The sequence below is a fragment of the Cellulosimicrobium sp. Marseille-Q4280 genome (assembly GCF_943181405.1).
In the GTDB taxonomy this organism is placed as follows: domain Bacteria; phylum Actinomycetota; class Actinomycetes; order Actinomycetales; family Cellulomonadaceae; genus Cellulosimicrobium.
The window spans coordinates 401,342-458,473 of the sequence record NZ_CALPBY010000001.1; the positions used below are offsets into that span (position 1 = coordinate 401,342).

The window sequence follows — 57,132 nt, forward strand, 5'->3', positions numbered from 1 at the left end:
GTACGCCTCCGTCTCGACGACGGTCCCGACCTACCGCAGCACGACACCAGGAGCCCTCCCGTGACCAGCACGACCGCCCAGCCCGCGAACGTCGGCCTCGATGCCGATACCGTCGACCCCGTGGACAGCCCCGAGCTGCAGGCCCGCACGAGCGACCTGCGCGCCCGTGCGCTCGACGCGCTCCCCGCCCCGCGGGCGCTGCTCGCCGACCTGCCGCTCGGCGCGACGCGCAGCGACCTCGTCACGACGTCGCGCCGCGAGGTCCGCGACGTCCTCGCCGGCGACGACGACCGCCTCCTCGTGATCGTCGGCCCGTGCTCCGTGCACGACCCGCAGGCCGCGCTCGAGTACGCGGGGCGCCTCGCCGCCGTCGCGCACGAGCTGGCCGACGACCTCGCGGTCGTCATGCGCGTGTACTTCGAGAAGCCGCGCACGACGGTCGGGTGGAAGGGCCTCATCAACGACCCGCACCTCGACGGCTCGCACGACGTGCACCACGGCTTGCGCCTCGCGCGCGAGGTCCTGCTCGGTGTGCTCGACGCGGGCGTCCCCGCGGCGTGCGAGTTCCTCGAGCCGACGAGCCCGCAGTACATCGCCGACGCCGTCTCCTGGGGCGCGATCGGGGCGCGCAACGCGGAGTCGCAGGTGCACCGCCAGCTCGCGTCGGGCCTGTCGATGCCGGTCGGCTTCAAGAACGCGACGGACGGCGACGTGCAGATCGCCGTCGACGGCTGCATCACCGCCGCGAGCGAGCACACGTTCTTCGGCATGGACTCGCTCGGCCGTGCGGCCGCGGTCGAGACCGCGGGCAACCCGGACTGCCACGTCATCCTGCGCGGCGGTCGCTCGGGCCCCAACTACGGGGTCGACGACGTCGCGGCGGCCCTCGCGGTGGCTCGCACCTCGGGCCTCGGCGGGGTCGTGGAGCACGGGCTCGTCGTGGACGCGTCGCACGGCAACTCGGGCAAGAGCCACGTGCGGCAGGCGGAGGTCGTGCGCGAGGTCGCGGCGCGCCTCGCCGAGGGCGAGCAGGGCATCACCGGCCTGATGATGGAGAGCTTCCTCGTCGCGGGCGCGCAGAAGCCCGCACCCTCGGGGCTGGTGTACGGGCAGTCGGTCACCGACGCGTGCATCGACTGGGACACGACGGCGGACCTCCTGCGCGAGCTCGCCGGCGCGGTCCGGGCGCGTCGCGAGGCCTGACGCGCGGGACCTCGACCCATCCGGGAGCCGTTCCGCGCCGAACCCTGGTCGTCCCGGGAGGTCCGGGACCGTGCACGCGTGAGGGGACCAGTGCTGGGGCAGACTGTCCGGGTGCCACCCTCCGTGACGACGAGCTCGTCGGGTGCCGTCGACGCCGCGCTGTCCGCGTGCGCCGGCGGCGACCCGGACGCGTTCGCGCCCGTGTACGACGCGCTCGCGCCCGTCGCGTACGGCACCTGCCTGGGTGTCCTGCGCGACCCGGACCACGCGGCGGAGGTGATGCAGGAGGTGATGGTCGAGGTGTGGCAGACGGCGACGCGGTTCGACGCCTCTCGCGGCTCCGCGCGCACGTGGGTAGCGACCCTCGCGCGTCGCCGCGCCGTCGACCGGGTGCGGGCCGAGCAGTCGCGCCGCGACCGTGACCAGCGCGAGCTCGACGCCGCGATGGCGGCGGCGCCCCGGGACGTCGTCGCGGAGGACGTCGAACGCAGCCTGGAGGGCGCGGCCGTGCGGCGGTGCCTCGAGTCGCTCACCGCGACCCAGCGCGAGGCCGTGGTCGACGCCTACTACGGCGGGTACACCTACCGTGAGGTGGCCGAGCGTCTGGACGCGGCGCTGCCGACCGTGAAGTCCCGCATCCGCGACGGGCTGACCCGACTTCGTGACTGCCTGGGGGTGCGCCGTGGCTGACGAGTCCTTCGGGCCGGGGGGCGCGGGGCCCGACGGCCGGCGCGAGGACGACGGCCGGGGCGTCGTGTGGGACCTCCTGCCCGCGTACGCGCTGGACGCCGTCGACGACCTCGACCGCCGCGCGGTCGAGCGGCTGCTCGCCGCGGACCCCGCCGCACAGCAGGCGCTCGACGAGTACCGCGACGTCGTCGCGGCGTTCGCCGTCGAGCACGCCCCGCCGGTGTCGGTGCGCGACGCCGTGCTCGCCCGGGTGGCGACGACGCCGCAGGTCCCGCTCCCCGGGCAGCCCGCGGCCGGGCAGCCTCTCGGGCAGCCCGTCACGGCGGAGACCCGGGCGAGCGGCGAGGCGCGCGCCGGCGCGGCCTCGACCCGCGCGCGCCTGCGCTGGGGCCTCGTCGCGGCGGCCGCGGCGGCCGTCGTGGCGGTCGCCGTGCCGACGACCGTGGCCGTGCGTGCGACGCAGGAGCAGTCGCGCCTGCAGGCGCAGGCGGACGCGGTGGCGCAGATGCTCGCGGACCCGACGGCCACGATCGTGCGCGGCGAGGTCGCAGGTGGTGGCGAGGCGTCGGTCCTCGTGGCGGGCGACGACTACCTCTTCCGCGCGTCGGAGCTGCCCGGGGCGGGCGACGACCAGGACTACCAGCTCTGGGTGGTCGGCGACGACGGGGGCGTGACCTCCGCCGGCGTGCTCGCCGAGCAGGACGGCACGGTCGAGCAGCTCGTGCAGGACGCGCCGGGGGTCGGCGTGGCCGTCACGGTCGAGCCGGAGGGCGGGTCGGAGCAGCCGACGACCGACCCGATCGTCGCGCTCGTCACCTGAGGTCGGCGAGGCGCGCCTCCAGGTCCCGGGCCTCGGCGTCGCGCGGTGACGACGGACGTGCGCGCCCAGGTCGGCGCCCCGGCGAGGCCGGTCCGTCGCAGAGGGTCGCCCGCGGTGGCGCCGCGACGACGAACGGCCCGGCCGCGAGGAGCGGGGCCGGGCCGTTCGTCGTGGTCGGAGGTCACATGGTCGGCATGAGCACCGAGTCGACGAGGTAGACGGTGGCGTTCTGCGTCATGACGCCGCCGCAGACGACCGTGGCGTCGTTGACCATGAGCTCGTCGCCCTCGCCCGTCACCTCGACGGTGCCGCCCTGGACGGTCGTCTGCTCGCCGACGACCTGGTCGGGCGTGAGCTGCCCGGGCACCACGTGGTAGGTGAGGATCGACGTGAGCATGTCGGAGTCGGTCTTCAGCGTCTCGAGGGTCGCGGCGTCGATCTTCGCGAAGGCGTCGTCGACGGGCGCGAACACCGTGAACTCGTCGCCGTTGAGCGTGTCGACAAGGTCGACCTCAGGGTTGAGCTCGCCCGACACGGCGGAGACGAGCGTCGTGAGCAGCGGGTTGTTCGACGCGGCGACCGCGACCGGGTCGGTCGACATGCCGGTGATCGAGCCGGCGCCGTCGGGCACCTGCTCGGCGTAGGCCTCGCAGCCCGCGCCGACGAGGTTCGCTGCGGGGTCCATCGCCATGTCGTCGGACGACTCCGTGTCCTCGGCCATGTCCTCGGACTCGGCGGAGTCGTCCGTCATGGCGTCCTCGCTCGCCTGCGACTCGGTGGTCTCAGCACCGGAGCCCGAGTCCGAGCTGCAGGCGGACAGGCCGAGGACGGCGAGGGTGGCGACGCCGGCCACGGCGTACGACGTGCGGGTTCGAGCGTTCATCGGTCTCTCCTCGGGTCGTGCCCCGCGGTCTGCGGGGCGTCTCGAGGGGTGTTCGGAGCCCTCGACCGACCGGATGGGTCCGGTTCCACGACCCATCCGGACGAGGCGGCGTGCCGAACCGTCGGCATGGAGACGCTGATCGTCATCGGACTGCTCGGGGGCCTCATCACGGGTATCTCGCCGTGCATCCTGCCCATGCTCCCCGTGATCTTCTTCGCGGGCGGCGTGCAGGGCGCCCGCCCACGGGACGACGGCGCGAGCTCGCCGCCGACCGTCTCGCCCGCGCTCTTCGCCGGGGCACCGAGGGCCGTCACCGTCGGCGGTGGTGCGCGACGCTCCGCCGGCGCGGGGACCGTCACGCTCGACGTCTCCCCGGACCCGGCGCGGGGCGAGCGGGTCGCCGCGTCGGGCGGCGCGTCGGTGGGCGACGCGTCAGGCAGCGAGGCTGCGGGAGGCCGCCGCCGGGCGCGGGAGCGGAAGCGCTCGTGGCGCCCGTACCTCGTCATCGCGGGCCTCGTGCTGAGCTTCAGCGTCTTCACGCTGCTGGGCTCCCTGCTCCTCACCGCGCTCGGGCTCCCGCAGGACCTGCTCCGGTGGGCCGGCATCGTGCTGCTCGTCCTCATCGGCATCGGCATGATCGTCCCGCGCGTCGAGGAGGTGCTCGAGCGGCCGTTCCAGCGCATCGCCGCGCTCGGCGCACGGCGCGGGGCGGCGCGGCAGGACCGCGGAGCGTTCGTGCTCGGCCTCGGGCTCGGCGTGCTCTACGTACCGTGCGCCGGTCCGGTGCTCGCGGCGATCACGGTCGCCGGGGCGACGGGCGACATCGGCCCGGGTACGGTCGCGCTGACGGTGTCCTTCGCCGTCGGCGCGGCGATCCCGCTCCTGGTCTTCGCGCTCGCCGGCCGCCGTGTCGCCGAGCGTGTCAAGGGCTTCCAGCGCCACACCCGGGGCATCCGCGTCACGGGCGGCATCGTCATGATCGCGCTCGCCGGAGCGCTCGCGCTGAACCTGCCCGCAGCGCTGCAGCGCGCGCTGCCCGACTACACCGGTGCGCTCCAGCAGCGCGTCGACGAGAACGAGACGGTCCAGGAGGCGCTCGACCTCGGCGGCCTCGTCACGGACGAGAACCGCGAGCTGTCGAACTGCTCGAACGGCGCGTCCGAGCTCGAGGACTGCGGCCCGGCGCCCGAGATCCGCGGCATCGACACGTGGCTCAACACGCCGGGCGGCGAGGCGCTCGCGCTCGACGAGCTGCGCGGCAAGGTCGTGCTCGTCGACTTCTGGACGTACTCGTGCATCAACTGCCAGCGCGCGATCCCGCACGTCAACGCGTGGTACGAGCAGTACCGGGACGTGGGCGAGGGGTTCGAGGTCATCGGCGTGCACACGCCGGAGTTCGCGTTCGAGCGCGAGACGCGCAACGTCGTCGCGGGCGCGGAGGACCTGGGCATCACCTACCCGGTGGCGCAGGACAACTCCTACGCGACGTGGACCGCGTACCGGAACCGCTACTGGCCCGCGCAGTACCTCGTCGACGCCGACGGGACCGTGCGGCACATCCGCTTCGGCGAGGGCGGCTACGAGGAGACGGAGAACCTCGTGCGCGAGCTCCTCGCCGACGCGAACCCGGGCGTCGACCTGCCCGAGCCGACCTCGGTGGGGGACTCCACACCGCAGGCCGCGACGACGCCCGAGACGTACTTCTCCATCAAGCGCGTCGTGAACTACTCCGGCGAGCCGCGGTACGCCGCGGGAGAGCAGGAGTTCGCGCTCACCGACGACCAGCCGCAGGACACGTTCTCGCTCGGCGGCACGTGGGACGTCGACTTCCAGGGCGCCACGGCGGTGTCCGACGGCGCGCAGGTCCGTCTCGCGTACCGGTCCACCGACGTGTTCGCCGTCCTGGGCGGCGAGGGGACCGTCACGGCGCGCGTCACGGCGGGCGGGCGGACGACGGAGCGGGAGATCGACGTGTCGGGGAACCCGACGCTCTATCCCGTGCTCGAGGGCGACGGCCCCACCGAGGGGACCGTCGAGCTCGACGTGCCGCCGGGGGTCCAGGTGTTCACCGCGACGTTCGGCTGAGCCGGCCGGTCCGCGGACCGGCCCCAGGACGGGCGCGCGGCGGCTGATGTCGAGAACAGGCGTACGGCCGCCGCGCGTCCTTGCTCGCTGCCCGACCGGCCGAGACCTCCGGGACGGCGCATCCCGTGTCCCGGACGAGGCTGTACAGTCCGCTCACCCGCTGTGACATCGCTGGAGATGCGCTGTGCCGGCGTCGCTGCCGCGGGCCCCGCGCCGAGCACGACGCGGGACGACGGTGTCTGACAGGAGAACGATGAGCGGACGGGTGTGGCGACGGGTGACGGCGGTGGTCGTCGGAGCGGCGTTGCTGGCGGGAGGGCTCGCCGGAACGGCCTCGGCGACGACGGCGGACCCGGGGTCCGAGGCGGACCAGGCTGGGGTGGACGTGGTGGACGTGGTGACCGTCGGGGGTGTGACGACCCCGAGGACCGTGATCCGGTCCGCGGCGCCGCGGACCACCGCAGGCTTCGCCTTCCGTGGGCCGCGCGTGATCGGCGGGTGCACCGCCGGTGCCCTGTGCCAGGCGCTGGGTGAGACCCGGGTCGCCTGGGACTTCTCGTCCGGACTGACGGAGGCCGCGGTCGAGGGCAACCGGATCGTGCGGGCGACGCTCGAGGGGACGGCGAGGCAGAGCGCGGCCTGCCGCACGGCGCCGGTCACGGTGCACGCGGTCGGTGGGATCGACGCGTCGACCAGCTGGTCCACGCACGCGCCGACCTGGGGCGACGTCGTCACGGGTGCCGTGGCCGAGGGCCGGTGCGACCGCTGGGGAGCGGTCACGTGGGACGTGACGGACGCGGTCCGGCAGGGGCTGGACGATCGGCGTGCCGTCGCGCTCGGGCTCTCGGTACCGGCCGGGAGCGGCTCGGCGCTGGTCGGGCCGCAGGCCTCGCTGCGGGTCGAGATCGGCCCGCCCCCGGGCCCGGCCGCGATCGCGCGAGGGACGAGCGATCCGCCCGGCCCGTGCGCGGTGGGCGACGACCGCCCGTCGATCCGCTCGGTGACGCCGTCCCTCGTGGCGGACGTCGAAGGCGTGGGGAACCTCCGTGCGCGTTTCGCGGTGTCGGACGTCGAGGACGGGGTCGAGCTCTGGTCCGCAGAGACCATGCCGCAGATGGCGGGCGGCGGCCCGGTCGTTGTCACTGTCCCGGCCGGTGTCATGGTCGAAGGTCGTGCCTACTCGTGGGACGTCCGCGCGGCGACCCCCACCGGGCCGTGGAGCGCTCCGACGTCGTGCGAGGTCGTCCCGGATCTCACACCGCCGGTCGTCACGCCCGTCGCCACGCCCGTCGAGGGCGAGCCGGCCGTCTACCGCGAGGGCCTCATCTCGGGCGGTGTGGGCATCCCGGGGGCCTTCGTCCTCTCGTCCGACGAGGCCGACGTGAGGATCGCGTACTCGTTCTCCAGCCCGGACGCCCTGGTGAACACCGTCGCTCCGGGGACGCGGGTCGACTTCGCCCCGTCCGCCAACGGTCCCCACACCCTGTACATGCGGGCCGTGGACGGCGCGGGTTGGGTCGGCCCGACCGGGGAGTACCGCTTCCAGGTCGCCAGGACCGCGCCGATGCGTTGGTCGTTCGACGAAGGAACGGGACTCGAGGCCCGGAACGCCGCAGGAACCGGCGCGCTCACGCTGAGCGGACCGGACCTGTGGGGCGACGGCCTGCACGCCGACTTCGCGGCCGATCCCACCGATCGCGCGCTCGTCCTCCGGGGCGGCGAGTCGGCAGCGTGGTCGCAGGTTCCTCTCGTCGCGACCGACAGGAGCTACTCGGTCAGCGCCACCGTCCGGGCGGACGACGCCGGGACGACCCGGGTCGCCGTGAGCCAGGCCGGTGCGCGCACCAGCGCCTTCGCGCTCGGTCAGCGCGAGGACGCCGCGTGCGGCACGCCGTCGGGCTCGTGCTGGGCGTTCTGGACCGCCGGGACCGACGTCGCGGACCCCGAGCTGGCGGTCGCGCTCTCGGGCGTCGAGGTCCGGCCCGGCTCGTGGGTCCGTCTCACCGGGATCCACGACGCGCGGACTCAGGAGAACCGGCTGTACGTGTGCGAGATCGGCACGGTCGACGAGCCCGCCTTCGGAGACGTCGTGCTCGCCGGGACCGCCTCGGGCGCGGGGACGGGATGGGCGTCGGGCGGGGCTCTCCAACTGGGCCGCGGCGGGGTCGCCGGCGCGTGGAGCGACCCGTGGGCAGGCACCGTCGACCGGCTCTCCGTCGCGGACGGGGTTCTGACGGAGAGCGACATGTTCCGCGAGTGCTACTCCTGAGCGCCAGGTATCCGCGGGAGGGTGGTCGGCCCTGACCGGCCGCGGCCGGCGGGCGCGCCGCTGACGAGGATCCCGCCCGGTGGGCTCACGGCTCACCGGGCGGGACCCACGCCGCCCACGGGGTGACGGTCGCGGTCGCGCCGTCGAGAAGGTCGAGGCCGGTCTCGGCGCCCGGGACGTCGGCGAACGGGACGACGCTCTCCGGCGTCCCGGGTACGGGTGCGACGAGCAGGCTCGTCACGAGCGCGGGTCCGTCGGCCGTGGGACCCCCGCGCCACGACAGCGTCGACTGCGCGAGGTCACCCGGCGCGAGCGTGACCGGTGACCCGACGGCGATCGCGTCGGGCTCGACCAGCACCTCCTGCTCGCTCCCGTCGGACGCGACGAACCGCAGCACCGGGCTGCCGGCGAGCACGCACGGGGCGTCGTCGTCGTTGCGCGCCGTGACGGCGAGGAAGCGGCGGCCGAGGGCGGCGTCGAACCACGCGGCGTCGAGCGTCAGGAGGCCGACCGCGCACGTCGTGCCGTCGGCCGGGACACCGGGGACGGACCCGCCGACGTACCCGGACCGGACGCTCGCGCCGCCGTCCTCCGCCGTGCCGTGGACCTGGTAGCCGAGCGGGTCCGCGCCGTACGTCGCCTCGTCGAGCCACCGGGCGACGGGAGCGGGGTCGCCCGAGCCGTACGCGGTCAGGAGGGGAGTGCCCGGCAGCACCGGCCGGCGCACCTCGTAGAGGACGGTGTCGACGCCCGGCCGGGCCGACGTGCCCGCGACGAGCGTCAGCAGCACGTCGTCGGGCACGGTGGTGCCGTCCGGCCCCAGGGCGAGGTTCACGGCGTACCCGGAGGTTCCCATCGCGGTCAGCCCACGGCCCTCGGCACGGACCGCCCCCGCCACGGGGACCAGGTCGGCGGCGTCGGCGACCTCGACGGACGCGCTCCCCGGTTCGAGCGCGACGCCGCGCACCCCGTCGACCGCGACGAGGCGGACCGCGTAGGCGACGGGGTCTTCGCCGAGGAGGTCCGGTGACGGGTCTCCGGTGGCGGGGTCGGTCCCGCGCGTGCCGCGGGCGACCGTCCCGTCGACGACCTGGAGCGTCGCGCCCGAGGCCGTAGTCCCGGAGAGACGCAACGACCACTCCGCGCCGCCGCGTGAGGCGGCGAGGATCTCGCGGGCGTCGTCGGCCGTGCGCTGCGCCGCCTCGGGGGCGGGGAGCGGGGTGTCGAGCGTGATCTCTGCCGAGGCGCCGCTGTACGCGTCCATCCGGGCGTCCGCGACGCCGGGCAGCGCGGCGAGCAGCGCCGTGGTGTCCTCGACCCAGCGCGTCGGGTCCTGCCCCTGCGGACCGGACCCCGTCGACGGCTCGGGCGAGGTCGTGGTCGGTGCGCCCTCGCCCGCGGTCGCCGTGGCGCGGAGCAACCCGGGCGCGACGAGAGTAGCGGTGACGGCGAGACCGACGCCGACGAGTCCGGCGACGACGGCCACCGCACCGCGGGTCCCGCGCGGGGGACGGCCTCCTGCGGCGTCGGCGTCACCGCTGGTCGGGGGAGGCGGTGTGCGCTCGTCGTCCACGGCGCCGACGGTACCGGCGACGGTCCGCCGCGGACCACCCTCTGGCAGGTCTGCGCAGGTCGCACGCCGACCCTTCACGGGAAGCGGTCCTGGGGGAGCTTCAGGGCACGGGCGGACCTCTCGGACACAACGACCAGAAATTCCCATACCAGGATTCACGCACCGCGGCAACACGTGGCATGATCCGGCCATGACAGTGCGGACGGCAGCGGAGCTCGCCGCGGTCGACGACCCCGCGTGGCCGACGCTCGCCCGGATGCTCGGGCGTGCCGGGGTGGACGTCGTCCCTGCGCCGGCGTGGTCGCTGGAGGTCCTCTACCGGCTCCAGGTCACCGTCCGTTCGACCTTGGGAGCGCTCGCACTGCACACCGGGGGGGTCCTGGTCGACGGCGGGTGGCTGCGCCTGCTCGGCGGCGGCGGCGCGGGTCTACCCGACCTCGCGAGCGTCAACGGGCTGGGCGAGCCCGGTGAGGACACCGCCGTGCCGTCGGTGCTCGTCGTCGCGTACGACGTCCTGGGCGGGACGTTCGCCATCAACGGTGGCGGCCTGGCCGGTCCGCTGGGGAACGTGCACTGGTTCGCGCCCGACGTCCTCGACTGGGTCGATCTCGGCTTCGGCCAGGCGGCGTTCCTCGAGTGGGCCGTGAGCGGCGGCACGGCCGACCTCTACGACCGGCTGCGCTGGCCCGGCTGGTACGGCGAGATCGGCGCCGTCGGCCTGGACGAGGGGCTGAGCGTCTACCCGCCGCTATGGTCGGAGGAGGGTCGCGACGTCGCGCGCGCCTCCCGGACGGCCGTGCCGCTCGGCGAGCTCGTGAACTGGCACTTCGAGATGGCCGAGCGCATGGCTCCCGTCGAGGACGGCGTCGACGACACCCCGCAGGGCGGCTACGCGGGCTGGACCGCGGGCCCGTAGGCGGGCCGCCACGAGACCTCCGTGCTCGGAGCGCCGCGCATCTGTATACAAGTGCGCAGCCGTGTGCCACGATGGCGACGTGACGACGACGCCCGTGCCGGCCGCCCTCCTCCGGGCCGAGCCCCTCGGTGGCGCGCGACGGCAGTCCGGGGCGCGCGCGGTCTACGACCTGCTCCGGACGCGCATCATCGACGGAACCCTCGCCCCCGGCGAGCGGCTCACCGAACCCGTGCTCTCCGCGCAGCTCGGCGTCTCGAGGACGCCGGTCCGCGAGGCCCTGCGTCTGCTCCAGGCCGAGGCGCTCGTCGTCGAGCTCCCGACCGGAGGCGTGCGCGTCGCGCCGCTCGACCTCGCCGACGCGCGTCGCGTGTACGAGGTCCGCGCGCGGCTCGAGGGCCTGCTCGCGCGGGACGCGTGCGAACGGGCCCGGCCCGACGACGTCGCCCGCCTCGAGCGCCTCGTGACCCTCATGGACGCGGTCCGCGACCACGAGGACGAGGTGCTGCGTGTCGGCGCCCAGTTCCACGGCGAGATCGAGGCGCTCGCGGACAACCGCTGGTGCTCCGCGCTGCTGCGTCAGATCCGCGGGCACGTCGACCGGTACCGCACGCTCGCCGCCCGCGGGCGCGTCGGCACGACCGATCACGTGGACGAGCACCGCGCGGTCGCCGCCGCCTTCGCCGGTGGCGACGCCCCTGCGGCCGAGGCCGCGATGGTCGCCCACATCGACCGCAGCGCGGCCCTCGCGGAGCAGGCGTTGCGTGCGACGACCGCCGACGTGTCCTCCGCGCCCGACGTGTCCCCGACCGCCCCTCCGACGACCGACTCCTCCACGACCGACGAGAGCTGAGCCAGCGATGCCGTACACCCACCACCTGCGCGTCTACCCCAGCGCCGAGCCGCTCGACCGCACGGACCAGCTCGCGTGGAAGCTCGCCGAGCTCGCGACCGACCCGGTCGAGGTCACGCCTGAGGTCGCGGACATGGTGATCAACCGCGTCATCGACAACGCCGCGGTCGCCGCCGCGAGCCTGACCCGCAGCCCCGCGGTGTCCGCGCGCGGCCAGGCGCTCGCCCACCCGTACACGCCCGGTGCCACCGTCCTCGGGTGCGACCTCGCGACCCGCACGAGCCCCGAGTGGGCGGCGTGGGCCAACGGCGTCGCGGTGCGCGAGCTCGACTTCCACGACACGTTCCTCGCCGCGGAGTACTCGCACCCCGGTGACAACATCCCGCCGGTCCTCGCGGTCGCGCAGCACGCCGGGGTCGACGGCGCGGCACTCGTGCGCGGCATCGTCACCGGGTACGAGATCCAGGTCGACCTGGTCCGGGCGATCTCGCTGCACCGGCACAAGATCGACCACGTCGCGCACCTCGGCCCGTCTGCCGCGGCCGGCATCGGGACGATGCTCGGCCTGGACACGACCACGGTCTTCCAGGCGATCGGCCAGGCGCTGCACACGACGACGGCCACACGACAGTCCCGCAAGGGGCAGATCTCGACCTGGAAGGCGCACGCCCCCGCGTTCGCCGGCAAGGTCGCGGTCGAGGCCGTGGACCGCGCGATGCGCGGCCAGACGTCGCCCGAGCCGATCTACGAGGGGGAGGACGGCGTGGTCGCGTGGCTCCTCGACGGCCCCGACGCGGCGTACGACGTCGTGCTCCCGGAGCCCGGCGAGCCGCGGACCGCGATCCTCGACACGTACACCAAGGAGCACTCCGCGGAGTACCAGTCGCAGGCGCTCATCGACCTCGCGCGCGCCCTGCACGACGAGCACCCGTGGCTCGCCGACCCCGCGAACGTCGCGAGCGTCGTCATCCACACGAGCCACCACACGCACTTCGTCATCGGGTCGGGCGCGAACGACCCGCAGAAGTACGACCCGACGGCGTCGCGCGAGACGCTCGACCACTCGATCCCGTACATCTTCGCGGTCGCGCTGCAGGACGGCGGGTGGCACCACGTCGACTCCTACGCGCCCGAGCGGGCCGCACGCCCCGACACCGTCGAGCTGTGGGGCCGGATCACGACGGCCGAGGACCCGGAGTGGACCCGCCGGTACCACGCGACCGACCCCGCCGAGAAGGCGTTCGGCGGTCGTGTCGAGATCGAGCTGGCCGACGGCGGCCGCATCGTCCGGGAGATCGCCGTCGCCGACGCGCACCCGCTCGGAGCCCGGCCGTTCGGCCGCGCCCAGTACGTGAAGAAGTTCCGCACGCTCGCCGCGGGCGTCCTCGAGGAGACCGAGATCGAGCGCTTCCTCGCCCTCGCCGAGCGGTTGCCGTCGCTGGACCCGGCCGAGGTCCGCGAGCTGACGATCGTCGGCCGGCCCGGCCTGCTCGACTCCGTGCCCACGCCGACCGGGCTCTTCGAGCTCGGCCGCGACACCCCGCCGGCCGACGTCGAGGGCGAGGGCTTCACGATGCACGAGCCGACCGAGGGAGAGGGCGCCTGATGCTGTACAGCCAGGTGACGCCGTCGGACAAGCGACGGACCTTCCGCGAGGCGCTCGCGACGGCCCGCAGCACGGGCGAGCCGCTGCGGCTCCCCGGCGCGTTCAACCCGCTCTCGGCGCGGCTGATCCAGGACAAGGGCTTCGAGGGGGTGTACGTGTCCGGGGCCGTGCTGTCCGCCGACCTCGGGCTGCCCGACATCGGCCTCACGACCCTCACCGAGGTCGCGGGGCGCTCGCAGCAGATCGCGCGCGTCACCGACCTGCCCGCGCTCGTCGACGCGGACACGGGCTTCGGCGAGCCGATGAACGTGGCCCGCACGGTCCAGACGCTCGAGGACGCCGGGGTCGCGGGCGCCCACGTCGAGGACCAGGTCAACCCCAAGCGGTGCGGCCACCTCGACGGCAAGGAGGTCGTCGGGCTCGACGAGGCCGCGAAGCGCGTGCGGGCCGCCGTCGACGCGCGCCGCGACCCGGGGTTCGTCGTCATGGCGCGCACCGACGTGCGCGGGACGGTGCCGGGTCCGGAGGGCCTGCGCGTCGCGATCGACCGCGCGAGAGCGCTCGTCGACGCCGGCGCGGACGCGATCTTCCCCGAGGCGATGAAGGACCTCGGAGAGTTCGAGGCCGTCGCCTCCGCCGTGGACGTGCCGGTGCTCGCCAACATGACCGAGTTCGGCAAGTCCGAGCTCTTCACGCGGCGACAGCTCGGTGACGCGGGCGTCGCCCTGATCATCTACCCGGTGACGCTCCTGAGGGTCGCGATGGGCGCGGCCGAGCGGGCGCTCGACGAGATCGCAGAGAGCGGAGGCCAGGGCTCCCTCGTCGCTGGCATGCAGACCCGCGCGCGGCTCTACGAGCTCCTCGACTACGCCGCCTACAACCAGTTCGACGAGGGCATCTTCACCTACCGGCCCTAGCGTGTCAGGGCCGCAGACCACCCCGGTGTCCTGCAGCCCTGACACCTGGGTCGGCTCCTGCTCGCGTCAGGTCCACGGATCACCCCGGTGACCCGTCGCCCTGACAACCCGACTGCCTCACGAAGGAGTGACTGCATGAGCACCCCCGCCAGCACCACCACCGCCGACGGGCCCGAGATCCGCAAGGGTCTCGCGGGCGTCGTCGTCGACGTCACGGCCGTCTCGAAGGTGAACCCCGAGACGAACTCGCTGCTGTACCGCGGCTACCCCGTGCAGGACCTCGCCGCGCGCCGCTCCTTCGAGGAGGTCGCGTACCTCCTGTGGCACGGCGACCTCCCGACCCCCGAGCAGCTCTCCGAGCAGACCGCCGCCGAGCGGGCGCACCGCGCGCTGCCGGGGAACGTGCGCAACGCGATCCTCGAGCTGCCGACGACGTGCCATCCCATGGACGTGTGCCGCACCGCGGTGTCGCAGCTCGGCGCGCACGACCCCGACGCCGAGGACTCCTCGCCCGAGGCCGAGCAGGCGAAGGCGCTGCGCCTGTGGGCGGCACTGCCCGCGGTCGTCGCGCTGGACCAGCGTCGCCGGCGCGGCCTGCAGCTCGTCGAGCCGCGCGACGACCTCGGCTACGCCGAGAACTTCTTGTGGATGACGTTCGGCGAGGAGCCTGACGCCGCCGTGGTGCGCGCGTTCGAGGTGTCGATGGTCCTGTACGCAGAGCACTCGTTCAACGCCTCGACGTTCACCGCACGCGTCATCACGTCGACGCTCTCCGACCTGCACTCCGCCGTCACCGGCGCGATCGGCGCGCTCAAGGGTCCGCTGCACGGCGGCGCCAACGAAGCCGTCATGGCGACGTTCGCCGAGATCGGATCGGCCGACAGGGCCGCGGCCTGGCTCGACGACGCGCTCGCGAGCAAGCGCAAGATCATGGGCTTCGGCCACCGCGTCTACAAGCACGGCGACTCCCGCGTGCCGACCATGCGCGCGACGCTCGACGCCCTCGTCGAGCACTACGACCGGCCGGACCTCCTCGAGCTGTACACGGCCCTCGAGACCGCCATGACCGAGCGCAAGAACATCCTGCCGAACCTCGACTACCCCGCCGGTCCGGCCTACCACCTCATGGGCTTCGACACCCCGATGTTCACGCCGCTGTTCGTCGCGTCGCGCGTCGTCGGCTGGACCGCGCACGTCATGGAGCAGCGCGCCGCCAACGCGCTGATCCGGCCGCTCAGCGAGTACGTCGGCGAGGCGCAGCGCGACGTGCCCTGACTCGCCGAGCACGACCTGAGAGTCGCCAGAGCGTCGAGAGCGACCCTCAGATCGTGCTCGACCGCGTGCGGGGTCGTGCTCGGCAGCCGGACGCTCAGCCGACGAAGGACTCCAGCTCGGCGCGGTCGACCGGGCCGTCGCGGTGGACGAGCGCCTTGACGTCGTCCATGCGCTCCCACACGTTCACCGCCATGCCGGCCTCGACGCGGCCGTCCTTGACCCAGAACGCGACGAGCTCGCGGTCGGCGACGGACCCGCTCACGACGACCTGGTCGTAGGCGTCCGGTCCGGCGACGAACCCGAGGTACTCCATCCCGACGTCGTACTGGTCGGAGAAGAAGTACGGCAGCTCGGGGTACGGGTCCGTCGCGCCGAGCATCGCGCGGGCGGCGTGCGGGCCCTGGTTGAGGGCCGTCGCCCAGTGCTCGACCCGGATCGACCGGCCGTAGCGGGCGTAGGGCACGCTCGCGACGTCTCCCGCGACGAACACGTCCGGGTCGGTGGTCTGCAGCGTCGCGGAGGCGACGACCCCGCCCGTCCCGGAGTCGATCGCGAGGCCCGCGGCCTCCGCCAGGCCGACGTTGGGCACCGCGCCGACGGCGACGAGCACCACGTCGGCGTCGACGTGCGTCCCGTCCGCGAGCGCGACGCCGGTCACCGCCCCCTCGCTGCCCGTGATCGCCACCGCCTGGGCGCGCCTGTGCAGGTGCACCCCGTGCTCGACGTGGAGCTGTCCGTAGAGCTCGCCCATCTCCGGGCCGAGCACGCGCTCGAGCGGGTGCGCGCCGAGACCGACGACGCTGACGTCCATCCCCGTCGAGCGCGCCGAGGCCGCGACCTCCAGCCCGATCCACCCGTCGCCGACGATCGCGAGCCGGCCCGCGCCCTCGCGCGCCGAGGCCTCGAACGTCGCGGCGAGCCTCTCGCTGTCCTCGAGCGTGCGCAGCTCGTGGACGCCGTCGAGGTCGATGCCGGGTACGGGCAGGCGCCGGGGCTCGGACCCGGTCGCGAGCAGCAGGGTGCCGTAGGGGATCGTGCGGCCGTCGGCGAGGGTCACGCTCCGCGCCGTCACGTCGACGGCCGCCGCGCTCGTACCGGTGAGCAGCTCGACGTCGTGCTCGGCGTACCAGGACTCGTCGAGCGGGAAGACGGAGTCGCGCTCGACCTCGCCGCGCAGGTAGTCCTTCGAGAGCGGCGGGCGCTCGTACGGTCGGTGCGGCTCGCGCGCGACGATCCGCACGTCGCCGTCGAACCCCTCGTCGCGCAGCGTCTCGACGGCCTTGGCGGCGGCGAGACCGCCCCCGACGACGACGATCGTCCCTGCGGCCACGATGCCCTCCCTCTTCCGGGGTTCCTCCGACGCCCTCAGTCTCTCGCGCGGGTCGCCCCGCCGCCCGACGCGTTCCCGAGAGGTTTCGCGGCCAGGTCCGGCGGGTGAACTTTGTCGCTCCGGGCACCGGATATAGCGGGACACAGAGGGCAAACATCCTGCCGCCGCGGAATCTGAACAACCGTCCAAGATGTGCAGTCGTGCGCACGCGTTGCACCATGTGCACATGCTCTGGGTGACGGTCGGTTGGGTGATGGTCGTCGTCGGGGCAGCAGCGGCGATCCTCTTCGCGCGCCGGGCCGGTCGACGGCCCTCCTCGGGCGCAGACGGCCTCGCGGTCGGCTGCGGCGGTGGCGTGGCGTTGTGGGGCGGGATCGTCGTGATCGTCGCCACGGTCCTCCAGGGACCGTGACGACGCGCCGGCCTTCCTCCCGCGCAGGGGGCTGGGAGGAAGGTCGGCATCACCCGCGCAGGGCCGCCGTCAGGCCCGCGACCTGCTCCCGGACGTGCGCGAACACCCGCGAGTGGACGTCCTCGGGTCGGCCGTAGGGATCCTCCACGTCCGCTGCACGGGCGCCGCCGAGCGCGGCCCGGGTACGACCCGCCGACGCGACGACCGCCCGCAGCCGCGCCGCGTCGCCGGCCTCCCGGGGGGACTGCGCCGGCGTGTGCTCGGCGAGCGCCACCAGCTCGGTGAGGAGGAAGGTCCTGCGCAGCGCGCCCGGTGCGAGCTCCAGCACGGCGGCCCGGTGGGTGGCAGTCATCGTCACCACGACGTCGCTCTCGTCGACGAGCGACCGCGTCAGCGCGCGCGCGGCGAACGGCACGGGCGCCACCCCGACGTCCGAGAGCCGGCGCGCGACCGGTTCGGCGACGGGCGCGCCGACGACGGCGCGCGTCCCGGCGCTCGACACCGCGACGGTGCCGTCGAGCGCGGCGGCCAGCATCAGGTGCGCTGCCGGGGACCGGCAGATGTTCCCGGTGCACACGACGAGCAGATCAAGCACGAGCGACCTTCCTCCGCCGACCGAGAGGGCGGGGTCTCGAGGGCGTGGTTAATGTAGCGCGAGCGGTCGCGCCCTGCCGGGCGCGGCTCAGGGGGCGAGTCGCAGGGGGCGGCATGGTGCACGACGGCTGGGGTCCACGATGGGCGGGCGCGACGCCCGCGGTCGACGTCGCGGAGCGTCCGCTCCCACCGGCCCGAGGGCACCGGCCCCCGGAGCGCGTCGCGCCGGCAGGGTCCCGGCGCCGCCGCACGCGGCGCGCGGTCGTCGCCGGGGTCCTCGTCCTCGTCGTGGTCGTCGTCGCCTGGCTGGCGTGGCTCGCCGCCGACGTGCTGCGCGCTCGCGACGCGCTCGAGCGCGCGGCGGACCGCCTGCCCGTGCTGCAGGAGCAGGTCGAGGGCGGCGAGGACGCGTCGGCGACGCTCGCCGAGGTCCAGGAGGCCGCGTCGACCGCCGCGGCGTCGACCCGGGGGCCGCACTGGCGGGTCGCCCAGGCCCTGCCCGTGGTGGGGGACGACGCGCGTGCGGTCGGCCTGCTCGCCGCCGCCGTCGACCGCCTCGCCGCGGACGCGCTGCCCCGCCTCGCCGCCGCCGCGGAGGTCGCGGTCCCCGAACGTCTCGCCCCGCGGGGCGGTGCGGTCGACCTCGCCCCGATCCAGGAGGCGCAGGCAGACGTGCTCGCGGCCGACGCCGCCGTCTCCTCCGCGCTGGAGACCGTCACGGCCATCGACACCACCACGCTCGTCCCCCAGCTCGCCGGACCGGTGGGCGACCTCCGCGGCCAGCTGGCCGACGTCCGCGCGTCGACCGCGACGGCGGCTCGCGCCGTCGACCTGCTCCCGCCCATGCTCGGTGCCGACCGGCCGCGCGACTACCTCGTGCTGGTCCAGAACAACGCCGAGCCGCGCGCGGTCGGCGGCATCGCGGGGTCGGTGCTGCACCTGAGGGCCGAGGACGGCAGGGTCGGGCTCGTCGAGGTCCGGCCCGGCAACGAGCTCGGCGGGTACGAGGCGAGCGTCGTCGACCTCGCGGGCGCGGAGGAGGCGTTGTTCGGGGACGATCTCGGGCGCTTCATGCTCAACGCCACGTCCACGCCGGACTTCCCCCGCGTCGCGCAGGTCGCGCGGTCGATCTGGGCGGACCGCACCGGGCAGACCGTCGACGGCGTCCTCGCCGTCGACCCGGTCGCGCTGCAGGGCCTGCTGGCTGCCACGGGGCCGGTGAGCTTCGCCGATCCCGGTGGTGCCGAGGTGACGATCACGGGGGACGACGCCGCGTCGTTCCTGCTCAACGGCGTCTACCGGCAGTACGAGGACCCGACGGTGCAGGACGTCGTCCTCGCCGGTGCGGCCGACGCCGTGTTCCGCGCGCTGACCGACCCCACGTCGGCGGACCCCGCCCGGCTCGTCGGCGCGCTCGCGCAGTCGGCGCGCGAGGGGCGGCTGCTCGTCTGGTCGGCGGACGCGGACGAGCAGGAACGCCTCGCCGGGACCGTCCTGTCAGGAGAGCTCGAGGGCTCCACCCGCGCACCCACCGGCGAGGCGTCGCCCGTCGTCGGGGTCTACCTCAACGCGTCGTCCGCGGCGAAGGTGGGGTACTACCTCGACACGTCCGTCGCGATCGAGGACGTGACGTGCCGACCCGACGGGTCGCAGCAGTTCACGGCCGCCGTGACGCTCACGTCGACCCTCACGGCCGACGACGCGGCGACGCTGCCGGGCTACGTGACGGGGGCGCGTGACGGCGACGGCACGATCCGCACCAACCTGCTCGTGTACGCGCCGTCGTACGGCGCGATCCGCGGTACGGACGGTGGCGAGGGTGATCTTGGTCTCTTCTCCCAGGTGCACGACGGCCTCGTCGTCGGCGGGCGCAGCGTGACGCTGCCGCCCGGTGGATCGGCGACTTTCCGCTACGAGATCGTGAGCGGGAAGGACCAGCGCGGGGATGTTTCCGTGCGGAAAACTCCTGGTGTCCGTTCCACGTCGGACACCGTTCCGACTTCCGAGTGTGGAGAGAGTGTGTTCTCCTGATGTCGCACGGCAGGGGGCCGTCGACGGGACGCGAGCGTCCCACGACGGGGTGGCGTGTCCGCTGGTCCCTTGCACCGTTCACACAGCAGGGGGCCAAGACATGAACATCCGACGTACCGGAGCGACGCTCCTCCTCACCGCCGCGCTCGCCGCGGCACCCGCCGCAGCGGCCATCGCCTACGAGGCCGACGAGTTCGAGGTCGGCATCTCGACGACGACACCCGCGCCGGGCGAGTCGTTCACCGTCACGGTGGGCGGGCCCGCGGGCAACCCGACGATCACGCTCACCATCACCTCGCCGGACGTGCCCGACGGTGCGATCTCCATCGCCGGCACCAAGGCGCTGACGAAGAACACCACGGACGGTTTCGCGTCGTTCACGGTGACCCTCGCGGAGCCCGGGACGTTCTCCGTCGTCGCGACGGACGCCGACGGCACCGTCCTGTCCACGCAGCAGGTCGTCGTGGCGTCCGACGCCGCGGGCGGCGGCAGCGGGACCGGCGGCGACGGCGCGGGAGCCAGCGGCTCGACGGGCTCGGGCGGCTCCGGGCTCGCGGAGACCGGCTCCGACGACGTGCTGCTCCTGGGCGGGGCGGCGCTCCTCGTCGCCGGCGGTGCCACGGCGGTCGTCGTGGCGCGCAACCGCCGCGCCGCGAACCGGGCCTGACGGCGGGCGGCGCCCACCGACAGGTGGGCGCCGCCGCCACATCTCTCACGGACCGATCCGTCGGTCCGCTCCGGCCCGGGACGATGACGTCCAGATCCGGGTCATCATCATCTCGGTACGCGCAGGCGCGTGGTCCCAGCCGTTCGTGGCGGGCCCGCGTCCTTGTGGCGTTGCCGCAGCACGGACGTCGCGGGGGGCACCATGACGTTGGAGAAGGATCAGGAGATCGGTCCGGTCGACATCGATCGCACCGCACCGGCGGACGACGCACCGCGCGCCGTCTCGCCGTTCGACACCGGACAGCTCGTCCGGATCGCGCTCGGCGCCTACCGGCGGCCGGGCTGGAAGACGCGGCTCGTGCGGCGGGTCGCGCTCGTCGACACCGTCGCGGTCCTCGTGGCGATCGCGACGGCGTACCTCGTCCGGTTCGACGGGATCGGCGGGACGACGCTCGACCTGCAGTACCTCGCCATCTCGCTCGGGCTGCTCGCCGCGTGGCTGACCGCGCTGCGCATGGCGTTCTCGCGCGAGGGCCGGCTCCTCGGGACCGGCGCGCCGGAGTACGCCCGGGTGGTCAACGCGACGGTGGCGGTGTTCGGCCTCGTGGCGATCGTCGCCTACCTCGTGAAGTACGACCTCGCCCGCGGCTACGTCGCGATCGCGCTCCCGGTCGGGCTCGTGCTGCTGCTCCTCGGGCGGTACGCCTCACGGCGGCGCCTCGTCAGGCTCCGGGAGCAGGGCCGCTGCCGCTCCAAGACCGTCGTCGTCGGCGGGCGCGAGGGTGCGGCACACCTCGTCGAGGAGCTGCGCAGGGCCAGCCACACCGGGTACGAGGTCGTGGGGGTGTGCGTGCCCGGCGGGCCGATCCAGCCCTCGGAGCGCGTGGCGGGCGTGCCCGTCGTCGGTGACGTCGGCGACGCCGCGCGGCTCGTCGAGCCCCTGCGCGCCGACACCGTCATGGTGACGGGCTCGGACCTCGTCACCCCGCGGACCGTCAAGCGGCTCGCGTGGGACCTCGAGCCCTGGGGCGCGGACCTCGTCCTCGCCCCCGCCCTCACCGACGTCGCCGGCCCGCGCATCCGGACGCGACCCGTCGCCGGGCTGCCGCTGCTCCACGTGGAGGCACCGGGGTACTCCGGCCCGCAGCACGTGCTCAAGCGGACGTTCGACGTCGTCGGGGCGCTCGTGCTCATCGCGCTCTTCTCGGTGCCGCTGGTCGCGACCGCGATCGCGATCACGGCGACCAGCCGCGGCCCCGTCCTCTTCCGGCAGGAGCGCGTCGGCCTGCAGGGCGAGCCGTTCACCGTGCTGAAGTTCCGCTCCATGGTGGTCGACGCCGAGTCGCGACTCGAGGACGTCCTCGGGAAGGGGAACGTCGGCGTCTTCTACAAGCCGAAGGTCGACCCACGCGTCACGTCGGTCGGACGCTTCATCCGCCGGTACTCGATCGACGAGCTCCCGCAGCTGTTCAACGTGCTCGGCGGCTCGATGAGCCTCGTCGGGCCGCGGCCGCAGGTCGCGCTGGAGGTGGACCAGTACGACGACGAGATCGGCCGCCGGCTCCTCGTCAAGCCCGGCCTCACCGGGCTGTGGCAGGTGTCCGGGCGCAACGACCTCACGCTCGACGAGAGCGTGCGGCTCGACCTCTACTACGTGGAGAACTGGACGATGGCGGGGGACCTGCTCATCCTGCTGCGGACCCTGCGAGCGGTGGTGGGGCGTGACGGTGCGTACTGAGCGACCTGCCACGCACCACGGCCGATCGGCGGGGGACGGCGGAGGCCGTCGGGCGCCGGTCCTCCGTCCCGTGATCGGCATCGCCACGTACCGCCGGCCGGACCTGCTGCGGGACCTGCTTCGGTCGGTCGGCGAGTCGGTCGGCGAGGAGCGGCCGAGGATCGTGGTCGTCGACAACGACCCGGCCGGCTCCGCAGCCGAGGTGGGTCCCGAGGCCGGCTACGAGCACGAGTACCACCGGGAGGACACGCCCGGGATCGCTGCGGCGCGCAACCGCATCGTGTCGCTGCTCAGGAACGACGAGGACGCCCTGATCTTCGTCGACGACGACGAGGTCGTGCCCGTCCACTGGTTCTCGACGCTCGTCGACGCCGTCCGCGACGCCGACGTGATCTCCGGTCCGGTCATCGCCAGATACGGTCACGACGTCCCTCGATGGGTCGCCCGTGGGGGCTTCTTCGACCGCGATCGCCAGGCGTCGCGCACGCCGACCCGGCACCCGGCCACCAACAACGTGCTGATCCGCGTCGAGGCGCTGCGCGCCCTGCACGGGGAGTGGTTCCGGGAGGACTTCTCCAGCACGGGCGGGAGCGACACGGAGCTGTTCGACCGGCTGCGGCGGCTCGGCGCACGCCTCGAGTGGTGCGACGAGGCGGAGGTGTACGAGGACGTCCCCCGAGAGCGCGCCACGCTGCGCTGGCTGTGGCGGCGCAACGTCCGCCTGGGCAACGTCACCTCGCGCGTCCGGCTCTCGGGGACCCCGCGACCGGTCCGTGTGCTGCTCGGCCTGGGCCGGATCGTCGTCGGTTGCGTCCTCAGCGCCGTGGACCTTGTGGGACGTGGACACCTGACGCGGGCCCGCGCCACGCACATCCCCAAGGGGTGGGGCATGGTCCGCGCGTCGTTCGGGGTCAACGTCGAGGAGTATCACCGCTGATGACCGACGTCGTGATGCTGTTCGCCGTCCTCATGGCGCCGATCGTGGTCCTGACGTATCGCCACGCGCCTCTGCTCGTCCTCGTCGTGGCTCTCGTCTCGCTGGCACTGCCGATCGTGGTGCTGGACGCCGATCCCTCCGCCAACGAGGTCCTGCACCCAGGACTGACCTCGTCGGCGCCCCGGATCCTGGCGCCGACGGTCGTCATGCTGGCGACGCTCCTGCCCCTCGCCGGCTGGCCCCGCTTCGCAGATCGTCGACCGCTCGTGGCGCTCCTCGCGGTACCGGTCCTCGTCGTGCTGGTGCTCGGTGTGTGGGACGGTACACCGGCGCAGTGGTCGGGGGCGGTCCACCTCTCGGCGGCCGCCGTCGCATGGGTGGCGGGTGCGCGGCTGTCCGCCTCCCTCGGCGTGAGCAGCCGACAGGACGGCGTGGTTCTCGCCACCGTTCTCGGCATCCTCGTGGCCCAGCTCCTGCTGTGCGCTCTGCAGGTCAGCGGGACGGCGTTCGCCGTCGAGGCGACCGACCAGGGACTCAGCCGTGCCCGTGGGTCGTTCGGGCATGCCGGCGATCTCGGGAAGGTCGTCGTCGCGCTCATGGCACTCGTTCTTCCCTGGACGGTCTCGGTCGTCTCGCGTCTTCGATGGACGGCGACGGCCGCGCTGGGCGTCGGATTCCTCGTGCTCGGCACGACGCTCTCCCGGGCGAACATCCTCGCGGGCGGAGTGCTCATCGTCGTGTGGGCCTTCGCCATCTCGCGGAGGCGGTTCAGCGGCCGGGCCTTCGGGATCGTCCTGCTGGCTGCCGCCGCCAGCATCCCGTTCCTCGGGACGCTCCTGCTCCGGTTCCGCCTCGACCCGGACGGGGGGTCGCGTCCTGAGCTGCTGCGTGCGGCCTTCGAGCAGCTCGGCCGGTCCCCGTGGTGGGGCACGGGTCCCAACTCCTACGTCGAGGTCGTCGGGCAGTACGACGCAGCCACCGCCTCGGGACTTCCGGTGCACAACGCCCTGATCCTCCTGCTGTGCGAGCTCGGGCTCGTCCTCTTCGTGCCGATCGCTGCGGCGGTCGGGGTGATGGCCGCTCGCGCCTTCGCAGCCCGCCGCACGGGTGATCCCCTTGCCTCGGCGTGCGCGGCCGCCTTGCTGGCCTGCCTGTTCGCGGGACTCCTCATCGCCGTCACCGGCTGGGGGATGCTCAAGGGCACGGTCCTCCTGACGTGGGTCCTGGTCCCCTCGCTGCTGTACCACCGGTTCGGACGAACCCGTCCGCAGCCGACCGTCGAGGCCGCACCGGCCATGGACCGTCATCCCCACGACCGTCACCACGTCGTGGGAGCAGGAGGTAGGGCATGACGAACGAGGTCAGGGAATCGCCGCTGGTGAGCGCCGTCATCCCGAGCGTCCTGCGGAGCGGGCTGCATCGCGTGGTGGCCTGCGCACGAGAGCAGCAGGTCGCCGGAGGCGTCGAGGTGGTGGTGGTGGTGGACACGGACGTGAGCGACGAGCAGCGGCGGGAGCTGGACGGCATCGCCGACGTGGTGATCCTGACGGGAGGTCGTCGAGGAGCCGGTGTGGCACGCAACCTCGGCGTGCGGTCGGCCACCGCACCGTACGTCGCCTTCCTCGACGACGACGACGAGTGGTGCGCCGGCCATCTCGCCTCGGCGATCGACGCGCTCGAGGACGCGGACGGCCGGGCCGACGTCGTGGGCGCCCGCGTCTGCCAGACCACGCCGGACGGGTCGACCTCCGGTCCGGTGCCCCGGCATCTCCTCCGTCCCGACCAGGACGTCCTCGAGTACCTCTTCCGGGGGCGTCGCCCAGACATCGCGCGCCCTTCGATCTACACGTCGACCCTCGTCGCGCGCAGGGAGGTCGCGCTGCGGTCGCCCTGGCGCGAGGGTCTGCCGAGGCACCAGGACTGGGAGTGGCTGCGCTCCGTGCAGGCCTCCGGACACGTCGTGCGTCAGTCGGCGCACCTCGGTGCACGCATCCAGATGGGATCCGTCGGCTCCATCTCGGCGACGAGCGACTGGCGGACGTCCCTGGAGTGGGGTCGGAGCTGGCGACGGGAGGCCAGTCGCGCCGTGTACGCCGACTTCGTCGCCGGGCAGCCGTTGCGCTACGCCATGCAGGCGCGGTCGTCGGCCGGTGTCCGGGCCTGCGTGCGCGAGCTCTCGTCGGCGGGTGCCTGGCCCTCGCTCGGCACGCTGGCTCTGGGACTGGGCGGTGCGCTGCCTCGGGGCGTCGCCCTCCGGGCGGTGACGCTGGCGGCTCGCGTGCGCGGGCCGCGTGGTCGGCGAGCTGGCGTCCTGGCGACGGCGGAAGGGGTCTCGCCGTGACGGGGCCGGTGACCGTCCACGTGATGAGTGGTCTCGGCAACCGCATGCGTGCCCTGTGCGGCGCGGCCGTGCTCGCCGACCGGTGGGGTCGCCGGCTGGAGTACCGCTGGCCGGTCGGTCGTGGGTTCGAGCCGCGGTTGGACCAGCTGTGGACGACTCCGTGGACGCCGGTCGGACCCGCGCGCGCTCTGACGCGCCGGCTCGGTGGCGAACGGCACACGGAGCGTCTGGAAGCGCTCGACACCACGACGTCTCGCCCGCTGTACATCCGCACGAAGCACGCGCTCCGGCTGCCGGCCGGGTTCGACGACTGGGGGACGGCGCTGCGGCGGGCCGCCGTCGTGGAGGAGGTCGCGCGACGGGTCGAGACGACCTGGGCCGGCCTGCAGGCGGAGCCGTACGTCGGTGTCATGGTCCGGGCGCACGCGCTCGCGCACGACAAGACGAAGGACGCCTCACCGATCGGCTGGTACGTGGATCGTCTCCGCCGGATCCGGGAGGAGCATCCGTCGATCCCGTTCTTCGTCTCGACCGATGATCCGAGCGCCGTCTCCCTCCTGGCCGACGAGTTCGACGACGTGCGGGCTCAGGACGACAAGGGCCGGTACAACTCGGTGGAGGGTGTCCAGGCAGCGGTGGCCGACCTCTACCTGCTCGCTTCCTCCGCCCACATCGTGGGGCCGTACTGGTCGAGCTTCGTGACGATGGCAGAGAAGCTCGCGCCCGGTGTGGGCTCGGAGAACAGCCGAGGGCTGACGGGGCCCAGCATGCCGGGTCCGGGGGCGCTCACGCGCGCGGCTGATCCTCTGCGGCCCTGGGAGAGGGCCGGATGACGCCCGACCGACCTCGCACCCGTGTCCTCCTGTCCGCGGCACGTCCGGCATCGAGCGGAAATCCCTACGTGCGCCTGCTCGCCGAGTCGCTGCGTCCCGAGGCGGACGTCCGCTTCTTCGACTGGCGGGTCGCGCTCTTCTCCCGGTACGACGTCTTCCACGTCCACTGGCCGGAACACCTGACGCGGGGGGCCGGCTTCCTGCGGACCGCAGCCAAGAGTGCGTTGTTCGCCCTCCTTCTCGTCGTGATCATGTGCCGGAAGACCGTCGTCGTCCGGACCCTGCACAACCGGGCACCGCACGAGCAGGGGTCGCCGGTCGAGAAGCTGCTCCACCGGACGCTCGACGCGATCACGGGCTCGACCATCCACCTGGTGCCGCCGAGCGCAGACGGCATGGTGGGGTTGCGCGACGTCGTGGTTCCCCACGGGCACTACCGCTCCGAGTACCTGCCGGTGGAACCGCTCAGGAGGGCGACCGGCACGCTCCTGTACTTCGGCCATGTCCGCCCGTACAAGGGCGTGCCGAGGCTGTGCGCGCAGTTCAGGTCTCTCCGACGCGAGGACCTGCGTCTCGAGGTGGTCGGACGTCCCATGAACCGGCGGATCGCCGACGAGGTCCGAGCCGCGGCGGGTGACGAGCGACGGATCCGGTTGACGCTGGCGGAGCTCTCGGCCGACGACCTCTCGCGGGCTCTCCGCGACGCGACCCTCGTCGTCCTGCCCTTCGAGGAGTTCCACAACTCCGGTTCGGTCCTCCTCGCACTCTCGCTGAACCGCCCCGTCCTCGTCCCGAGGAGCGAGGCGAGCGTTCTCCTCCAGCGCGAGGTGGGCGCCGAGTGGGTGCACACCTTCACCGGTCCTCTCACGGCCGAGGTGATCGGGCGGACGTACGACGCGGTCGCCGACCACGCGGAGGAGCAAGGTTTCGCTGCCGTGCGCTTTGACGGCCGCGACTGGTCGGAGGTCGCCGCATCGCACCTCGACGTCTATCGGCACGCGGCCAGGGACGGGGAGGGACATGTCCGCTCAGACCATCCCTGACCGTGCCCGCCGCGCGGCGAGCGGCGCGCGAGCCGTCGCCCTCGGGCAGGCGTGCCGATTCCTGCTGCAGCTTGCCGGTCTGACCGCCCTCGCGCGCCTCTTGACGCCGGCCGACTTCGGCCTCGTCGCGATGGTCACCGCGGTCGTCGGCATCGGCGAGGTGCTGCGGGACTTCGGCCTGTCCTCCGCAGCGATCCAGGCGAGGCAGCTGAGCCGCCAGCAACGGGACAACCTCTTCTGGTTGAACGCCGGGATCGGCGCGGCCCTGGCGCTCGGGCTCGTCGTCTGCGCCCCGCTCGTCCAGAGCTTCTACGGGCAGGACGGGTTGTCGAGCGTCGTGATGATGCTCGCGCCCGCTGTGCTCCTCAACGCTCTCTCCACCCAGTACCGCGCCGGGCTGACGCGCGATCTCCGGTTCACCGCGCTGGCCGTGAGCGACGTCGTCGCCCAGGCGGTCGCCGTCGCCGTCGCCGTCACCGTCGCCCTCACGCGAGGCGACTATCTCGCTCTCGTCGGTCAGCAGCTCGCGCTCGCGCTGGCAGGCCTCGTCATGCTCGCCGTCTGGTCACGGTGGGTGCCGGGGCTGCCGAGGCGCGCCGACGGCACGTCGCGGCTCGTGCGCTTCGGCGGGAACGTCGCGGCGACGCAGCTCCTCGGCTACCTGAGTCGGAACGTCGACACCCTGGTGATCGGACGGGCGTTCGGCGAGGCCGCCGTCGGGCTGTACGGCCGGGCCTTCCAGCTGCTCATGCTGCCGCTCAGCCAGATCAACGGCCCCGCGACGAGCGTCGCCCTGCCTGTCCTGTCCCGCAGCCAGGACGATCCGGCCGACTTCCGCAGGATGATCCTCCGCAGCCAGACGGTGCTCCTGACGTTGGTGCTCGCGGCGATCTCCCTGTTGTTCACGACGGCTCCGCTCGTCGTCGCCACCTTTCTCGGGGACCAGTGGGACGCCGTCGTGCCCGTCATGCGCGTCCTCTGCCTCGGCGGCGCGTTCCAGGCAGCCGGTTACGTGTCCTACTGGTGCTTCGTCGCTCTCGGCCGCACAGGCTCGCACCTGCGCTTCACCCTCGTGAGCCGACCTCTCCTCGTCGGGGCGGTCGTCGTGGGGTCTGCGGGTGGTGTGCTGGGAGTGGCAGGCGCCTACGGGCTCGGAGTGATGGTGGTCTGGTTCGGCGGCCTGTGGTGGCTGCGGGCCGAGGCAGCCGTGCCCACACGACAGATGCTCACCGACGGACTGGTCCTCGTGACGGTCTTCGGCGTGAGCGCCGGGGTCGGTGCCGGGGTGTCGACGTCGTCCGGCCAGAGCGGTCTCGTGGCCGCCGCGGCACTCGGCGTCGGCGCACAGCTCCTCACCCTCGCCGTCGCGTACCTGACGGTGCGCAGGTTCCGCGCGAGCGCGCGAGCCACCACGGAGTTCGTCCGCCTGGCCGTCCGACGCCCGCCCCGCCCGAAGAGTCCGAGGAGGACCGACGATGGTTGAGATCGTGCACTGGAACCCGGTAAGGCGCCGGCGGCGGGGCTTGGCCGGCCTCCTGACGCGCCCTCGCCCCGTCGACAACTTCGGGGATCTCCTGGGCCCGCTCGTCGTTCGGGAGATCGTGCGTCGCGGGGGCGGGGACCCCGAGGCGCGTCGGGACGGGCGACTCCTGACGGTCGGTTCGATCCTCTCGATGGCTCGGGCCGGCGACGTGGTCTGGGGAACGGGTGCGAACGGCAAGCTCCTCCACGAGGACTACGACCTGTCGCGGGTGGACGTCCGTGCCGTGAGAGGCCCGCTGACTCGCGCCTTCGCCCAGAGCAAGGGCGCCTCGGTCCCGGAGGTCTACGGCGACCCCGGCCTGCTCGTCGGACACCTGTGGACCCGAGCGGAGCTGGCCGGGGACCGGCCCGAGACGTCACGCCTCGTGGTCCCGAACTTCCACGACCTCGCCTCCGTCAGAGGCCGCCATCCGACGCTGTCGCCGCTCTCGCCCCTCGGGGACTGCCTCGGTGCGATCGCAGCGAGCGAGCTCGTCGTCGGTTCGTCCTTGCACGGTGTCGTCATCGCCGACGCCCTCGGGGTGCCTGCCCGCTTCGTCAGGTCGGCGACAGAGCCGGAGTTCAAGTATCGGGACTATCTCTCCGGGACGGGGCGGTCGGGCACCGCGATCGCCGACTCGGTCGACGAGGCGCTGGCGATGGGCCCGCACCCCGCTCCGTGCTGGGACCGGGACGCGTTGCTGAGAGCCTTTCCCGCCGGGCTGTGGGGGATCGAGGATCCGTCGCGGACGTCGGAGAGCCGGAGATCGGTCACGACGACAGGCGAGTCGGGTCTCGAACGGGGACCATGGGCAGTGCAACGCACCCACGAGACGTCCGGTGCGGAACAGGGGGCAGGATCAGATGGATCTTCGTGACTACGTCGCGCTTCTGCGCAAGCGGTGGGTCTCCATCGCGCTGATCGCCGTGACCGGTGCGGGGTGCGGCGTCCTTGCGTCGCTCGCGACGACGGCGACCTACGAGGCTCGCGCTCAGGTCTTCGTCTCCGTGCGAGGGTCGGACACGACGAGCGACCTGCTGCAGGGGTCGAACTTCACGGTGCGGCAGGTGAAGTCGTACACCGAGCTCGTGACGAGCCCGCGGGTGCTCGAGCCGGTGGTCGAGGAGCTCGGGCTGACCGACGACGCCGCCTCGCTCGCGGCACGCGTCCGGGCCGAGTCGCCGCTCGACACCGTGCTCATCGACGTCACGGCGACGGACGAGTCGCCGCAGCTGGCCGCGGCGATCGCGAACGCCACCGCCGGTTCGCTGGCGGACGTCGTCGGGGAGCTCGAGACGCCGGCCGCCGGCGGTGACTCGCCCGTCCAGATCAGCACCGTCCGCACCGCGACCGTGCCGTCGTCGCCGTCGTCGCCGAACGTCACGCTCAACCTCGCGCTCGGCCTCGTCGTCGGGCTGGCGCTCGGCGTCGGGCTCGCGGTCGCGCGCGAGCTGCTCGACACGCGCGTGCGGTCGACCGCCGACGTCGAGGCCGTCACCGACGCCCCGGTGCTCGGCGTCATCGGCTACGAGGAGGACGCGCCCGAGCACCCGCTCATCGTGCAGGAGTCGCCGCAGGCGCTGCGTGCCGAGGCGTTCCGTCGCCTGCGCACCAACCTGCAGTTCCTCGAGCTGGGCGAGCGGGCCCGCACCTTCGTCATGACGTCGGCCCTCCCCGGCGAGGGCAAGACGACGACGAGCATCAACCTCGCCATCACGCTCGCCGACGCGGGACAGCGGGTGGTCCTCGTCGACGCGGACCTGCGCCGTCCGTCGGTCGCCACGTACATGGGCATCGAGGGGTCCGTGGGCCTGACGACCGTGCTCATCGGCAAGGTCGCGCTCGAGGACGCGGTCCAGCCGTGGGGGAGCGGCGCGCTCGACGTCGTCGCCGCGGGCCAGATCCCGCCGAACCCGAGCGAGCTCCTCGGCTCCACCGCGATGTCGGAGCTCGTCGAGCGTCTCGGCGCGGAGTACGACGTCGTGGTCATCGACTCGCCGCCGCTCCTCCCGGTGACCGACGCCGCGATCCTCGCCCGGCGCACGGGCGGCGCCATCCTCGTGACGGGCGTGGGCGCGGTTCACCGCCAGCAGGTCGAGGGGGCCGTCTCGGCCCTGGAGACCGTCGGCGCACGGCTCCTCGGCGTCGTCGTCAACCGCGTCCCGCTCAAGGGGCCGGGGACGGGTGCGTACGGGTACTCGTACTACGAGTACACGAGCGAGGCGCCGCAGGAGCCGTCCCGCACGCGGCGCGCGGAGCCCGCGCACGGAAGCAGGCGCAACGTCCGCGGGCTGCTGCGGGTCGACCGACCCGCGCCGACGGCGGCGCCCGCCCGGCCGGCCACGGCTCCGTGCAGCCCGGTCGAGGAGCCCGCGGCGGAGCGCGTGCCCACGGGGACGCCGTTCGCGCCGGCGTCGACGTTCGACGAGGTCGTCGCGCCCCGCACCGGGCGCTGACGAACCGCAGGCCGCCTCGCGGCCCGCGCGGCGTGCAGGAGGCGCGCCGCGACGCACAGCAGGGGGAGACATGAAGATCTCGGTCATCGGGTGCGGCTATCTCGGCGCCGTCCACGCGGCGTGCATGGCGACGCTCGGCCACGACGTCGTCGGCGTCGACGTCGACGCGGCGAAGGTCGCGGCGCTCGCGTCCGGTCGCGCGCCGTTCTACGAGCCCGGCCTGCCGGAGCTCCTCGCCGAGGCCGGTGCGACCGGGCGCCTGAGGTTCACGACCGACGTCGCGGAGGCCGCCGACGCCGCGGTGCACTTCGTGTGCGTGGGCACCCCGCAGCGCGCCGACTCCTACGCCGCCGACCTCACCTACGTCGACGCCGCGTTCCGCGCCCTGCTGCCCCATGTCGCGCCCGAGGCGCTCGTGGTGGGCAAGTCGACGGTTCCGGTCGGCACCGCGGGACGTCTCGCGGCGGAGCTCGCCGCAGCACGGCCCGGGGCCGCGCTGGTGTGGAACCCCGAGTTCCTCCGCGAGGGCTTCGCGGTCCAGGACACGCTGCACCCCGACCGCCTGGTCTACGGCGTGCCGGACGACGGTGCGCGCGACCGGGCGGTCGACGTCCTCGACGAGGTCTACGCGGTCCCGATCGCGGAGGGCACGCCGCGGCTCGTGACCGACCGGTCGACGGCGGAGCTCGTCAAGGTCGCGGCCAACTCGTTCCTCGCGACGAAGATCTCGTTCATCAACGCGATGGCCGAGCTGTGCGAGGTCACCGGCGGTGACGTCACGCAGCTCGCCGACGCGATCGGCCTCGACGAGCGGATCGGCCGGCGCTTCCTCAACGCGGGCCTGGGCTTCGGCGGCGGGTGCCTGCCCAAGGACATCCGGGCGTTCATGGCACGCGCCGAGGAGCTGCACGCGGACCCCGCGGTCAGCTTCCTGCGCGAGGTGGACGCGATCAACCTGCGGCGACGCGAGCGCATGGTCGAGCTCACGGTCGGCGTGCTCGACGGCCGGCCGCTCGCGGGTGCGCGCATCGCGGTCCTCGGCGCGGCGTTCAAGCCGGACAGCGACGACGTGCGCGACTCCCCGGCGCTCGACGTCGCGGAGCGCCTGCACGCCCGCAGCGCCCGCGTCGTCGTGACCGATCCCCAGGCCGTCGCGAACGCACGCCGCAAGGCGCCGCACCTGCGCTACGCGCAGACCGTCGAGGAGGCGGTCGACGGCGTGGACGCGGTCCTCGTGCTCACCGAGTGGCGCGAGTACCGCGACCTCGACCCCGGGAAGCTCTTCGGGCTCGTGGCCGCGCCCCGCGTCGTCGACGGCCGCAACGCGCTGGACGCGGACGCCTGGCGCGGCGCGGGGTGGACGTACCGCGCCCTCGGGAGGCCGTGAGCGTGTCCCGGTGGGCGTCGGTCCCGGCCGTCCTGTGCGTCGCGCTCGTCGGCGCCTGCGCCACGACGGCAGGGGACGAGACCGCGCCCCGGACCGGGACGACGCGCGCTGCCGAGACGCGTCCTGCCGAGACGGCGACGACGCCTGCTCCCGAGGAGCTCGTCCTCGACCCGACCGATCCCGCGGCCTACGCCGACCTGGTGGTCTCCGAGACCAACGCGCTCCGCGTCGCGGCCGGGCTCGGCGCCCTGGCGACGGACCCGTGCGCGGCCGAGGTCGCCACGGATCGTGCGGCGGTGATCGTCGGGGGCCCGGAGCTCGAGCACGCCCCGCTGGACGACGTCATCGCGTCGTGCGAGCCGCCGTCGGGCGTGGCGGCGGAGAACCTCAGCCGAGCGGCGGCGAGCCCCGCGCAGGTCGTCGAGGCGTGGGAGGGCTCGCCGGGCCACCGCGCGAACCTGCTCGACCCGACCCTCACCCGCGTGGGCGTCGGGTGCGTCCTCGACGGGACGGGCGACGCCGAGCAGATGCTCTGCTCCCAGGTCTTCCTCGGCTGAGACGCCGCGGCGTGGGTGCCGTCGTCGCCGGTCGTCAGGCGTCGAGCGCCGTCCGCCACTGCTCGAGGAGGCGCGCCACGGCGCGGGTGTGCTCCCAGGGCATCTCGGGCGCCTCGGTCCGGCCGTCGGCGAGCGCGCGGGAGACGGCGTCCGCCTCGGCGGCGAACGGGTCCACGGGCGGTGACTCGACGACACGCTCGACGTCTCCCGTGTGCACGACGAACGACGCCGCCGAGCCGGCCCGGCTGCCGAACGCGTCGTCGAGCCGCAGGACGCCGAGCGTGCCCTCGACGACGGCGGACCGCGGCAGCTCCGCGACGATCGAGCACTCCACGGCGGCCGTGACGCCGTCGGCGGCGATCGTCGCCGACGCGTGCTCGTCGACCCCCGTCGGGCCGACGGTGCCTGCGACGTCCGTGAGGGCGAGCGCGGCGAGGTCCACGCCGGCCGCCGCGGCGATCCCGACGGCGAGCGACACCGGGTAGCCGCCGACGTCGAGGATCGCGCCACCTGCGAGGGCGGGGTCGAACAGCCGTCCCGTCCGCTCCGCGGCGGCGAACCCGAACGCCGAGGCGGCGTGGAGCGGGGTGCCGAGCGGGCCGTCGGCGACGGTCGCGTCCAGGACGCGCGCCAGAGGTCCGAACCGGTGCTTGTACGCCTCGACGAACGGCATGCCGGATGCGGCGGCGGCGGCGAGGACACGGTCCGTCTCGGCGGCGGTCGGCGCCACCGGCTTCTCGCAGAGCACCGCCTTGCCCGCGGCGAGCGCTGCGACGGCGAGGTCGGCGTGCGTCGTGTGGACCGTGGAGACGTAGACGGCGTCGACGTCGTCGCGCGCCAGGACCTCGGCGTACGTCCCGGTCACGGGAGCTCCGTGGAGGCGGGCGAACGCCGTCGCCCGGTCGTGGTCGCTGCTGGCCACGGCGTGAAGGGTCCCGTGCTCCGAGCGAGGGAGCGCCCGGGCGAACCAGCCGCCGATCTGCCCCGGGCCGAGGACCGCCCACCGTGTCGTCCGCATGCCGCGAACGTAGCAGCACGCGCAGCGCGGGGAGGCGACGGTCCAGCACACATGACGAGAGGCCCTCCGTCCAGCGTTTCCGCTGATCAGAGGGCCTCTCGGCTGGTCGGGGTGACAGGATTTGAACCTGCGACCTCTTCGTCCCGAACGAAGCGCGCTACCAAGCTGCGCCACACCCCGGTTGCCCACCACGCGTCGTCGGGCACTGCGAACAGTGCTCGGCGGCCAGGAGTTCCTGACCTTCCGCGGGGGAAGCCTGCCCAGAATAGCCGACGATGTGCCGTGCGACGAAACCGGGTCCACGTGACGTGGACGACGCCGGTCCGGCGCCCCGGCCCGGTCGACCGGACGCGCAACGCGACGTCAGCGCGACGTCAGCGTGACCAGCGTCGCCTCGGGCCGGCACGCGAAGCGGAACGGGGCGTACGGCGACGTCCCGGCACCGGCCGACACGTGCAGCCACGTCGACGCCTCGCCGCCGTCCTCGTCCGGCCGCGCTCCCGGCCAGCCGTGCAGGCCCTTCGCCCGACGGCGGTCGAGGTCGCAGTTCGTGACGAGCGCGCCGAAGCCCGGGACGCACAGCTGCCCGCCGTGCGTGTGACCGGCGATGATCACGTCCGACCCGTCGGCGTGCATCTGGTCGAGGACCCGGCGGTAGGGCGCGTGCGTGACGCCCAGGCGCAAGTCCGCACCCATCGTCCGGGAGAGCTCGGTCTCCGGGAACACGTCACGGTCCAGGTGCGGGTCGTCGACCCCGACGAGGTCGAGACGCAGGCCCCCGACCTCGACGACGTCGCGCCGGTTCGTGAGGTCCACCCAGCCGGCGTCCCGGAACGCCGCGGCCAGCTCCGCGGCGGGGAGCTCGCGCGGCGGCTCGGACCGGGAGACGCGCGCGTCCGGGAGGAGGTAGCGCGCCGGGTTCTTGGGCGACGGGGCGTAGTAGTCGTTCGACCCCATGACGAAGAGGCCGGGCGTGGAGTCGAGCAGCGGCTCGAGCGCGTGCAGGAGCGGGTCGAGTGCCTCGACGTGGGCGAGGTTGTCCCCCGTGTCGACCACGAGATCGGGCTCCAGCTCGGCGAGCGAGCGGATCCAGTCGATCTTGCGCTGCTGCGTCGGGACCAGGTGCAGGTCGGAGACGTGCAGCACCCGCAGGTCGCGCGCACCGGGGGGCAGGACCGGGACCGTCACCTCGCGCAGCGTGAAGAGCTTCGTCTCGACGTGGGCGTAGGCCAGCGCGCCGACACCCGCGACGGCGAGCGCCCCGAGAGCCTGCCCGGCGACGCGCCCGCGGGCGCTCAGTCGTTCCCCCCGCCACCGAGGTCACCGAGGAAGTCCTCGAGCGCGTCGCGACCCTCGTCGTTCCCCCGGTCGCCACGATCACCCCGTCCGCCTCCGTCGGCGTTCGCCGGCGGCTGGGCGCCCTCCTGGGCGGGGGGCGGGGTGTCGCCACCCGCCGGAGGGCCGGCGGGCGTGGACGGCGGGGGCGGGGAGCGGGAGCGTTGACCCTGCCCCAGTCGGGTGCCGCGAACTCGACGGCAGGCTTCCCGGCGAGCGCCTGGTCCATGTAGGCCTTCCAGGTGGGCGCCGCGAGGTCGGAGCCGAACCACCAGCGCCGCGAGACGCCGTTGATCGTGAACCCGTCGCGCATCTCGACGTCCGACTCGGCGTTGCCGATCCAGACGGCCGTCGCCACCTGCGGCGTGTAGCCGATGAACCACGTGTGCTTGTTGAGGTTCGCCGTCCCGGTCTTCCCGGCCGAGGTCCGGCCCTCGAGCTGTGCCTTCTTGCCCGAGCCCTGCGTCATGACGGACTGGAGGGCGTACGTGACCGTGTTCGCGACGGCGGGGTCGAGCGCGTTCGGGTTGCAGCTCGCGGCCGGCACGGGCAGCTCCGCGCCCTCCGCACCGACGACCTTCGTGATCGCGATCGGGTCGCAGTACGTGCCGCCGCTCGCGAACGTCGCGTACGCGGCCGCCATCTGCAGCGGCGAGGAGTTCTGCGTCCCGATGACCATCGAGGGGTACATCGACACGCCGCCCTCCTGCTCCGCGAGGCGGGACGGCTTGTAGCCGATGGACTCGGCCGTCGCCTTGATGTCGCACAGCCGCAGCTGGCTCTCCATCGACGCGTACGCCGTGTTGATGGAGTTGTACGTCGCCTGCAGCACGGAGATCGAGCCCTTGTTGTCGATGCCGTCGGAGTTGCCCGGGCGCCACGGCTTCGACTCGTTGCGCACGTTCGCGCCGCAGAAGTCGAAGTCGGAGTTGTTCCACGACCGGCTGTTCGCGTTGACGTTCTGGTAGAGGCTCCGGCCGCTCTTGAGCCACTCCGCGAGCACGAAGACCTTCCACGTCGAGCCGGGCGAGAAGCCGCTCGACGAGCCGTGCGCCTGGTCCACGTTGTAGTTCACCGCGGTCGTGTTCGGCGCGGGCTGCTCCGCGACGTCGTAGTCACGGTTCTGCGCCATGGCGAGGATCTTCCCCGTCCCCGGCTCGACGGACACGATCGCGTCCTCGATACCGGAGGGGTCCTCGGGCGGGACGGCCGCCTTCGCCTGCTGCTCGGCCGCGGTCTGCATCGCGGGGTCGAGGGTCGTGAAGATGTCCAGGCCGCCGCGGTACAGCAGCGCCTTGCGGTCGTCCTCGGTCTCGCCGAACGCCGGGTCGGAGATCATCACCTTCGTGACGTAGTCGCAGAAGAACGCCGCACCACCCGCCGCCTGGCAGCCGACCTCGACCGGCTTCACCTTGAGCGTGTCGGCGAGCGGTGTCGCGCGCGCGGTGTCGTACTCCTCCTTGGTGATGAACCCCTGCTGGTACATGGTGAGGAGCACGGTGTTGCGGCGGCTCTGCGACACCTCGGGGTTGCGCGTCGGGTCGTACAGCGACGGCGCCTTCGTGACCCCCGCGATGGTCGCGGCCTCGACCGGGGTGAGGTCCTTCGCGCTCTTGCTGAAGTAGTGCTGCGCCGCGGTCTCGACGCCGTACAGCGACGCCGCACCGAACTGCGCGATGTTCAGGTAGCCCTGGAGGATCTCCTCCTTGGTCATCCGCTTCTCGAGCGAGATCGCGAGCTTCGCCTCGCGGGCCTTGCGGCCCAGCGAGTTCTCCTTGGCCTCCCAGATCCCCATCGTGTCGTCCTCGCGGACGGCCTGCTCGATGAGGACGTTCTTCACGTACTGCTGCGTCAGCGTCGACGCGCCCTGCGTGTCCTTCTCGAGGAAGTTGTTCACCGCCGCGCGCGGGATGCCCTCGAGATCGATGCCCCCGTGCTGCCAGAACCGCTTGTCCTCGATCGCGATGACCGCGCTCTGCATCGCCACCGACACCTGGTCGAGAGGGACCACGATGCGGTTCTCGGTGTAGAACGTCGCGAGCTGCGTCGTGCCGTCGTTCGCGTACACGCGCGACTGCTCCGCGAGCGGTCCCGGCTCGAGGTCCGCGGGCAGCTCGTCGAACACCTCGAGCGCGCTGTCCGTCGCCGTGTTGGCACCCGCGGCCAGCGGGACGACCAGTCCGGCCGCGAGGACGCCGCCGACGCCGGACACCAGCACGAACGCCAGGAAGAGCGCCACGAGCTGGTACGCGTTGATCTGTCGACCGCGAGGGCGCACAGGGGAAGCCATGGTGCCAACCCTACGGGAGCCCTCCGTGCCCGGGCCCGGGAAGCCCGGTCCGGGCGGTGTGCGGGTTGTGTGAGCATCCCGAGGAACCGCGCCTGACGGGCCCCTGACCGGCCCACGACCGGCCCGCGACCGGCTCGGCGGGGTGGCGGGCGACACCCCGCGGGCGCGACGCCGGACGGCTACGCTCGCCCCATGGCAACCACCTGGGAGTACGCGACCATCCCCCTGATCATCCACAACACGAAGGCCGTCCTCGACCAGTGGGGCTCCGACGGCTGGGAGCTCGTCCAGGTCGTCACCGGACCGGACGGCAACGGCCTCGTCGCCTACCTCAAGCGCCCGACCGGGGAGAAGTAGTGGTCGACGGCGCTCCCGCCGCACCCGGCGCCGTCGCCGCGCGTCTCGCCGAGCTCGGCATCACGCTGCCCGACGTCGCCGCTCCCGTCGCCGCGTACGTCCCCGCCGTGCGCACGGGTCGGTACGTCTACACGTCCGGGCAGCTCCCGTTCGTCGACGGCGCCCTGCCCGCGACCGGCAAGGTCGGCGACGGCGAGGGCCTCGTCCCGCCCGACGACGCCGCGCACCTCGCGCGCGTCTGCGCGCTCAACGCGCTTGCGGCCGTCCACGCGCTCGTCGGGAACCTCGACCAGGTCGTCCGGGTCGTCAAGGTCGTCGGCTTCGTCGCGAGCGACCCGTCGTTCACCGGCCAGCCCGCCGTGGTCAACGGCGCGAGCACCGTCCTCGCCGACGTCCTCGGCGACGCGGGCGTCCACGCGCGCAGCGCCGTCGGCGTGGCGGTCCTCCCGCTCGACTCCCCGGTCGAGGTCGAGCTGGTCGTGGAGCTCGCGGAGTAGGTCCGCAGGCCCGCGCCACGCGCGGTCGGTGAGACGGCAGCAAGAGGTGCGGGTGGGGGCGGCGCCCCCACCCGCACCCTCACCCAGGGCGACCCGACGGGAGCCCTGTGGCGCGGCTCAGCGCGCGCGGCGCTCCAGGCGGTCCAGGTCCAGCAGCACGACGGCGCGGCCCTCGCGGCGGACCCAGCCGCGCGTCGCGAAGTCGGCGAGCGCCTTGTTGACGGTCTCGCGCGACGCGCCGACGAGCTGTGCGAGCTCCTCCTGCGTGAGGTCGTGCGCGACCCGGACGCCCTCGTCGGTGTCCTCGCCGAAGCGCGTCGACAGGTCGAGGAGCGCCTTGGCGACGCGACCGGGGACGTCGGAGAAGACGAGGTCGGCGAGCGTCTCGTTCGTGCGGCGCAGGCGGCGCGCGAGCGCGTTGAGCAGGTGCTTCGCGACGGTGGGGTGCTTCTCGATCCACTCGACGAGCTGGTCGTGGCCGAGCTCGTAGATGACCGAGTCGGCGACGGAGCTCGCGGTCGCGGTGCGCGGGCCCGGGTCGAACAGCGACAGCTCGCCGAACATCTCGCCGGGCCCCAGGATCGACAGCAGGTTCTCGCGCCCGTCGTTGGAGCGGCGGCCCAGCTTGATCTTGCCGCTCGCGATCACGTACAGGCGGTCGCCCGGCTCGCCCTCGCGAAAGAGCACGTCACCCCGGGAGAGCTCGATCTGCTGCATCGACTCGAAGAGGGTGCGCGTCTCGTCCGGGTCCATCGTCGCGAACAGGGGTGCGGAGAGCACAACGTCGTCGTCCACGCGGGGTGTCCTTCGTCTCGTCCTCGTCATCTTCCAGGCCCAAGTCTGCCCTACCGTCGCAACTCGGGTGTCGGCGGACCGCGCTAACGTGGCCGTGTGACCGACGCCGAGCAGGTTCCCGTGACCACTCCGAGCACGACGTCGCGAGGGGCCGCGCGCGGTTCGGCGTCGGGTGGTGAGTCGCGGCTCGGCCTCGTGCGGCGCGCGCGCCGCACGAACCGCGAGCTCGCGCTCACGTACCCGGACGCGCACTGCGAGCTCGACTTCACGACCCCTCTCGAGCTGCTGATCGCCACCGTGCTGTCGGCGCAGACCACGGACAAGCGCGTGAACCTCACGACGCCGGAGCTGTTCGAGACGTATCCCGACGCCGCGGCGTACGCGGCGGCGGACCGCGCCGAGCTCGAGGACATCCTGCGGCCCACGGGCTTCTTCCGGGCGAAGGCGCAGTCGGTGATCGGGATCGGGCAGGCGCTCGTCGAGCGGTTCGACGGCGAGGTGCCGGCTCGCCTCGACGACCTCGTGACCCTCCCGGGCGTGGGGCGCAAGACGGCGAACGTCGTGCTGGGCAACGCCTTCGGCATCCCCGGTCTCACGGTCGACACGCACTTCGGGCGGCTCGTGCGGCGCCTCGGCTGGACGGCCGAGGAGGACCCGGTCAAGGTCGAGCAGGTCGTCGGCGGGCTGATCGAGAAGTCCGAGTGGACCATGCTGTCGCACCGGCTGATCTTCCACGGGCGGCGCGTGTGCTTCGCGCGCAAGCCGGCGTGCGGCGCGTGCACCATCGCGCAGTGGTGCCCCTCCTACGGCGTCGGCGAGACGGACCCCGAGAAGGCCGCGGCGCTCGTCAAGACGGGCTGAGGGCGACCGCCACCACGACGCGGTCGGCGTCGATCCCGACGGCGCCCACGGTCGGTCGGCGCCCGCGGTCGGTGGGCACCCGCGGTCGGTCTCAGTCCCGGGCGACGCGCGGGAGCCAGTCGAGGAGGAGGCTCGTGACGTCGTCGGGCGCCTCCTCCGGCAGGTAGTGCCCGACGTCGGGCAGCACCTCGAACCGGAAGTCGCGCGCGAGCGCGGCGCCGTCGGCGTCGGCGAGCTCGCGCCGCAGCAGGCCGTCGCGCCCGCCGTGCACCTGCAGCGCCGGGACGCCGACGGGACGGCGCAGCGCGTTGAGGAAGCGGCGGCCGTCCGGGCGCGGGGTCGAGCGCACCGCCCAGCGCAGCGACTCCATGGCGGTGTGCGCGGCGAACGGGATGCGCATGACCGTGCGGTAGGTGGCGACGACGTCGTCGTCGAAGGCTCGGGCGGCGCCGTCGGCCAGGACGCGGTCCACGAGGTCGCCGGACGTGAGGGCGCGCTCGGGAAGGGTCGGGACCTGGAAGAACGCGAGGTGGCGACGCGCCGCCGGCGTGAGCAGGCGGCGCGACGACGCGTGCATGCGCGCGGGGTGCGGTGCGGAGAACGCGGCGACGCCCGCGGTCACCGCGGGCTGGAGGGAGGCCATCGCCCACGCGAGGCTCCCGCCGGTGCCGTGGCCCACGACGACGGCGCGGCCCGCGCCGAGCGAGCGGATCACCCCGGCGATGTCGCGGGTCCGGGTGGGGGCGTCGTACCCGATCGGCGGCTTGTCCGAGGCGCCGACACCGCGCAGGTCCATCGCGGCGACGCGGTACCCGGCTGCCGCGAGCGGCTCGACCTGGTGCCGCCACGCCCACCAGAACTGGGGGAACGAGTGGAGGAGCACGACGAGAGGCGGACCGGGGTCGCGGACCCCGCGGTCCTCAGGACCGGCGAGCGCGACGTGGAACCGCGCCCCGTTCGCCGGCACGAACTCGTGCCGCCAGGGTCCGTCGGGAAGGGCTGCCGTGAAGTCGGAGGTGTCGGCCGTCACCCGGACGAACCTACCGGTGCGCCGGCGCCTCCGTCCCGCGAGGTCCCGCGGGTTCCGCGCCCGTCGGCGTCCGCGGTGTCGTCGTCGGCCGCCGGGCGGCGGTCCTTGGGCGGGTCGAACCGGTAGCCGACGTTGCGCACCGTTCCGATGAGCTGTTCGTGCTCCGGGCCGAGCTTGGCGCGCAGGCGCCGCACGTGGACGTCCACGGTGCGGGTGCCGCCGTAGTAGTCGTAGCCCCACACCTCCTGCAGCAGCTGGGCGCGCGTGAACACGCGGCCCGGGTGCTGCACGAGGTACTTGAGGAGCTCGAACTCCTTGTAGGTCAGGTCGATGGGACGGCCGCGCAGTCGCGCGGTGTACCCGCTGGCGTCGATCGCCAGCTCGCCTGCGGAGATCTCCTGCGGCCCGTCGTCCGACGGCCCCCTGGCCGACCGCTCGATGACGAGCCGCAGCCGTGCCTCGACCTCCGCCGGGTTCGCGGTCTCGAGCAGCAGGTCGTCGGCGCCCCACTCGGCCGTGACGACCGTGAGGCCGCCCTCGGTGAGGACGAGCACGAGCGGCACGGTGAGGCCCGTGGCGTGCAGGAGCCGGCACGTGGTGCGTGCGGCCACGAGGTCGCGCCGCGCGTCGAGCAGGACGACGTCCGAGTCGGGTGCGTCGACGAGCGCGGACGGCTCCATCGGCAGGACCCGGATGCGGTGGGAGAGCAGGCCCAGCGCGGGAAGGACCTCGACGGAGCCTCCGGTGGCAGGGGTGAGGATCAGCAGGTCGGCCACTGCTGGCACCTCCTTCCGGGGACGGGACGCGCGTGGCGCCCGCCTCGTCGCGTCTCGTGGTCTCGCGGTCCACGGTCCGTGGCGCGCGTCTCGTCTGGTGGCGGGACGTGCTCGGTCCGTGGATGGTTACCGTATCGCGTGGTGGCCCGGCGGGCGGCGACGTCTCACGGCGGCGCACCGCGGGAACCTGCGGAGGGATGCGCGCCGCCCGGGCTGCGACCGTCGTCTGCGACACGTGTCTGCGACACTCTGAGGCGTGCTGTGCGACTCGACGACCTCTTCGACCCCCCGATCGGGGCGCTGACCGCTCGTGGACCTCTCGACCCGCGCCGTCGTCACGGCCTGCCTCGCGGCGGGCATCGCCGTCGCCGCCTTCTTCGGCCCCGTGCCGCTCGCGGCGGCTGCCGCTGCCCTCGCGCTCGTCGTCGCGATCGGCTGGCCGCGGCTCCTCGACATCCCGGTCCACGGCGGCACCCGCATCGTCATCGCGGTCGCCGGGGTCGGGGCCGTCGCCGCGACGGTGGCCACCCAGGGCGAGCCCGCGCTGCGACACCTCCCGGTGGTCCTCGCGCTGTCCGTCGTGCTCGCGTTCGTCGCGGAGCTGCTCCGGCGCGACGGGCGTCCGCGCCTCGTCGAGTCCCTCATCGGCACGGTGAGCGGGATCGTCGTCGCGGTGTCGTGCGCGGGATGGATCGCGACGGGACGCACCGACGCCGGCGCGTCGCTCGTCGTGACGTGCGCGGTGGCGCTCGCCGTCGCGTCCGCCGTGTCCGCGCTCCCGCTCGGCGGGTGGACGATCGCGGGTCTCACGCTCGCCCTCGCCGTCGTGGCCGGTGGTGCGGTCGGGTTCGTCATGCCGGACCTCGACCTGATCGACGGCGTCTGGTCCGGGGTCGTCGCCGGGCTGCTCGTCGCGTCGCTGCACGCCCTGTTCGACCAGCTGCCCGAGCTGCGGGGCCGATGGGGCGCGTTCTCGGCGACCGCGCTGCCGGTCGCCGTGGGCGGGACGCTGATCTTCGTGGTGGGCCGGGTGATCGTCGGATGACCGGAGGGCTCGGGGTGCCGGCGCTCGCGCTCCTCGGCGTCCTGCTCGTCCCCGTCGGGCTCGGCGTGTGGTGGCAGCGGCGCCAGGGCGTGGTCCGGACCGGTGCCCGACGCCGCGTGCCCGGCACGCGTGCCGCCCGGGTCGGCGGGGCCGACGAGGGAGACGCCCCGTTCGACTGGGCGGCGCACGGAGTGGACCTGGGCGCCCGCCGGACCTTCCTCCAGCTCTCCGCCGCGGTGTGCGCGCCGTGCCGGTCGACGGCGCGCGTGCTCGCGGAGGTGGCGGGGAGCCACGACGGGGTGCTGCATCGCGAGCTGGACGTGGACGACCACCTCGACCTCGTGCTCGCGTTCGGCATACTGCGCACCCCGACCGTCCTCGTCCTCGACGCGGACGGACGGGAGACGGCCCGCGCGAGCGGCGCGATGAACCGTCGCCAGGCGATCACGGCGCTGGCGGCCGGGGATCCGACGCCGGTCGCCCGCACGGGCTGAGCACCCCCGGTCCCGGCCCCGGGCCCCACGAACGACCCGGAACCCCGTGAACGACCCGACATCGGCGGCACACCGCCGGACCCCGAGGAGACCTCGATGACCGAACCCGTCGAGCCACCGGCGTCGCGCGAGCGAGCCGGCGCACCCGGTATCGACCCGCGCGGTCCCCGCGCCGCTGCGGGCATCACGGCGCTGCTGCTCGCGGTGACGATCCTCCTGTGGACGTCGACGGCGGCGCTGGTCCTCCTGGCCGTCGTGGCCGCGAGCTTCGCGGTCGGGGCCGTCGCGGGCGCGCAGCGGACGTGGCAGGCGTGGGTCTACCGCGTCGTCGTGCTGCCGCGCATCGGTCCGACGGACGAGCGCGAGGACCCGGCGCCGCCGCGCTTCGCCCAGCTGGTGGGGTTCGTCATCACCGCGGTGGGCGTCGTCCTCGGTCTGGTGGGCGTGCTCCCCGCCGTGCCTCTCGCCGCGGCCCTCGCGCTCGCCGCGGCCGTGCTCAACGCGGCGTTCGGCCTGTGCCTCGGGTGCGAGGCGTACCTGCTGCTGCGCCGGCTCCGCGCGGGCTCGGCCCCGGCGCGCTGACCTTCGGACCTGCCGCCGGGATCAGTACACGAGCGCCTGGGCGCCGTCGCGCAGGGCCTCCTCGACGAAGACCGCGGCGCCGGCGATGCGCACGCCCGGCAGGACGTCGTCGGGTGTGATGCCGCGGCGCGCCGCGCACTGCGTGCACACCGTGAGCGTCCCGGCGGCGAGGATCGCCTCGAGGAGGTCGGGCAGCGGCGCCGCGTGCTCGAGCTCGAGCTCGGCGGCGCGGCCCGGGAGACCGAACCATGCGGCCTCGCCCGTGAGCCACACGCTCACCTCGACACCCGCGGCGACGGCCGCCGCGGCGACGGTGAACGCCTGGTTGACGGCCTCGGGGCGGTCGAGTCCCGAGGTGGCCTTGACGACGAGCGAGCGGGCGGGTGCGGCGGACGGGCCCGCCGGGTGCACGGAGGTCACCCGGCCGAGCGTAGCGGGCGCCTCCTCCGGCGTGACCGGCGGCACGGTGCCGGGCGGCCGTCCGTGCGGGGACGGCTTGTAGGATCGGGCCCATGAGCCCGCACACTCTCGAGCTGATCTTCCTCGGCCTGCTCATCGCGGCCACCGTGACCATCACGTGGTTCGCCGGGTACGTCGTCTACAAGCTCTTCAAGGGTCAGCGCTGACCTCCCCGCCGACCCGGTCCTGACGTCCCGACCCCGGAGGTAGTCGCTCATGCCGTTCGAGTTCCCGGAAGGGCTCGCGCCCGAGGTGTACCCGCTCGCGTGGCTCGTGGGCCGCTGGCGCGGCGAGGGCGTCATCAAGTACCCGGGCGTCGACGAGACGCCCTTCGTGCAGGACCTCGTCTTCGACCACGACGGCGGTCCGTACCTGCGCTACGAGTCGACGCTGCGCGTCCTCGAGACCGAGGTGCCGTCGACCGTCCCCGGCGAGGGGGAGTGGCCGGAGCGCGACCCGGAGGCGCTCGACGCCGCGGTCGCCGACTCGACGGTGTGGTCCACGGAGACCGGCTACTGGCGCGTGTCGACGGACCGCCCCGAGGGTCTCGAGGACGACCGGCACCCGCTCGAGGTGCTCCTCGCCGACCCGGCGGGTCGCGTCGCGGTGTACCTCGGCGCGGTGGGCAACGGGCGCGTCGACCTCGCGAGCGACCTCATCGCGCGCACCGGGACCGCCGCCGAGATCGCGGCGTCCAAGCGGCTGTTCGGCCTCGTCGAGGGCCAGCTCCTGTGGGTCTGGGAATTGGCGGCCTTCGGTGAGCCGTTGCAGTCGTACGCGTCCGCGAAGCTGGACCGCCGTCCGGCGGTCTGACCGTCGGCGGGCCCGCACGGCCCCACCGGGCTGCGGGCGACGACCAAGGAGGACCCTGTGACCACCGGCTACACCAGCCCTCTGCTCTCCCGGCACGGCGCCGTCGAGGCGTCCGGCCCCGACGCGGGCGTCGCCTGGCACTACGGCGACCCCACCGGGGAGCAGCGCGCGCTGCAGACCGGGGGGGCCGTCGTCGACCAGTCGCACCTCGGTGTCGTCCGCGTCGCGGGACCGGACCGCCTCTCGTGGCTGCACTCGATCACGTCGCAGGACCTCACGAGCCTGGCCCCGCGCACGTCGACGGAGCTCCTCGTCCTGTCGCCGCAGGGCCACGTCGAGCACGCCGCGGCCGTCGTCGACGACGGCGAGGCGACGTGGCTCGTCACCGAGCGCTCGCACGCGCCCGGCCTCGCGGCCTGGCTCGACCGCATGAAGTTCATGCTGCGCGTCGAGATCGCCGACGTCACGGACGAGTACGCCGCGCTGGGTGAGCCCGTCGACGCCGAGGGCGTCGAGGGCGAGCCCGTCACGTGGCGCGACCCGTGGCCGCACGTCACGGGCGGCGGCACGCGCTACGGACCGCCGGAGGCCGAGCACCCCGGCAGCGAGCGCCCGTGGCGCCTCGTCCTCGTCCCGCGCCCCGACCTGGAGGACGCCGTCGCCGCGCGCGAGGCCGCCGGGTGGCGGCTCGTGGGGACGTGGGCGAGCGAGGCGCTGCGCGTCGAGGCGTGGCGGCCGCGGCTCGCGACGGAGGTCGACCACCGGTCCATCCCGCACGAGACGGACTGGCTGCGCACCTCCGTGCACCTGCACAAGGGCTGCTACCGCGGGCAGGAGTCGATCGCGCGCGTGCACAACCTCGGCCGCCCGCCGCGCCGGCTCGTCATGCTGCACCTCGACGGCTCGGGCCACCTGCTGCCCGTCGCCGGCGCGGAGGTCACGCTCGACGGCCGCGCCGTCGGCGCCGTGACGTCGGTCGCGCGGCACCACGAGCTCGGCCCGGTCGCGCTCGCCGTCCTCAAGCGCAGCGTCCCGGACGACGCCGTCCTGCTCGTCGAGTGCGACGGCGGGGCGATCACCGCGGCGCAGGAGATCGTCGTCCCGGGCGAGGGCGTCTCGGTCGACCGGCCGGGGCCGCGCGGCCCCGTGACCCGGGGCCTCACGCCGCGTGGCGAGGGCGCGCCGTCGAGCATGCTGTGACCCCGGACGCGCCATGACCCCGGAGGCCCTGTGACGCCGGACCCGTCGCGGGAGGCCGACGACCGTCCGGGCGCCGTCGACCTGGCGCGGACGGCGTGGCGCCGGCTCCTGCTCCGTGCGCGCGTACGCCAGGGGGCGTCCCGCGTCCGGGTCGCGTTCTGGCCGATCCTCCAGGCGGCGGCCGCAGCGGGTGTCGCGTTCGGCATCGCGCGGTACGGGCTCGGTCACACCGCGCCGTTCTTCGCGCCCGTCGCGGCCTGGATCTGCCTCGGGTTCAGCCAGGACCGCCAGCTCCGGCGCGTCCTCGAGGTCGCCGTGGGCGTCGCGATCGGGGTGGGTCTGGGCGACCTCGTCGTGCACGTCATCGGGTCCGGCTGGTGGCAGGTCGCGGTCGTCCTCGCCGTGTCGGCGCTCGCCGCCCGCTTCATCGACCGCGGCGCGATGCTCACGACGCAGGCCGGCGTGCAGGCGATCGTCATCGTCGGCCTGCCGGCCGCGCAGGCCGGCGGGCCGCTCGGCCGCTGGACGGACGCCCTCGTGGGAGGCGGGGTCGCGCTCGCCGTCGCGGCGCTCACCCCGGGTGACCCGCGGCGTCGGCCCCGGCTCCTGGGTGCGGAGGCGACGACGGAGCTCGCCCAGGTGCTCGACGTCCTGACGCGCGGGCTGCGCAGCCGTGACCGGGCCGACCTCGAGGCCGCGTTGGTGCGGGGCCGGGCGTCGGAGGGTGCGCTCGAGGAGTGGCAGTCGGCGGCGAAGTCGGCGCGCGAGCTCGCGCGCGTCAGCGCCGCCGGCCGGCGGCACCGCGACGAGCTCGGGGACCACGAGCGCCAGTCCGTGCTCGTCGACCGCGCGATGCGCAGCGTGCGCGTCCTCGCGCGGCGTGCGCTGCCTGTCGCGACCGGGTCGGACGAGCACGACCTCGCACCGGTCGCCGACCTCGTGGCCCGCTTCGCCGCGGGGACCCGCGTGCTGGCGGAGGCGATCGGCGCGGGCCGTGATCCCGCGGTGGCACGCGAGGTGCTCGTGGAGGTCGCCCGGACCGCGGACCCGCACGCCGTCGGGGAGGGGGACTGGCAGATCCAGTCGCTCGTCATGCTCCTGCGCTCGCCGCTCGTGGACGTGCTCGAGGCGTCCGGCGCGACGCCCGAGCAGGCGCGGACGGCACTGCCGGAGCTCTGACCCGCCGTGGGGACGGACCGGACGATCTTCACCCTGCACCGGGTGCCTCGCGGACGGTACGGTCGGGGGATGGAGGTCCCCGTCAGCGCGCTGCGCGCCGAGCTCAAGTCGTGGATCGAGCGGGCCCGGTCGGGGGAGGAGATCGTCGTCACGGAGCGTGGCGTCCCGGTGGCGCGGCTCACGGGCGTCGCCACGGCGGACCTCGTGACCGAGCTGACGCGCGACGGCGTCCTCAGCCCGCCGTCGACGGAGCGTCCGGTGCACGCCGTGACCGCGCCCGACGACGTGCCGTCGGCCCGGCCGGTCGGAGCGCCGGCCGCAGCGGCGCGGGGCACACGTCCGACCGGCGTCGCGGCGCTCGTGCGGCGCATCAGGCGCTGACCGCCGTGGCCCTCGTCTACTTCGACGCGAGCGCGCTCGTGAAGCTCTGCGTGCCCGAGCCGGGCTCGGTCCTCGCGAGCCGTCTGTGGAACCGTGCGGACGTCGTCGTGACCAGTCGGCTGACCGACACCGAGCTGCGCTCCGTGCTCGCTGCCGGCCTCCGGGCCGGCGCGCTCGGGGCGGGCGGCCACGCGGACGCGCTGGGCACCTGGGAGTCGCTGTGGCCCGCGCTGCACGTCGTCGAGGTCTCGAGCGACGTCGCGGCCCGCGCCGCGTCGCTGGTCGGGAACGCCTCGCTGCGCACCCACGACGCCGTGCACGTCGCGAGCGCCCTCACCGTCGCGCACGACGACGCGCTCGTGGCGGCCTGGGACCCGTTCGTGGCCTCCGCGGCGCGGGGCCAAGGACTGCGCGTCGTGCCGTGAGCAGTCACGTGAGCAGCCGCATGGGCCGGCGCACGGTGCCGCTGCGGCCGACCAGACCGTAGGCTCGTCGTCGTGACCGGAATCGTCGGATCCCTCCAGTGGATCGTCTACCTGCTCCTCACCCTCCTGGTGTTCGGGGTCCAGCTGTTCGCCCTGATCGACGCGGTGCGGCGGCCCGCGAGCGCCTTCACCGCCGAGGGCAAGCTGACGAAGCCGATCTGGCTCGCGATCCTCGGCGTCGCCGCGCTCCTCGGCTTCCTCTCGCTGCCGTTCGGCGGTCCGAACCTCGGGTTCTTCGGGCTCATCGCCGTCGTCGCGGCGATCGTGTACCTCGTCGACGTGCGCCCCCGTCTGCAGCCGTACGGCAACGGCCGCCGCGGTGGGCAGGGTGGCGGGCGCCCGAACGGGTGGTGACGGGCGTGCCGGGGACCGTGACGAGCACGGCGGACGTGGCGCGCGGCGCGGTGCCGCTCGCGGAGGTCGTGCGCGGTGACCTCGTGGAGTCCGTGCACCTGGGGCACCTCGTGCTGCTCGGCGGCGCGCACGACGCCGAGCCGGACCTCGTGCTCGGCGACGCGGACGCCGTGATCTGGCCGCGGTCGAGCGTCAAGCCGTTCCAGGCCGTCGCGATGCTGCGCCACGGGCTCGCGCTGCCGCCGCGCCTCCTCGCGCTCGCGGCGGCGAGCCACGACGGCGAGCCGGAGCACGTCGCGGGCGTGCGCGAGATCCTCGCCGGCGTCGGTCTCGACGAGTCGGCCCTGCGCAACACCCCTGACATGCCGCTGCACGCGCCCGCGGCGTTCGCGTGGCAGGTCGAGCACGGCGGGCCGTCGTCGGTGACGCAGAACTGCTCGGGCAAGCACGCGGCGATGCTCGCGACGTGCGTCGCGGCGGGCTGGGACACGCGGACGTACCTCGAGGCGGACCACCCGCTGCAGGTCGCGGTGCGCGAGGTCGTCGGCGAGCTGACCGGCGTCCCGGTCGACCACGCGACCGTCGACGGCTGCGGCGCCCCGCTGTTCTCGACGACGGTGCGCGGCCTCGCGCGCGGGTTCGGACGGCTCGGCGGGGCTCCCGCGCACGAGCCGGGTTCGGCGGAGGCCGAGGTCGCGCGGGCCATGTCCGCGTTCCCCGAGATGGTCGCCGGACCGCACCGCGACGCGACGCGCGCGATGCGAGCCGTCCCGGGTCTCGTCGCGAAGGACGGCGCCGACGGCGTGTACGGGGCGGGGCTGCCCGACGGCCGCGCGCTCGCGTTCAAGGTGCTCGACGGCGCGGCGCGACCCCGGCCCGCGGTGCTCGCCGCGGCGCTGCGTCGTCTCGGTGCGCCGGCCGTGCCCGGTGCGGACGCCGCCGCGCTCGACGCGCTGGGTGACGTGACCGTGCTCGGCGGCGGCCGACCGTTCGGTGCCGTGCGCGCGGTCGGGATCGAGGAGTCGTCGTGAGGGCCGTGCTGCAGCGCGCGACGCGCGCGAGCGTCACCGTGGTGCGCGACGACGGGACGCGCGACGTCGTCGGGGCGATCGACCGGCCGGGGATCGTCGCGCTCGTCGGGGCCACCCACGACGACGGCCCCACGCAGGTCGAGACCGTGGCCCGCAAGATCGCCGACCTGCGCATCCTCGACGGCGAGCAGTCCGTGCTCGATACGGGCGCGCCGGTCCTCGTCGTCAGCCAGTTCACGCTCTACGCCGACGTGCGCAAGGGACGACGGCCGTCGTGGAACGGTGCCGCACCCGGCGACGTCGCGCGCCCGCTCGTCGACGCGGTCGTCGAGGCGCTGCGGGCGCGCGGCGTCGAGGTCGCGACGGGCGAGTTCGGCGCGCACATGGAGGTCGAGCTCGTCAACGACGGCCCGGTGACGATCCTCGTCGACACCGGGACGGCCTGACCGCCGTCACCGCAGCCAGCCCCGCCGCCTGATGTACGCGAGCGGGATGACCGCGGCGACGAGCGTGAGCAGCAGCGTCAGCGTGAACCCGTACGGCCGGTCGAGCTCGGGCATGTGCGTGAAGTTCATGCCGTAGAACGACGCGATGAGCGTGGGCGGCAGGAACACGGCCGTGATGATCGTGAACACCTTGACGATCTGCGCCTGCTTGACGTCGAGCGACGTCATGATCGCCTGCTGGAGGTAGCGCACCTTCTCGTGCTCGAACCCGGCGTGCTCCTTGACGCCCTCGACGTCGGCGACGAGCGTCTCGACGAGCCCCGCGAGCACCGGGTCGGAGTCCGCGATCTCGCTGCGCAGGTGGCGAACGGCCCGCGCGAGCGAGAGCTGCGACTCCTGGGCGCGCGAGACGATCTCCTCGGCGCGGTTCATGCGCGTGATGGTCTCCTGCATGTCGCGGACACCGATCTCGCGACCGCGCGCGTCGACGCCGCGCGTGGCCTCGTCGATCTCGTCCGACATCTCCTCGAGCACGTCGCTGGCGTGCGCGACGACGCGGTCGGCCGCCTCGTTGAGCGCGTAGAGGAGCGCGTACGCGACCCCGTACGCCGAGCCGACGAGCCACGGCGTGCGGCGCATGCGCGCGATCGCCTTGTCGAACACCGGGTAGTGGCGCACGGGCTGCGCGGTCGCGACGACGTCGGGGGAGAGGGCGAGCACGATCCGCTCGTGCAGGACCTCGCCGCCCTGGCGCCGGGTCGCGGCGACCGGGAGGTAGACGTGCACGTCGGTCTCCCACACGCGGTCGCCGGCCGTCGCGAAGTCGACGCCGTGATCCGCGGCGCGGGCGGTGGCGTCGGCGTCGCCGGCCGGGACCTGGATCCACCGGGTGCGCAGGACGGCCGGGTCGAACCGCGGGGGCGCGGCCGTGACCGCGGGGACGGTCGCGTCCGCGCGGCTCGTCGTGCCCGCGTGAAGGGGCGCGCGCTCGGGCAGCAGGGTCGTCACGAGGCACCTCCGGCGGTGACGTGCGCGAGCAGCAGCGCGACGACGATGAACAGGTAGAGGCCGACCGTGAAGGAGATCGACTGGCGCTCGAGGTCGGGCCCTCGGCGTGTGCGGTCGTCCGGGCGGTGACGTGCCGGCGTCGACCGGCTGCTCGTCGGGGTGCGCATGGTCATGGGTCGTCCTTCTCGACGGCGCGCGGGCGACCACCGACGTCGGGGGACGACGACGGGTGCCCGGCGGGGAGGGCGGGTGCGGGGCGCGCGGTGGCGGGCGCTCGGAGCGCACTGGCGGCCTCCCCGCGCGCACTCCGCAACGGGCGGGTGCCCGGGGCGGTGCCGTCGACGACCGGTCAGCGTGCCGGTCGAGGACCACGAGGGGTGAGCGCGCAGTGCGCGGATCTATGACTGCTGCCGTCCGGCACGGTGCTCACCTCGCTCTCGTGGCGGCGCCTCCGCCGTCGCGGGGCGCACCTCTGCCCGGTGCGCACGACGTGCGCGACGGGGGTGGGTCCGGGTCAGGGTAGACCGCCAGGTCGTCGCCGGCAAGGTCCTCCGCGCGGAGGGCGCTCCGCTGGCGTGCCCGTAACGCCCGGGAAACGATGGGATCGCCCGCTGTTTACGGAGGGTTGTTAACATTTCACCCGGTCGTCGGGCAACGGTGCCCTCGGACGGAAGGGCCGACATGTCGGACAACGCGCTGGACCTCGTGATCCCGGAGCCCGCCCGGAGCGCGGACGCCCGTGCCGCACGGCGGCTCGAGCGGCTGTCGTCGCGGGCCCAGGAGACCGAGCTCGCCCTCGCGGCGGTCGTCGAGGGCCGGGGTGCGTTCGTGTGGACGGCCGAGCCGGGGATGGGCGCGAGCGCGACCCTCGAGCTCGTGTGCGAGGCGGTGGTCGCCGCGACGGTGGCCCACCCGCCCGTGGTGCTGCACTGCCGACCACCCGCGGGCGTCTCGGTGCCCGGCGCGACGGTCGCCGCGCTCGTCTCCCAGGTCGTCCAGCTCTCCGGCCGCGCCGTGCCCGCGCGGCTCGAGCGCGCGCTCGACGCCACCGACCCGGCCTACGCCTGCCTCGCGGAGGTCGCCGCCGTCGCGCTCGCCGAGCTGTTCGTCGAGGCCTTCGAGGCGACGACCGTCGTGCTCGTGGCCGACGACCTGCACCTCCTCGACGAGCGCAGCCGCGCGGTGCTCGTCGCGCTCGTCGGGCACCGTCGCACGCCCGTCGTCCTCCTCGCGACCGCTGCCGACGGCGCGCTCGACGCGTCGGTGACGCCGTTCGAGCTCCGCAGGGTCCCGCCGCTCGCCGCGGCCGACGCGCTGCACCTCCTGCTCGTGGAACGGCGGCTCGCCGTCGCGCCGCACGTCGCCGCGCACCTCGCGCGGCGGCTCGTCGGCAACGCGGCCGCGATCGTCCAGACCGCCGACCGCCTCACGCCCGAACAGCTCGCCGGCGGCGCGATCCTTCCCGACCCCCTGCCGGTCGTCCCGGCCGTACGGCGCCTGCTCGGGGACCGGCTCGCGCTCCTCACGGCGGAGCAGCGGCACGCGCTCCTCGTGGCGGCCGTCGCGGTCGTCGACCGGACCGAGCTCCTGCTCGCCGCCGTCGGCCAGACGATGGACGAGGTGCTCGACGGGCCCCTCGCCGAGCACCTCGCGCTCGTCGGCGGCAGGTTCGCATTCGTCGACCCCCGGGTGCGCGCGCTCGTGCACGGTGACGCCCGCCTCGCGGAGCGCACAGCGGCGCACTCCGCCCTCGCCGACGCCCACCGCCGTGCAGGGGAGGGCGACGTCGCCGTCTGGCACGGCGCGCTCGCGACCCTCGCCGGAGATCCCGCGCTGGTCCCCGGCCTGCTGCGCATCGCGCGGCGGCACCTCGAGCGCGGCGACGTCGTGTGGGCGCACGAGGTCGCGCGCGAGGCGGCGAGCCAGGCGGACGGCGACCACCGCGCCGAGGCGTTCGCCGTGGCGGGGATCGCGGCGCTGAAGTCCGGGCACGTCCAGGACGCGGCGGACTGGCTCCGCAAGGCGTCGCGCAGCGGGGACGACGCCCTGCGCGGCCGGACCCTCGGCCCGCTCGTCGCCGCCCTCACGCTCGCCGAGGGCCAGGTGCCCGACGACGTCCTCACGCCCTACCTCCGCCCCGCGGGTCCGGAGGGGCCCGTGTCGGCGGCGCGCCCGGGGATCACGTGCGGCGTCGTCACCGCGGCGCGGCTGCACGCTGAGCGCGGTGACGGGGTGAGCGCGAGCCAGCTCCTCGACACGGCCGCCTACCTCTGCCCGTCCGGTGCGGACGCGGACCCGACGACGCTCGCCGAGCTCGCCCTCGGCCGGACCTGGGCCGCGACGTTCGGCGTGGGGGAGCGTCCCGCCCACGTTCCCGACGACGGCCTCGGACCCGACCACGAGGCGTACGTCCAGGTCTGCCGCGCCCTCGCCGTCGCCGCCGACGACCATCCGGACGTCGCCGCGCAGACGCTCGCGAGCGCCGTCGCGTCGCTCGCCCCCGTCCGGGACGAGGCGCGCTGGTTCGACGGGCCCGCGACCGCGCTCACGCCGCTCGCCGAGGCGCACGTGCGCCTCGCCCAGGTGCTCGTCGACGTGTGGCGCGGCAACCTCACGCGAGCAGCCGACGAGATCGCCGACGCCGCGTTCCGGCTCCCGCTCGGCCTGCCCTTCGCCGGGCTCGGCGTCGCCGTGGCGCGGCGCGTCGACATGATGACCGCCGGTGTCGTGGGCAGCGTGGCGACGGCGCTCGAGGAGACGTGCGCGAGCCCCACGGCGCGCCCCGTCCGGCTCGGGCTCCTGGTCGACCGCGCGATGGGGGCCGCGTTCGCGCACCACGTCACGCAGGCCGCGACGCTCCTCGAGCTCGCCGCCGAGCGGGAACGGCCCGACAGCGCGCGCATGCTGCCGCTGCCCGGGCTCGACGACGTCGAGGCGTGGGTCGTCGCCGGGCGCGTCGACGCGGCGCACCGCGCGCTCTCGAGACGTCGCGTCGACGTCAAGGAGCTGCCGCCGTCGTTGCGCGCAGCCTCCCTCGTGCGGGCCGAGCTCGCGCTCGCGGCGCCCGAGGAGCTCGCCCAGCCCGTCGAGCGCGCGACGCGCGTCAACCGGACGACGGCCTCGCCCTACGAGCACGCGCGGACCGACCTGTGCGCGGCGCGCGCCCTCGTCCGGGCCGGCGAGCTGTCGCGCGCCCACGGGCTGTTCCTCTCGGCCATCGAGCTCTTCGCCGAGTCGGGGGCCGACGCCTGGGCGAACGCGGCCCGGGACGAGCTCGTCGACGTCGTGCGCCACCTGGGCGGGCACCACGACGACGACGTCGTCGACCGGTCGCCGACGGAGGCTGCGGGTGGACCCACCGCCGGGGCCGGAGCGGCGGGTGCGGGTGCGGTTCCGGGTGCGGCTGCAGGTCCGGGTGCCGGCGGCGGTGCGGCCGTCGGGGGCCTCGGCGGGGCGGCGAGGACGTGGAACCGGCCGGGTGCGGCGGAGCCGGGCCCGCCCGTCGCGCGCGTGCCCGACCGCTGCCGTCTCGCCGCACGGGAGAGCGAGGTGTCCGACGACGCGCTCGCGGAGCTGCGCGTGCGGTGGGCGGACGAGCTCACGGAGCGCGAGCTCGACGTCGCGCTGCTCGTCGTGCAGGGCGGGTCGAACCGTGAGGCGGCCGACCAGCTCTTCCTGTCGGTCCGCACGGTGGAGGTGCACCTCGGCCGGGTGTTCCGCAAGCTCGGCGTCCGGTCGCGGGTCGAGCTCACGGTGCTCGCGCACCGCGTGGGTCGCTGATCCGCGCGGGTCGTCTCGTCTCGTCGTCGTGCACAGCGACGCCTCGTGGGCGCACCGCAGCGCGCCGAACCCCGGGTCGTGCGTCGATCGGTGGCCGGAACGGCCGGCAACCCGGGGTTCGGCGCGTTGACGGGGCCGGGCAACCCCGGGTTCGGCGCGTTGGACGGGGGAAGTCCTCGCGGAGACGAGGGGCGCGCAATCAGCAGGCGATGGCGCCGGTTCGTCGGTTTTCGAGGTGTTCTGTCCTACGGGTTCTCCCCTACAGCGCGCGTAAGTTCAGATCGTGAACAATGTGGAGAGCGCGGATGTCCGGCGGACGGGTGCGCGCCTACGTTCGTGACGACCCCGGTGACGACGCCGGCCGCGGAGGCCGGGTCGTCGCCCACGACACCACGTGAGGCAGGACCCATGGACGTGTTCACCCGAACCAGGCGGACGGGACGCCGACGCGGCGGCCCCGCCGTCGCGCTCGCCGCGACCGTCGCCCTCGTCGCCGGACTGGTCGGCGGCGCCGCACCCGCCGGTGCCGTTCCCGCCGCCGAGACCGCCCCCGTCACCCGTCCCGGCGACAGCGACGTCAACGGCTACCGGAACGTCGGCTACTTCACGCAGTGGGGCGTGTACGGCCGCGGCTTCCCGCTCAAGAAGGTGCAGGACTCCGGGGCCGCGGCGGACCTGACGCACATCAACTACTCGTTCGGCAACATCCACCACCAGGACCTGACCTGCTTCATCGCGAACAAGGCCCAGGGCACCGGCCCGAACGGGTCCGACGGCGCGGGGGACGCGTGGGCCGACTTCGGCATGGGCTACACCGCGGCGAGCTCCGTCGCCGGGGTCGCCGACGCCTGGGACCAGCCGCTCGCGGGCTCGTTCAACCAGCTCAAGCAGCTCAAGGCCAAGAACCCCCACCTGCGCCCGATGATCTCCCTGGGCGGCTGGACGTGGTCGAAGAACTTCTCGAAGGCCGCGGCGACCGACGCGTCCCGCACGAAGCTCGTGTCGTCCTGCATCGACCTCTACATCAAGGGCAACCTGCCCGTGATCGACGGCCGCGGCGGTCCCGGCGCGGCGGCCGGTGTGTTCGACGGCATCGACATCGACTGGGAGTGGCCCGGCTCGCTCAACGGCGAGGTCGGCAACCACGTCGACGTCGTGAACGACGCGCGCAACTTCAAGCTCCTGCTCCAGGAGTTCCGCACCCAGCTCGACGCGTACGGCGCGCAGACGGGCAAGCACTACCTGCTGTCCGCGTTCCTGCCGGCGAACCCCGACGACATCGCCGCGGGCGGCTGGAACGACCCCGAGATCTTCGAGTACCTCGACTACGGCAACGTCCAGGGCTACGACCTGCACGGCGCGTGGGACCCGGCGCTCGCCGGGCACCAGGGGAACCTCTACGACGACCCGGCCGACCCGCGTGCGGCGAACCGGCAGTTCAGCGTCGACAAGGCCGTGGACGAGTACCTGCGCACCGGGATCGACCCGTCCCAGCTCGGCGTCGGGCTCGCGATGTACGGCCGAGGCTGGAAGGGCGTCGGCTCGGCCGAGCCCTGGTCCGCCGCGACCGGCGCGGCCCCCGGCACGTGGGAGGCCGGCAACGAGGACTACGACAAGCTCCGGACCCGTGGCCAGGATTACTACGACGCGGAGACCGTCTCGGCCTGGCGGTACGACGGGGACCAGTGGTGGAGCTACGACAACCCCCGGTCGGTCGCCGCGAAGGCGGAGTACGTCGCCGACCAGGGCCTCGGCGGCGGGATGTGGTGGGACCTGTCGGGCAACCACGACGGCTCGCTCCTCGGCGGCTTCACCGACGCCCTGCGCGCCGCGCCGGCCGGCCCCGTCGACGGGACCGACGGACCGACGGACCCCACCGACCCGACGGACCCGACGGACCCGACGGACCCCACCGAGCCGGGTGACGGGTGCCTGCCCGCCTGGTCCGCCGCGGCGGTCTACACGGGCGGCGCCACGGCGTC

The 57,132-nt window shown here is 74.2% G+C and carries 51 protein-coding genes, 1 tRNA gene and 2 pseudogenes (1 of these 54 running past the window's edge); 40 read left to right on the forward strand and 14 right to left on the reverse strand.

Annotated elements, in window-relative coordinates:
* Window positions 1–120: 120 nt before the first annotated feature.
* The 3 genes from NFS20_RS01795 to NFS20_RS01805 all read left to right on the forward strand — a co-directional run bounded on the left by NFS20_RS01795 (window position 121) and on the right by NFS20_RS01805 (window position 2,713).
* Entirely contained in the window at window positions 121–1,203 is a 1,083-nt protein-coding gene (locus NFS20_RS01795) for a 3-deoxy-7-phosphoheptulonate synthase (RefSeq protein ID WP_285821099.1), read from the forward strand.
* 111 nt (window positions 1,204–1,314) lie between these two features.
* A complete protein-coding gene (gene sigK / locus NFS20_RS01800; RefSeq protein ID WP_251150032.1) occupies window positions 1,315–1,893 on the forward strand; it encodes an ECF RNA polymerase sigma factor SigK in 579 nt (192 codons plus the stop codon).
* Window positions 1,886–2,713, forward strand: a complete 828-nt coding sequence (locus NFS20_RS01805; protein WP_251150033.1) for an anti-sigma factor — start codon at window positions 1,886–1,888, stop codon at window positions 2,711–2,713. The genes sigK and NFS20_RS01805 overlap by 8 nt, the downstream gene beginning before the upstream one ends.
* 181 nt (window positions 2,714–2,894) lie before the next feature.
* On the opposite strand, the gene NFS20_RS01810 is transcribed toward NFS20_RS01805, so the two are convergent.
* Window positions 2,895–3,596 carry a fasciclin domain-containing protein gene (locus NFS20_RS01810; protein ID WP_251150034.1) on the reverse strand — a complete coding sequence of 234 codons (702 nt, stop codon included), beginning with the start codon at window positions 3,594–3,596 and terminating at the stop codon, window positions 2,895–2,897.
* 126 nt (window positions 3,597–3,722) lie between these two features.
* Here NFS20_RS01810 and NFS20_RS01815 point away from each other — a divergent pair, with 126 nt between their 5' ends.
* Both NFS20_RS01815 and NFS20_RS01820 read left to right on the forward strand, forming a co-directional pair.
* Entirely contained in the window at window positions 3,723–5,681 is a 1,959-nt protein-coding gene (locus NFS20_RS01815) for a cytochrome c biogenesis protein DipZ (protein ID WP_251150035.1), read from the forward strand.
* A gap of 253 nt (window positions 5,682–5,934) precedes the next feature.
* Window positions 5,935–7,950, forward strand: coding sequence for a LamG-like jellyroll fold domain-containing protein (locus NFS20_RS01820; RefSeq protein ID WP_251150036.1), 2,016 nt, complete (start codon window positions 5,935–5,937; stop codon window positions 7,948–7,950).
* Between the two features lie 85 nt (window positions 7,951–8,035).
* Here NFS20_RS01820 and NFS20_RS01825 read toward each other — a convergent pair whose 3' ends face one another.
* Window positions 8,036–9,523, reverse strand: coding sequence for a DUF4232 domain-containing protein (locus tag NFS20_RS01825; protein ID WP_251150037.1), 1,488 nt, complete (start codon window positions 9,521–9,523; stop codon window positions 8,036–8,038).
* A gap of 190 nt (window positions 9,524–9,713) precedes the next feature.
* Between NFS20_RS01825 and NFS20_RS01830 the strand changes: the two genes are divergently transcribed.
* From NFS20_RS01830 to NFS20_RS01850, 5 genes and pseudogenes are all read left to right on the forward strand, one after another.
* Window positions 9,714–10,439 (forward strand): DUF2625 family protein, encoded by a 726-nt coding sequence (locus NFS20_RS01830; protein WP_251150038.1) that lies wholly within the window; start codon window positions 9,714–9,716, stop codon window positions 10,437–10,439.
* Between the two features lie 79 nt (window positions 10,440–10,518).
* Entirely contained in the window at window positions 10,519–11,289 is a 771-nt protein-coding gene (locus NFS20_RS01835) for a GntR family transcriptional regulator (RefSeq protein ID WP_251150039.1), read from the forward strand.
* Window positions 11,290–11,296: 7 nt separating this feature from the next.
* Window positions 11,297–12,811 (forward strand): annotated as a pseudogene (locus tag NFS20_RS01840) (MmgE/PrpD family protein); the annotation flags it as partial.
* Window positions 12,812–12,894: 83 nt separating this feature from the next.
* Window positions 12,895–13,812 carry a methylisocitrate lyase gene (prpB, locus tag NFS20_RS01845; RefSeq protein ID WP_251150041.1) on the forward strand — a complete coding sequence of 306 codons (918 nt, stop codon included), beginning with the start codon at window positions 12,895–12,897 and terminating at the stop codon, window positions 13,810–13,812.
* A 135-nt stretch (window positions 13,813–13,947) separates the two neighbouring features.
* Window positions 13,948–15,087, forward strand: coding sequence for a bifunctional 2-methylcitrate synthase/citrate synthase (locus tag NFS20_RS01850; RefSeq protein WP_251150042.1), 1,140 nt, complete (start codon window positions 13,948–13,950; stop codon window positions 15,085–15,087).
* A gap of 94 nt (window positions 15,088–15,181) precedes the next feature.
* Here the strand turns inward: NFS20_RS01850 and NFS20_RS01855 are convergent, their stop codons facing one another.
* On the reverse strand, window positions 15,182–16,417 hold the full coding sequence (locus NFS20_RS01855) for an NAD(P)/FAD-dependent oxidoreductase (protein ID WP_251150043.1): 1,236 nt from the start codon (window positions 16,415–16,417) through the stop codon (window positions 15,182–15,184).
* A gap of 226 nt (window positions 16,418–16,643) precedes the next feature.
* Between NFS20_RS01855 and NFS20_RS01860 the strand changes: the two genes are divergently transcribed.
* Entirely contained in the window at window positions 16,644–16,829 is a 186-nt protein-coding gene (locus NFS20_RS01860; protein WP_251150044.1) for a hypothetical protein, read from the forward strand.
* Window positions 16,830–16,878: 49 nt separating this feature from the next.
* On the opposite strand, the gene NFS20_RS01865 is transcribed toward NFS20_RS01860, so the two are convergent.
* Window positions 16,879–17,424 carry an arsenate reductase/protein-tyrosine-phosphatase family protein gene (locus NFS20_RS01865; protein WP_251150045.1) on the reverse strand — a complete coding sequence of 182 codons (546 nt, stop codon included), beginning with the start codon at window positions 17,422–17,424 and terminating at the stop codon, window positions 16,879–16,881.
* 113 nt (window positions 17,425–17,537) lie between these two features.
* On the opposite strand from NFS20_RS01865, the gene NFS20_RS01870 reads away from it, so the two are divergent.
* The 13 genes from NFS20_RS01870 (at window position 17,538) to NFS20_RS01930 (ending at window position 32,934) form a co-directional block, all read left to right on the forward strand.
* Window positions 17,538–19,454 carry a DUF4012 domain-containing protein gene (locus NFS20_RS01870; RefSeq protein WP_251150046.1) on the forward strand — a complete coding sequence of 639 codons (1,917 nt, stop codon included), beginning with the start codon at window positions 17,538–17,540 and terminating at the stop codon, window positions 19,452–19,454.
* A gap of 100 nt (window positions 19,455–19,554) precedes the next feature.
* The gene (locus tag NFS20_RS01875) at window positions 19,555–20,121 is read left to right on the forward strand and encodes a peptidase (protein ID WP_251150047.1); all 567 of its coding nucleotides are present in this window, start codon (window positions 19,555–19,557) and stop codon (window positions 20,119–20,121) included.
* 201 nt (window positions 20,122–20,322) lie between these two features.
* On the forward strand, window positions 20,323–21,858 hold the full coding sequence (locus NFS20_RS01880; RefSeq protein ID WP_251150048.1) for a sugar transferase: 1,536 nt from the start codon (window positions 20,323–20,325) through the stop codon (window positions 21,856–21,858).
* Window positions 21,859–21,928: 70 nt separating this feature from the next.
* Window positions 21,929–22,795 carry a glycosyltransferase family 2 protein gene (locus NFS20_RS01885; protein ID WP_251150049.1) on the forward strand — a complete coding sequence of 289 codons (867 nt, stop codon included), beginning with the start codon at window positions 21,929–21,931 and terminating at the stop codon, window positions 22,793–22,795.
* The gene (locus NFS20_RS01890; RefSeq protein ID WP_251150050.1) at window positions 22,795–24,147 is read left to right on the forward strand and encodes an O-antigen ligase family protein; all 1,353 of its coding nucleotides are present in this window, start codon (window positions 22,795–22,797) and stop codon (window positions 24,145–24,147) included. Before NFS20_RS01885 ends, NFS20_RS01890 begins: the two co-directional genes overlap by 1 nt.
* Window positions 24,144–25,136, forward strand: a complete 993-nt coding sequence (locus tag NFS20_RS01895; RefSeq protein WP_251150051.1) for a glycosyltransferase family 2 protein — start codon at window positions 24,144–24,146, stop codon at window positions 25,134–25,136. The genes NFS20_RS01890 and NFS20_RS01895 overlap by 4 nt, the downstream gene beginning before the upstream one ends.
* Before the next feature lie 23 nt (window positions 25,137–25,159).
* Complete coding sequence (locus tag NFS20_RS01900; RefSeq protein ID WP_251150052.1) at window positions 25,160–25,969, forward strand: O-fucosyltransferase family protein; 810 nt, start codon at window positions 25,160–25,162, stop codon at window positions 25,967–25,969.
* A gap of 68 nt (window positions 25,970–26,037) precedes the next feature.
* Complete coding sequence (locus tag NFS20_RS01905) at window positions 26,038–27,012, forward strand: glycosyltransferase (protein ID WP_251150053.1); 975 nt, start codon at window positions 26,038–26,040, stop codon at window positions 27,010–27,012.
* On the forward strand, window positions 26,990–28,495 hold the full coding sequence (locus NFS20_RS01910; protein WP_251150054.1) for a lipopolysaccharide biosynthesis protein: 1,506 nt from the start codon (window positions 26,990–26,992) through the stop codon (window positions 28,493–28,495). The genes NFS20_RS01905 and NFS20_RS01910 overlap by 23 nt, the downstream gene beginning before the upstream one ends.
* Entirely contained in the window at window positions 28,488–29,411 is a 924-nt protein-coding gene (locus tag NFS20_RS01915; RefSeq protein ID WP_251150055.1) for a polysaccharide pyruvyl transferase family protein, read from the forward strand. Before NFS20_RS01910 ends, NFS20_RS01915 begins: the two co-directional genes overlap by 8 nt.
* A complete protein-coding gene (locus NFS20_RS01920; protein ID WP_251150056.1) occupies window positions 29,398–30,990 on the forward strand; it encodes a tyrosine-protein kinase domain-containing protein in 1,593 nt (530 codons plus the stop codon). The genes NFS20_RS01915 and NFS20_RS01920 overlap by 14 nt, the downstream gene beginning before the upstream one ends.
* A 70-nt stretch (window positions 30,991–31,060) precedes the next feature.
* Complete coding sequence (locus NFS20_RS01925) at window positions 31,061–32,377, forward strand: UDP-glucose dehydrogenase family protein (protein ID WP_251150057.1); 1,317 nt, start codon at window positions 31,061–31,063, stop codon at window positions 32,375–32,377.
* Window positions 32,374–32,934 carry a CAP domain-containing protein gene (locus tag NFS20_RS01930; protein WP_251150058.1) on the forward strand — a complete coding sequence of 187 codons (561 nt, stop codon included), beginning with the start codon at window positions 32,374–32,376 and terminating at the stop codon, window positions 32,932–32,934. Before NFS20_RS01925 ends, NFS20_RS01930 begins: the two co-directional genes overlap by 4 nt.
* 34 nt (window positions 32,935–32,968) lie before the next feature.
* Here the strand turns inward: NFS20_RS01930 and NFS20_RS01935 are convergent, their stop codons facing one another.
* The 4 genes and pseudogenes from NFS20_RS01935 to NFS20_RS01950 form a co-directional block, all read right to left on the reverse strand.
* Complete coding sequence (locus NFS20_RS01935) at window positions 32,969–33,952, reverse strand: Gfo/Idh/MocA family protein (protein WP_251150059.1); 984 nt, start codon at window positions 33,950–33,952, stop codon at window positions 32,969–32,971.
* Window positions 33,953–34,055: 103 nt separating this feature from the next.
* Window positions 34,056–34,132: transfer RNA gene (locus NFS20_RS01940), tRNA-Pro, on the reverse strand.
* Window positions 34,133–34,315: 183 nt separating this feature from the next.
* Entirely contained in the window at window positions 34,316–35,251 is a 936-nt protein-coding gene (locus tag NFS20_RS01945) for a metallophosphoesterase (RefSeq protein WP_502800775.1), read from the reverse strand.
* 436 nt (window positions 35,252–35,687) lie between these two features.
* Window positions 35,688–37,577, reverse strand: a pseudogene (locus NFS20_RS01950) (transglycosylase domain-containing protein); the annotation flags it as partial.
* Between the two features lie 192 nt (window positions 37,578–37,769).
* Between NFS20_RS01950 and sp36 the strand changes: the two are divergent.
* Together sp36 and NFS20_RS01960 are read left to right on the forward strand one after the other, a co-directional pair.
* On the forward strand, window positions 37,770–37,934 hold the full coding sequence (gene sp36, locus NFS20_RS01955) for a Sp36 family protein (protein WP_021481786.1): 165 nt from the start codon (window positions 37,770–37,772) through the stop codon (window positions 37,932–37,934).
* On the forward strand, window positions 37,934–38,431 hold the full coding sequence (locus NFS20_RS01960) for a RidA family protein (protein WP_251150060.1): 498 nt from the start codon (window positions 37,934–37,936) through the stop codon (window positions 38,429–38,431). The genes sp36 and NFS20_RS01960 overlap by 1 nt, the downstream gene beginning before the upstream one ends.
* 117 nt (window positions 38,432–38,548) lie before the next feature.
* Here NFS20_RS01960 and NFS20_RS01965 read toward each other — a convergent pair whose 3' ends face one another.
* Window positions 38,549–39,226 (reverse strand): Crp/Fnr family transcriptional regulator, encoded by a 678-nt coding sequence (locus NFS20_RS01965; protein WP_285821092.1) that lies wholly within the window; start codon window positions 39,224–39,226, stop codon window positions 38,549–38,551.
* A gap of 120 nt (window positions 39,227–39,346) precedes the next feature.
* Here NFS20_RS01965 and nth point away from each other — a divergent pair, with 120 nt between their 5' ends.
* Entirely contained in the window at window positions 39,347–40,087 is a 741-nt protein-coding gene (gene nth / locus NFS20_RS01970) for an endonuclease III (RefSeq protein ID WP_251150061.1), read from the forward strand.
* A gap of 91 nt (window positions 40,088–40,178) precedes the next feature.
* On the opposite strand, the gene NFS20_RS01975 is transcribed toward nth, so the two are convergent.
* Both NFS20_RS01975 and NFS20_RS01980 read right to left on the reverse strand, forming a co-directional pair.
* Entirely contained in the window at window positions 40,179–41,117 is a 939-nt protein-coding gene (locus tag NFS20_RS01975) for an alpha/beta fold hydrolase (protein WP_251150062.1), read from the reverse strand.
* On the reverse strand, window positions 41,114–41,893 hold the full coding sequence (locus NFS20_RS01980) for a winged helix-turn-helix transcriptional regulator (protein ID WP_251150063.1): 780 nt from the start codon (window positions 41,891–41,893) through the stop codon (window positions 41,114–41,116). The genes NFS20_RS01975 and NFS20_RS01980 overlap by 4 nt, the downstream gene beginning before the upstream one ends.
* Before the next feature lie 310 nt (window positions 41,894–42,203).
* Between NFS20_RS01980 and NFS20_RS01985 the strand changes: the two genes are divergently transcribed.
* The 3 genes from NFS20_RS01985 to NFS20_RS01995 all read left to right on the forward strand — a co-directional run bounded on the left by NFS20_RS01985 (window position 42,204) and on the right by NFS20_RS01995 (window position 44,014).
* Window positions 42,204–42,938, forward strand: a complete 735-nt coding sequence (locus tag NFS20_RS01985) for a hypothetical protein (RefSeq protein WP_251150064.1) — start codon at window positions 42,204–42,206, stop codon at window positions 42,936–42,938.
* Window positions 42,935–43,432 carry a thioredoxin family protein gene (locus NFS20_RS01990; protein ID WP_251150065.1) on the forward strand — a complete coding sequence of 166 codons (498 nt, stop codon included), beginning with the start codon at window positions 42,935–42,937 and terminating at the stop codon, window positions 43,430–43,432. Before NFS20_RS01985 ends, NFS20_RS01990 begins: the two co-directional genes overlap by 4 nt.
* Before the next feature lie 96 nt (window positions 43,433–43,528).
* The gene (locus NFS20_RS01995; protein WP_251150066.1) at window positions 43,529–44,014 is read left to right on the forward strand and encodes a DUF4395 domain-containing protein; all 486 of its coding nucleotides are present in this window, start codon (window positions 43,529–43,531) and stop codon (window positions 44,012–44,014) included.
* 21 nt (window positions 44,015–44,035) lie between these two features.
* Here NFS20_RS01995 and NFS20_RS02000 read toward each other — a convergent pair whose 3' ends face one another.
* Entirely contained in the window at window positions 44,036–44,434 is a 399-nt protein-coding gene (locus NFS20_RS02000) for a DsrE family protein (protein WP_251150067.1), read from the reverse strand.
* A gap of 255 nt (window positions 44,435–44,689) precedes the next feature.
* Between NFS20_RS02000 and NFS20_RS02005 the strand changes: the two genes are divergently transcribed.
* From NFS20_RS02005 to dtd, 8 genes are all read left to right on the forward strand, one after another.
* Window positions 44,690–45,286 carry a heme-binding beta-barrel domain-containing protein gene (locus NFS20_RS02005; protein ID WP_251150068.1) on the forward strand — a complete coding sequence of 199 codons (597 nt, stop codon included), beginning with the start codon at window positions 44,690–44,692 and terminating at the stop codon, window positions 45,284–45,286.
* A 57-nt stretch (window positions 45,287–45,343) separates the two neighbouring features.
* Window positions 45,344–46,486 carry a CAF17-like 4Fe-4S cluster assembly/insertion protein YgfZ gene (ygfZ, locus tag NFS20_RS02010; protein ID WP_251150069.1) on the forward strand — a complete coding sequence of 381 codons (1,143 nt, stop codon included), beginning with the start codon at window positions 45,344–45,346 and terminating at the stop codon, window positions 46,484–46,486.
* A 30-nt stretch (window positions 46,487–46,516) separates the two neighbouring features.
* Window positions 46,517–47,665 (forward strand): FUSC family protein, encoded by a 1,149-nt coding sequence (locus NFS20_RS02015; RefSeq protein WP_251150070.1) that lies wholly within the window; start codon window positions 46,517–46,519, stop codon window positions 47,663–47,665.
* A gap of 69 nt (window positions 47,666–47,734) precedes the next feature.
* Window positions 47,735–48,046, forward strand: a complete 312-nt coding sequence (locus NFS20_RS02020; protein ID WP_251150071.1) for a type II toxin-antitoxin system Phd/YefM family antitoxin — start codon at window positions 47,735–47,737, stop codon at window positions 48,044–48,046.
* 5 nt (window positions 48,047–48,051) lie between these two features.
* Entirely contained in the window at window positions 48,052–48,471 is a 420-nt protein-coding gene (locus NFS20_RS02025) for a type II toxin-antitoxin system VapC family toxin (protein WP_251150072.1), read from the forward strand.
* A gap of 72 nt (window positions 48,472–48,543) precedes the next feature.
* A complete protein-coding gene (locus tag NFS20_RS02030) occupies window positions 48,544–48,885 on the forward strand; it encodes a DUF2516 family protein (RefSeq protein ID WP_251150073.1) in 342 nt (113 codons plus the stop codon).
* 5 nt (window positions 48,886–48,890) lie between these two features.
* Window positions 48,891–49,916 carry an asparaginase gene (locus NFS20_RS02035; protein WP_251150074.1) on the forward strand — a complete coding sequence of 342 codons (1,026 nt, stop codon included), beginning with the start codon at window positions 48,891–48,893 and terminating at the stop codon, window positions 49,914–49,916.
* Entirely contained in the window at window positions 49,913–50,362 is a 450-nt protein-coding gene (dtd, locus tag NFS20_RS02040; protein ID WP_251150075.1) for a D-aminoacyl-tRNA deacylase, read from the forward strand. The genes NFS20_RS02035 and dtd overlap by 4 nt, the downstream gene beginning before the upstream one ends.
* Window positions 50,363–50,368: 6 nt before the next feature.
* Here the strand turns inward: dtd and NFS20_RS02045 are convergent, their stop codons facing one another.
* Entirely contained in the window at window positions 50,369–51,370 is a 1,002-nt protein-coding gene (locus tag NFS20_RS02045) for a CorA family divalent cation transporter (RefSeq protein WP_251150076.1), read from the reverse strand.
* Window positions 51,367–51,543, reverse strand: coding sequence for a hypothetical protein (locus NFS20_RS02050; protein ID WP_251150077.1), 177 nt, complete (start codon window positions 51,541–51,543; stop codon window positions 51,367–51,369). The genes NFS20_RS02045 and NFS20_RS02050 overlap by 4 nt, the downstream gene beginning before the upstream one ends.
* A 508-nt stretch (window positions 51,544–52,051) precedes the next feature.
* On the opposite strand from NFS20_RS02050, the gene NFS20_RS02055 reads away from it, so the two are divergent.
* Both NFS20_RS02055 and NFS20_RS02060 read left to right on the forward strand, forming a co-directional pair.
* A complete protein-coding gene (locus tag NFS20_RS02055) occupies window positions 52,052–55,150 on the forward strand; it encodes a helix-turn-helix transcriptional regulator (protein ID WP_251150078.1) in 3,099 nt (1,032 codons plus the stop codon).
* A gap of 408 nt (window positions 55,151–55,558) precedes the next feature.
* Window positions 55,559–57,132, forward strand: the 5' portion of a protein-coding gene (locus tag NFS20_RS02060) for a glycosyl hydrolase family 18 protein (RefSeq protein ID WP_251150079.1). Its footprint extends 322 nt past the window's final position; 1,574 of the gene's 1,896 nt are visible here — the first part of the coding sequence; the start codon lies at window positions 55,559–55,561; its stop codon lies beyond the right edge, outside the window.

Bases quoted from the DNA above. Each gene is read 5' to 3' on its own strand.
- NFS20_RS01810 (WP_251150034.1), bottom strand. From the start codon at position 3,596: ATGAACGCTCGAACCCGCACGTCGTACGCCGTGGCCGGCGTCGCCACC.
- NFS20_RS01815 (WP_251150035.1), top strand. From the start codon at position 3,723: ATGGAGACGCTGATCGTCATCGGACTGCTCGGGGGCCTCATCACGGGT.
- NFS20_RS01820 (WP_251150036.1), top strand. From the start codon at position 5,935: ATGAGCGGACGGGTGTGGCGACGGGTGACGGCGGTGGTCGTCGGAGCG.
- NFS20_RS01830 (WP_251150038.1), top strand. From the start codon at position 9,714: ATGACAGTGCGGACGGCAGCGGAGCTCGCCGCGGTCGACGACCCCGCG.
- prpB (WP_251150041.1), top strand. From the start codon at position 12,895: ATGCTGTACAGCCAGGTGACGCCGTCGGACAAGCGACGGACCTTCCGC.
- NFS20_RS01850 (WP_251150042.1), top strand. From the start codon at position 13,948: ATGAGCACCCCCGCCAGCACCACCACCGCCGACGGGCCCGAGATCCGC.
- NFS20_RS01860 (WP_251150044.1), top strand. From the start codon at position 16,644: ATGCTCTGGGTGACGGTCGGTTGGGTGATGGTCGTCGTCGGGGCAGCA.
- NFS20_RS01870 (WP_251150046.1), top strand. From the start codon at position 17,538: ATGGTGCACGACGGCTGGGGTCCACGATGGGCGGGCGCGACGCCCGCG.
- NFS20_RS01875 (WP_251150047.1), top strand. From the start codon at position 19,555: ATGAACATCCGACGTACCGGAGCGACGCTCCTCCTCACCGCCGCGCTC.
- NFS20_RS01880 (WP_251150048.1), top strand. From the start codon at position 20,323: ATGACGTTGGAGAAGGATCAGGAGATCGGTCCGGTCGACATCGATCGC.
- NFS20_RS01890 (WP_251150050.1), top strand. From the start codon at position 22,795: ATGACCGACGTCGTGATGCTGTTCGCCGTCCTCATGGCGCCGATCGTG.
- NFS20_RS01895 (WP_251150051.1), top strand. From the start codon at position 24,144: ATGACGAACGAGGTCAGGGAATCGCCGCTGGTGAGCGCCGTCATCCCG.
- NFS20_RS01900 (WP_251150052.1), top strand. From the start codon at position 25,160: ATGAGTGGTCTCGGCAACCGCATGCGTGCCCTGTGCGGCGCGGCCGTG.
- NFS20_RS01910 (WP_251150054.1), top strand. From the start codon at position 26,990: ATGTCCGCTCAGACCATCCCTGACCGTGCCCGCCGCGCGGCGAGCGGC.
- NFS20_RS01915 (WP_251150055.1), top strand. From the start codon at position 28,488: ATGGTTGAGATCGTGCACTGGAACCCGGTAAGGCGCCGGCGGCGGGGC.
- NFS20_RS01920 (WP_251150056.1), top strand. From the start codon at position 29,398: ATGGATCTTCGTGACTACGTCGCGCTTCTGCGCAAGCGGTGGGTCTCC.
- NFS20_RS01925 (WP_251150057.1), top strand. From the start codon at position 31,061: ATGAAGATCTCGGTCATCGGGTGCGGCTATCTCGGCGCCGTCCACGCG.
- NFS20_RS01935 (WP_251150059.1), bottom strand. From the start codon at position 33,952: ATGCGGACGACACGGTGGGCGGTCCTCGGCCCGGGGCAGATCGGCGGC.
- sp36 (WP_021481786.1), top strand. From the start codon at position 37,770: ATGGCAACCACCTGGGAGTACGCGACCATCCCCCTGATCATCCACAAC.
- NFS20_RS01990 (WP_251150065.1), top strand. From the start codon at position 42,935: ATGACCGGAGGGCTCGGGGTGCCGGCGCTCGCGCTCCTCGGCGTCCTG.
- NFS20_RS01995 (WP_251150066.1), top strand. From the start codon at position 43,529: ATGACCGAACCCGTCGAGCCACCGGCGTCGCGCGAGCGAGCCGGCGCA.
- NFS20_RS02005 (WP_251150068.1), top strand. From the start codon at position 44,690: ATGCCGTTCGAGTTCCCGGAAGGGCTCGCGCCCGAGGTGTACCCGCTC.
- NFS20_RS02020 (WP_251150071.1), top strand. From the start codon at position 47,735: ATGGAGGTCCCCGTCAGCGCGCTGCGCGCCGAGCTCAAGTCGTGGATC.
- NFS20_RS02050 (WP_251150077.1), bottom strand. From the start codon at position 51,543: ATGACCATGCGCACCCCGACGAGCAGCCGGTCGACGCCGGCACGTCAC.
- NFS20_RS02055 (WP_251150078.1), top strand. From the start codon at position 52,052: ATGTCGGACAACGCGCTGGACCTCGTGATCCCGGAGCCCGCCCGGAGC.